Below are 55356 nucleotides of genomic sequence, written 5' to 3'. Positions count from 1 at the left end.
CATCGTCAGCACCTCGCCCTCGTCGGCGGCGCGGCGCACGGTGATGAAACCGATCGGCCGCCGGCTCGACATGGCGCTGCCGCGGCGTGCGACGAAGGTGATCACCCCCGGCGTCTCGTTGAGCGCGGCCTGCTCGTCGGCCGACCACGGGGCGATGAACGAGGCCGCGTGAATCTCCTCCAGCGTGTCGTAGTCCGCCGGGCGAACGGGATCGACGGTCTTGGGAACCTGAAGCCAGCCGATCACTGAGGGTCCGTTTGCAGTCTCATGGGCGCAGTTGGCCACAATGCTCAAGCGCGCGCCAGCGCTTTGTGGCGTTGCGGAGCGGCATCCACCGCCGCGAGGTAGGCGGCGCGCAAGCCCCGCTCCCCCGGCGCGGCGGCCGCTGCGGCGAGGATCGCCGGGTCGAGCCGCTCCACGACGAGGCGGCCGCCGAGCGCCGCCACCGCGCTCGCGGGGCCGGCGAGATCCGCCGCCGCGGCCGCCGCCATCTCGCGCGCCGCCGCCACCGGCATCCGCCCCATCTCGCCCTCGAGCACGCCGTCGCCGAAGAGGCCGGCGAACACCGCGCCGTGGCGCGCGTCGACCGCCGCCACGACACGCCCGCCATCGGCACCCGCCGCCTGGCGGGCGATCACCTCGAGCGTCGTAACGCCGGCCGCGGGGATCTTCAGCGCGAAGGCGAGCCCCTTGGCGTAGGCGATCCCGACGCGCACGCCGGTGAAGGAGCCCGGCCCCACCGTCACCGCCACCCGCGTGATGTCGGCCATGGCGCAGCCCGCCGCCGCGAGGGCCGCGTCGGCGTGGGCGACGATCGCCTCGGCGTCGCCCTTCGCGGGCGCCATCGAGGCGCCGAGAATGGTGCCGTCCGCGCCGACCAGCGCCGCCTGAGCATGGTCGAGCGCCGTGTCGAGCGCGAGGGTGACCATCAGGCGACCGGGCGAACCTCCTGCACCTCGGGAATGAAGTGACGCAGAAGGTTCTGAATGCCCATCTGCAGCGTCATCGTGGAGGACGGGCAGCCGGCGCAGGCGCCGCGCATCGCGAGATGCACCACCCCGTCGCGGTAGGCGCGGAAGATGATGTCGCCGCCATCGCCCGCGACCGCCGGGCGCACCCGCTCGTCGAGGATCTCCTTGATCATCGCGACGGTCGCCGCGTCCTCCTCGGCGAAATCCTCGCCCTCGGGGAGCGCGGCGGCGGCATCGGGATCCTCCACCACGCTCTCGCCGGAGAGGTAGTGCTCCATGATCGCGCCGAGCACCGCCGGCTTCAGATGCTGCCAGGGCGTGTCGTCCTTGGAGACGGAAATGAAGTCGTTGCCGAGGAATACCCCGGTCACCCCGTCGACCGCGAAGAGGCGCCGCGCGAGCGGCGAGGCGGCCGCCTCGTCGGCGTTCGGATAATCGACCACACCTTCGGCCAGCACCGTCTGCCCCGGCAGGAACTTCAGGGTATCGGGGTTGGGGGTGGATTCGGTCTGGATGAACATTCGCTGATCTCCCCAGGCAGTTCAAAGCTGCCGCGAAGTGGACTTCTTCCAAATAAGCCGCAGCGCGTCCGGCAACAACCGCTGTCTCGTCGCAAGATGTGGGTAGCCCCCTCCGTGACGCCGGCTTTGTCGGCGGGGCGGGGCCTGCTATCGCGGCGGAGCCCGCCGGAGCGTCCCATGGACCGACCGCCCCTTTCCCGCGCCGCGCCGCTGCGTGCGATCGCTCTCCTCGCCGTCCTCGCCGCCGCGATGCTGTGGGGCACCATCGGCACGCTGCAGGCGCTGATGCCGCCGGGGCGCGATCCGCTCATCGTCGCGAGCCTACGCCTGACGCTGGGGGCGGCGACGCTCGGTGCCCTCGCCCTCCTCGCCCCGCCCGCGCGCCGCGCCCTCCTCCGCCTGCCGCGCGGTGGCATCCTCCTCGCCGGCGCCGCGATGGGGATCTACAACATGATCTTCTTCGTCGCCGTCGGCCTCGCCGGGGTGGGCATCGCGACGGCGCTCGCGATCGGCAGCGCCCCCGTCTGGGTGAGCCTCTACGAGCACACCCGCTACGGCGTCCGCCCCACCCGCGCGCGCCTCGCCGGACAGGCCGCCTCGATCGCCGGCGCCGTGCTCCTCGCCGCCGCGGGCCGCGCTCTCGACGCCTCGCTTACCGGCATCCTGATGGCGCTCGGGGCGGGCTCGCTCTACGCGACCTACTCGCTGGCGACGAGCCGTCTCGCGACACGCGCGCCTTCGGGCGCGGTCGCCGCCGCCACCTTCGCCGTCGCCGCGGTCGTGGTGGCGCCGGTCTGGCTCGTGGCCGACGCGGCGTGGATCACTGCGCCGGGGGCCTGGCCCAAGCTCCTCGCCCTCGGCATCGTCTCCACCGGCCTCGCCTACGCCCTCTACACCTTCGGCCTCACCGTGGTCGCGGCCTCCACGGCGGTGACCCTGTCGCTCGCCGAGCCGCTGACGGCCTGGCTCCTGGCGACCGTCGTGGTGGGCGAGCCGCTCACCCTCACGAAGGCCGTCGGCGCGATCCTCGTGTTCGCCGGCCTCGCCGTCACGACGCTCACGAGCGCCCGCGGCGGAACGCAGAGCGATCCCCCGAATTGACCCTCAATCTGGCTCGAAGGGTCACGCCCATGCCCAACCCCGCCCCCGGCTTCCGCGCCCGGCCCGACCACAAGGTCCTCGTCGACAGCGGCCCCGACGCCGTGACGGTGCGCTACGGCGACGCCATCGTCGCCGCGAGCACCGCCGGCCTCGTCGTGCGCGAAGACGGCTATCCGGCCCGCGCCTATGTCCCGCGCGACGACGTCGACGTTCAGCTCATCCCGTCCGAGCACACCACCTACTGCCCGTTCAAAGGCCGGACGGTCTATTTCCACGTGACTGTGGCGGGCACGCGCCTCGCCGACGCCGCCTGGAGCTACCCCGAGCCCTACGACGAGATGGAGAGGATCGCCGGCCACGTCGCCTTCGACGACCGCTTCGAGATCGCGATCGGCTGAGTCCCTCGATCCGCAGGCCCCGCCTTCAGGGAAGGCGCACGTCCACGAACACCAGATGGTGGTCGGACGTCGCGTTGAGGCGGGCGAGCGGATCGCCGGTAGCGGGCCAGAACACACCGGAGCCCGTCACCTCCAGCCCCGCGGTCGGCAGCACGTAGTCGACGCGCATGCCACCGTTGAAGTCGGCGGTGATGTCGCCGTTCGCCGACGTCGGCACCACGTCCTGGATCCGAGGATCGTCGATGAGCCGCGCGATGGCGCCGGGGCGGGCGTCGCCGCGCGTCGGATCGGCGTTGAGGTCGCCCAGCACCACGGCATGCGCCGGACGCGCGCCGAGCGCCCCCTCGTCCGGCACGACGTAGGCCGGCAACTCCCCCGGCAGGAGATCGACGAGGAGGCGAATCTCGTCGGCGTTGCGCCGGCCGTTCCAGTCGATGTCGGGGTCGTCGAACACCGGCGGCGTCGGGTGCGCGGCGAGGAGGAGGATCGGCCCCCGCGCCGTCTCCACGGTCACCGCGAGATGCGTCTTCGACGAGAGGGGCAGCACCGCCTGTGCCGCCTCCGAGTAGTGGGAGAGCGGCATCAGGCCGTCCGGCACGTCGCGCCACAGGAGGTTGCGGAAGGTCGCCGCCCCGCCGAGCGGCAGGCGCGACAGCACCGCGAACGCATATTGGCCGGGATGGCGTCCGAAGCCCTTGGCGTCGCTCGGCCCGCCCGCCACGCCGTCCCCGTCGAGATCGACGCCGGAGGGTTCGCCGGTGTTGCTCTCGGGAAAGAGCGCGTGGGGGTAGGCGATGGGCGCCGCCCCACCCTGCGGCCGGGCGAGATATTCGTCGCGGAAGAGGGCGAGGGAGCGGCCCGCCGCGTCGCGGTCGAGCTCCTGCAGGACGAGAATGTCGGGCCGCACGCGCTGGATCACCTCGGCGACGTCGCGCGCCGCGGCGTCGCCGCCGCCCGACAGACGCTCGAGGAGGCCGCCCGGCCGATCCTCGGTGAGCGCGGCGTTGAAGGTGGCGAAGCGGATCGCCCCTTCGGCTGCCGGCAGCGGGTCCGCGGCGGCCGCACCACCCACTGCGACGACGGCCGCGCCGCTCGCCGTCACCAGCGCCACCAGACGTCTCCACCATCGCCGTCGCCGCATCGGACCGTCCCCCCGGCCCGTTTCAATCAGCTTCCGACGACCGAGAAATGACGCTTCTTCTCGAAGACCTTGAGCACGGCGGCAAGGTCGTGCCCCCGCTTCAGGATCTGCCCCTGCGCCGAGACGACGGCGTAGGCCCCCTGGCGCCGCTGGTTCTTCGGCGTCTTCGTGACGCGGTACATCGGCACCTCGCCCATGCGGCGATAGATCGAGAAGACCGCCTCCTCGCGGCCGTGATCGAGGGCGTAGTCGCGCCACTCTCCGGCCGCCACCATGCGGCCGTAAACCTTTAGAATTTCAGACAGTTCGGTACGGTGGAACGCCACCAAGGGTGGTGCCGGCCGGTGCGCCGGCGCGTTCTGGTTCGCGGCGGTTTCGCTTGCCCGGGGGCGCAGCGGAACCACCGGACTTATCTCCTCACCATCGGCCATAGCCGCCCCTTCCATCATTAGCCGTCAAACCCTGAAGCGTTCCGCGCTTCGGCGCAATCCTCTTGATCAGAGGCGCCCGTCTGCGCATTTGTGCCGCAGGTTTCCAACAATGCGACCATGGACGATGACCACCCAAACCGCTGAAACGCGCCCCTTCGAGGCCGACGTCGCCCGCCTTCTCCACCTGATGGTGCACTCGGTCTATTCCACCCCGGACGTCTTTTTGCGCGAGCTCATCTCCAACGCGGCGGACGCCTGCGAAAAGCTGCGCCAGAAGGGGCTGACCGATCCCGCCCTTCTCGGCGACGATCCGTCGCTGAAGATCGCCATCGCCGTCGATCCGGAAGCCAAGCGTCTGACGATCTCCGACAACGGCATCGGCATGACGCGCGAGGAGCTGATCGAGAATCTCGGCACCATGGCCCGCTCCGGCACCGAGAAATTCCGCCAGGCGCTGGAGGAGAAGGACCAGGGCAAGGCGCTCATCGGCCAGTTCGGCGTGGGCTTCTACTCCGCCTTCATGGTGGCGAGCGAGGTGCTGGTGGAAAGCCACGCCGCCGGCGAGGGCGAGGCCTGGGCCTGGCGCTCCGACGGCTCGGGCGAGTTCACCATCGAGCCCGCGCGGGACGCGCCGGCGCGCGGTACCCGCGTGACGCTGTCGCTGCGCGATGACCATGCGTCCTACGCCGACGAGGCCACCATCGAGCGTCTCGTGAAGCACCACTCCGCGCACGTGCCGGTGCCGATCACCATCGAGACGATCGGCGACGACGCCCGCCGTGAGCTCGTCGACGGCACCGCCCTCTGGGCAAAGCCCAAGTCGGAGATCAGCGAGGAGGAGTACACCGAGTTCTACCGCTTCACCGCCGGCGCCTTCGACACCCCGGCGCTGACGATCCACACCCATGCGGAAGGCCGGCAGGAATATACCGCCCTCCTCTTCGTGCCGGAGATGGCGCCCTTCGATCTCTTCGACCCCGACCGCAAGGGCCGGGTGAAGCTCTACGTGCGCCGCATCTTCATCACCGACGATGCGCCGGTGATGCCGGCCTATCTGCGGTTCGTGCGCGGCCTCGTCGATTCGGAGGACCTGCCGCTCAACCTCTCGCGCGAGATGCTGCAGACCAACCCGATGCTGGCGCAGATCCGCACCGCGATGACGAAGCGCGTCCTGTCGGAGCTGAAGAAGCTCGCCGACAACACGCCCGAGACCTACGCCAAGGTGTGGGACGCCTTCGGCCCGGTGTTGAAGGAGGGCCTCTACGAGGATGCGGAGCGGCGCGACGAGATCTACGCCCTCTCCCGCTTCACCTCCACCAAGGCGCCCGAGGGCGGCCGCACCCTCGCCGACTACGTCGCCGACATGAAGGAGAACCAGACGGCGATCTTCTACGCCGTGGGCGAGGACAAGGAGCGCCTCGCCGCCTCGCCGCATCTGGAAGGCTTCGCCGCGCGCGACGTGGAGGTGCTGCTTCTGTCCGACCCCGTGGACGCCTTCTGGGTGCGCACCGCGCTCGGCTACGACGGCAAGCCGTTCACCTCGGTCACGCAGGGCTCGGCCGATCTCGACAAGATCGCCCCGGTCTACAAGCCCAACGAGCCCACCCCGGAGCGCGCCAAGGACAGCGACATCGCCACCCTCTCCGCGCTGGTGAAGCAGGCGCTCGAGGAGAAGGTGTCGGAGGTGCGCACCTCCTCCCGCCTCGCGACGAGCCCCGCCTGTCTGGTTGCCCCCGACATGGGCTACGACCGCCAGATGGAGCGCATCGTGTCGCGTCACGGCAAGGGTGGCTTCGGCGCCAAGCCGGTGCTCGAGCTGAACCCGACCCACCCGCTCATCAGGACGCTCGCGGCGAAGGCGGCGACGGGCAGCGAGAGCGCCCACATCGCCGACGCGGCGTGGCTCCTCCTCGGCTCGGCCGAAATACTCGACGGCGAGCCGGTGTCCGACCCGGCCGCCTTCAACAGGCGCCTGGTGGCGGCGATGGGCGCGATGTTCACCGGCCTCGCCCCGAGCGACCACGCCGACACCATCTCCGTCGGCAACAACGCGACGGACGGCGACTGAGCCCAACCACCCGCCCCGCGGGGCGGATGCTGAGGCGCGGACGCCCGCCCGCGCCTCAGATCAGGCCGATGCGCCGGCGGATGGTCTCCTCGCGCAGCGAGACGTCGACGCCCTTGAGATCGGCCGCCGCGTCGGTGGCGAGCCAGGCGACCGCCCGCCCCGCCCATTGCGGGCTGATGTGGCTTTCCCAATCGAGGCGGCTCACGGCATTGACGCCGGATTCGCGAATGGTGCGCTGCATGTCGGTCGCGACCGTGCCCGGGCTCAGCCCCACCACGCGCACGCCGCGGCCGCCATATTCGTCGTGGACGGCGCGGGTCAGCGACAGCACCGCGGCCTTGCTGGCGCAATAGGCGCTCCACCCTTCGAGCACCGCCGTCGCCGCGCCGGAGGAGATGTTGATCACGACGCCCGTGCCGCGCACCGCCATCTCCGGCAGCACCGCGCGCAGGCCGTGATAGACGCCCTTCACGTTGACGTCCAAGAGGCGGTCCCAGGCGTCGGGATCGCTCTCGCCGAGGCGGGCGATGGGCTCGATCACGCCGGCGTTGTTGACGAGGATGTCGACGCCGCCGAGCCGCTCGCGCGCCGTCGCCACCGCGGCGGCGAGCGCGTCGTAGTCGGCGACGTCGGCGGCGAGCGCGATGGCGCGGCCGCCGCCCGCACCGATCCGGGCGGCAACCTCGTCGGCCTGCGTGCGCGCCACCAGGGCGACGGTGGCGCCCTCCGCGGCGAGCGCCTCCGCCGCCGCCGCACCGATCCCTCGGCTCGCCCCGGTCACGATGGCGACCTTCCCCGACAGCGCCCCCATCGCGCCCTCCCTTTCGTTCTCCCTACGGGCCGCCGTCGCGCCTCAGGCGCGGGCGGCGAGGAGCTTTACCGCAAAGCCCCCGAGGACGCCGGCGAGCACGTAGTCCACCGCCCGCGTCGCCCGCGGCGAGCGTCGCAGCAGGCGGGCGAGCGAGCCGGCGCCGAAGATCATCGCCACGATGATCGGCGCCGACACCACCACGAACAGCACGCCGAGCACGAAGAGCTTCACCGTGGCCTCCGGATCGGTGGTGGACACGAACTGCGGCAGGAAGGTGATGAAGAACACGATCACCTTGGGATTGAGGAGGTTGACGAGGAGACCCTTGCGGTAGAGCCGCCACAGCGTCTCGTCCGACCGGCGGGCGTCGAGCTGGAAGGAGGAGCCGTTGCGTAGGGCGTCGACGGCGAGCCACAGGAGGTAGCCCGCGCCGACGATCTTCAGCACCGTGAACGCCGTCGCCGAGGCGACGAGCAACGCCGAGAGGCCGAGTGCCACCATGGTGGTGTGGCAGAGGCATCCGGTGGTGGTGCCGGCGAACACGGCGAGGCCGCCCGCCCGCGAATGGCTCAGCGTCTTCGACAGGAAGAGCGTCATGTCCGGGCCCGGCGTGATGGTGAGCGCGGCCGACGCCAAGGCGAAGCTGAGGAGCACCGCGAGGGAGGGAAGATAGACGCCCATCTTTGAACCTCATGCCACCGTCGACCGATCCGCCGAGCTGCATAGCAGCGCTGCTGCGTGCGTCAATTGATCCCGGCCCCTGCGGCTGCTAACGGCGATCATGGCCATCGTCGCGCTCTCCGCCGAAACGCTCTCCGCCCTCGTCGGCTTCGCCGTGGCCTCCACCATCGGCCCCGGGCCGAACAACATCATGCTCGCCTCCTCCGGCGCGAGCTTCGGGCTGAAGCGCACGCTGCCGCACATCGCCGGCATCGTGCTCGGCTTCTCCTCCATGGTGTTCGTCATCACCCTCGGTCTCGGCGAGGTGTTCCGCAGCCAGCCGGCGCTGCGGCAGAGCCTCGCCTGGGCGGGCTTCGCGGTGATGCTCTGGCTCGCCTGGCGCATCGGCAGCTCCGGAGGTGGCAAGCGGGCCGCGCGGGCGCGCCCGCTGTCGCTCGCGACCGCCGCCCTCTTCCAGTGGGTCAACCCCAAGGCCTGGGTGCTCACCATCGGCACCGCGGCGACCTACGCACGCGGTGAGGCGCCGGTTCCCGAGGCCCTCTCGATCGCGCTCGTGTTCGCCATGGTGACGGTCAGCACGGCGCTGATATGGGGGTCGGGGGGTGCGGCGCTCGGTCGCATCCTCGGCACGGGCATCCGACTGCGGATCTTCAATATCACCATGGGTGTGCTTCTCGCCCTTTCCGCGCTTCTGCTTGTGGTGAGCGGCTGAACCAGGCGACAATAGCAAGATGTTCGAAGCCCAATCACCGTTCGAGCGCCTCCGCGGCGCGCTTTCCGGCATTGCGCCGGGCCTGCCGCCGATCGACCTGTCGGTCGGCAGCCCACGCCACGCGCCGCCCGACTTCGTCGCCGAGGTGATCGGCCGCCACGCCGCAGCCTTCGGCGGCTACCCGTCGATCAGCGGCACTCCCGCCTTCCAGGAGGCGGTGCACGGCTTCCTCGACCGCCGCTACCGGCTCGAGGGATGGCTGCGCGAGGTGGGCGCCCTCCTCCCTCTCAGCGGCAGCCGCGAGGGCCTCTTCCTGAGCGCCCTCACCGCCCGCGACCTCCTCGCCAAGGCCGACCCGGCGATCCTCTTCGCCAACCCGTTCTACCAGGTCTATCCCGCCGCGGCGCACGCCTTCGGCGCCGAGCCCGTGCCCATCGGCCCCTCCCACGGCTCGATCCTGCCCGACTGGGACACCGTCCCCGCCGCCGTGCTCGACCGCACCATCGCCTACTATTTCGGCTCTCCGTCCAACCCGGCCGGCACCTGGGCGAGCCTTGCCGACTGGCACGCCCTGTTCGACCGGGCGCTCGAGCACGACTTCTTCATCTTCGCCGACGAGTGCTACTCCGAGGTCTACCGCGAGGCGATCGGCGCACCCGTCGGCGCGCTGGAGGCGGCGAAGGAGCGGCCGGAGGCCCTGTCGCGCCTCTTCGTGTTCAACTCGCTCTCCAAGCGCTCCAACCTTGCCGGTCTGCGGGTGGGTTTCGTCGCCGGCGCCGCGGAGCCCATCGCGGCGATGCGCGAGTTCCGCAACCAGGCCGGCCCCCAGGTGCCGACGCCGCTCCAGGAAGCCGCCGCCGCCGCCTACAACGACGAAGCCCACGTCGTCGCCAACCGCCGCCTCTACGACGCGAAGTACGCCGCGGCCGAGCGCATCCTGTCCCCGATCTTCGGCTCCCTCACGACGCCCGCCGGCTTCTTTCTGTGGCTCCCCGTGGGGGGCGACGACGTGGCGGCGGCCGTCATGCTGTGGCGCGAGGTCGGGGTGCGCGTGGTGCCCGGCCGCTTCCTCGCCCTCGGTTCGGCCGGCGGCAACCCGGGCGAGGGCCACGTGCGCCTCGCCCTCGTGGCGGACCAGGCCGAGGCGGAGGAGGCGTTCGAGCGCATCGCGAGCGTCTACCGCGCCGCCCTTCCGCGCGCCGCCGCCGCGCACGCCTGAGCCGGCGCCGGCCCCGGAACCGGCCTCGACGCCACCCGGGGCAGGGCCCGTGGCTTAACGGCCACAGACGGCGCCAAACCGGCCCCTCCGCCAGACCCGCCGACGCGCTGGACGCGCCAAACGCCAGCGCACGCGCGGCTTGCGGGCGGCCGGCCGCCGAAACGATCTGACGCGTTCGCTCGGATCCTCGCCCAATAAGTTACCTCGCCTTAACGCCACCCGGTCACAAAAAACGTCGACGGGGCTCTCAACGTTTCGCGCTCGTCGCGGACGCCGCCGTGACACGCGAGGCGCCGGCCGCGTCCTATTGTCGACTTCGACCGGGGGCTATGCCGTGAGCGTTGTGCGTATGAGAGCGTTGGAGCAGATTCTGGACGACCCGTCGGTGCTCTTTGCCAGAAGAGCCGTGTCGGTGATCCTCGGCGTGGCGCTCCTGGCGCTCGCCGTCGCCCTCGCCCTCTCGCTCGCGACCTGGAACGTCTCCGACCCGAGCCTCACCCACGCGACGTCCGATCCGGTGAAGAACCTGATGGGCTCCTTCGGCGCCGCCTGGTCCGATCCGGTGATGCAGCTCTTCGGTCTCGCCGCGCCGCTCCTCATCGCCCCGTTGCCGCTCTGGGGCGCGCGCCTCCTCGCCGGCCGCCCGCTCGGCCTCACCATCGACCGCATCGCGGCGGGCCTTGCCGCCCTCTTCCTGGCGCCGGGCTTCTTCGCCGTCTTCCCCGTCACCGAAGCCTGGCCGCTTCCCCTCGGCCTCGGCGGCGTCGTCGGCAGCGTCTATACGCTCGTCCTCTCCGACTGGCTCGGCCTCACCGGCGCCCTCGCCGGCTTCGTGGGCGGCCTGATCGGCCTCCTCGCGATCGCCGCGCTGCTGCGCGCCGTCACCCCGGTGCGCCGCCGCCCGGTGTCGGCGGAGGCGGGCTTCCAGCTCCACCGCCGCTCCGCCGCGATGGACGACGAATACGGCCTCGACGACACCGACACCTACGAGGACGAGACCTCGCGCTTCGCCGCCTTCCGCGGGGCGCTCGCTCACGCCGCCCTCTCGGCGCGGGCGCGGCTGCGCTCGTCCGAGCCGCGCCGCCGCACGCGCAAGAGCGAGGCTCCCTCGCTGCGCACCGCGCTCGCCGAGACGGGCCACGAGATCGACACCGGCCGCGACGTCTACCGCGCCCAGCGGCGCCGCCCGGCCCACGAAGAGACCCCGCTCGCCGTTCCCGAGGCCTTCGAGGACTATGCCGACGAGCCCTACGAGGACGAGACGGAGCCCCGCTTCGCCGACGCCTACGAGGACGACGACGGCTACGCGTACGAGGCGGCCGACGAGGCCTATGACGACGAGGACGACCTCGACGCCGACTACGCCGACGATCGCTATCGCGACGAGCGTTACGCCGACGACGCCTACGACGACCCCCTCTACGCCGACGAGGACGACGACCTCCCCGCGCCCGTCCCGCCGCGCCGCGAGGTCGCCCGCCGGCCGGTCGCGCCGCCGGAAGGGGAAGAGCCGCTGTCCTACAACCAGTTCCGCCGCCCGCTGCGCGGTCCCGCCGCACGCCTCGCGGCCAAGGCCAAAGCCGAGGCCAAGGCGCAGGAGGCCGGCTGGGAGGACCTGCGCCAGGAGATCCAGGAAGAGCAGCTCGCCCGTGATCTGGAGGATTGGCCCGACGAGCCCGCTCCCGCCGAGCCTCGGCGCATCGAGCCCGTCGAGGTCGACGCCTATGACGACGACTACGACGAGGACGACGACGATCCCTATGCCGCCGAGGCCGCCCGCCACGCTGGCCACGGCGCCCCGCGCGGCCGCGCTCCGGTGCGCCCGGCACGGCCCGCGGTGCCGCAGCGCCCGGCGACGCCGCCGCGCGTCGCCCAACCCGCCGGCGCCATGAAGCCCGGCCGCCGCCAGGTGCGCGAGGCCCAGCCCTCCTTCCTCAGCAACGAGGACTACGAGTTTCCGCCGCTCGCCCTGCTCGCCGCCCCACCTGCCGGCGGCAACCACACCGCCCTCACCGAGGATGCACTCGAGGCGAACGCGCGCGTCCTCGAAGGCGTGCTCGAGGACTTCGGCGTCAAGGGCAACATCATCCACGTGCGCCCCGGCCCGGTCGTGACCCTCTACGAGCTGGAGCCGGCCCCCGGCATCAAGTCGTCCCGCGTCATCGGCCTCGCCGACGACATCGCCCGGTCGATGAGTGCCATCTCGGCCCGCGTCGCGGTGATCCCGGGCAAGAACGCCATCGGCATCGAGCTGCCGAACGACACCCGCCTCACCGTCTTCCTGCGCGAGCTCCTCGCCAGCCAGGACTTCGAGCGCACCAAGGCGAAGCTCCCCCTGTGCCTCGGCAAGAATATCGGCGGCGAGGCGGTCATCGCCGACCTTGCCCGCATGCCGCACCTTCTCGTCGCCGGCACCACCGGCTCGGGCAAGTCGGTGTCGATCAACACGATGATCCTGTCGCTCCTCTACTGGCACAAGCCCGAGCAGTGCCGCGTCATCCTGATCGACCCGAAGATGCTGGAACTCTCCGTCTATGACGGCATCCCCCACCTCCTCACCCCGGTGGTGACCGAGCCCAAGAAGGCGCTCGCCGCCCTCAAGTGGGCCGTGCGCGAGATGGAGGACCGCTATCGCAAGATGGCGAAGCTCGGCGTGCGCAACATCGACGGCTACAACGCCCGCCTGCGCGAGGCCGGCCGCAACGGCGAGCCCTTGAGCCGCATCGTCCAGACCGGGTTCGACAAGGAAACCGGCGAGGCGATCTTCGAGGAGGAGGTGCTGGACCTCACCCCGATCCCCTACATCGTCGTGATCGTCGACGAGATGGCCGACCTGATGATGGTCGCCGGCAAGGAGATCGAAGGGGCGATCCAGCGTCTCGCCCAGATGGCGCGTGCCGCGGGTATCCACGTGATTCTCGCCACCCAGCGGCCCTCGGTGGACGTCATCACCGGCACCATCAAGGCGAACTTCCCGACCCGCATCTCCTTCCAGGTGACCTCGAAGATCGACAGCCGCACCATCCTCGGCGAAATGGGCGCCGAGCAGCTGCTCGGCATGGGCGACATGCTCTACATGGCCGGCGGCGGGCGCATCCAGCGCGTCCACGGGCCGTTCGTGTCGGACGAGGAGGTAGAGGACGTCGTCTCCCACCTGAAGCGCCAGGGCGTGCCCGAATACCTCAACGAGGTGCTCGAGGACGACGACGAGGATGGCGACGGAGGCGCCGGCGCCTCCGGTCTCGACGCGCTCTCCGAGAGCGACGACCTCTACGACCGCGCCGTCGCCCTCGTCCTGCGCGACCGCAAGGCCTCCACGAGCTACGTCCAGCGGCGCCTGTCGATCGGCTACAACCGCGCCGCCACGCTGATCGAGCGCATGGAGAACGAAGGCGTGGTGAGCTCCGCCAACCACGCCGGCAAGCGCGAGATCCTGGTGCCGGCCGAAGAAGAGATCGCCTGACGGGCTCCCGCACCCGGCGCTTCGGCGCCGGGTTTTCACGCCGCGGCCGCGACAGAGCCGCCCGCTTGCCTCTCCCCTCCCCTCTTCCGCCTTGCCACCCTCGCCTCGCCGTCTGATCTAAAGAAGACGGCCATAGACACCATCGGTTAACCTTTCCACCGTGTGACAGGGGTGGACGGGATCCGATCGAACGGCGCCACCGTTCGTCTCGGTGTCTGTTCGTCCCTCGTCCGTTCGTCCCCTTGTCGAGCTTGAGGGCGAACCCAAGGTGTGGTCATTCACGGTGTGACGTCGGATCCGGCGATGCCGACAGGATCTGAGGAGTGGAGGGGTCTGATGACTTCGATTTTCCAACGCGTGCGCTGGGCGGCTGTCGCGCTGGCGCTGGTGGCGGCGACGCCGGTTTCGGCGGCGACGAGCAGCGCCCTTACCGAAATCAACCGCTACTTCAACTCCATCAAGACGATGAAGGGCGAGTTCGTGCAGTTCGGGCCGGACGGGAGCCGCACCGAGGGTCGCTTCGCGATCCAGCGCCCCGGCAAGGTGCGCTTCTTCTACGACAAGCCGTCGACGCTCGACATCATCGCCGACGGCAAGTCGGTGGCCGTGCGCGACAGAAAGCTCGCGACGCAGGACATCTGGCCGCTGCAGCGCACCCCCCTGCGCTTCCTCCTCGACAACACCATCGACCTCACCAAGGACGCCAAGGTGACGGACGTCGACGTTCAGCCGGACCTCATCTCGGTGCGGATCGAGGAGAACACCGCTTTCGGCGACGGCTCGCTGACGCTCTTCTTCGACGCCGAGACGAAGGAGCTGAAGCAGTGGAACGTAGTCGACAGCCAAGGCCAGGAGACGAGCGTGTCGATCTACAACGTCGCGACGGGCGTGCCGGTGGACGAGGATCTCTTCGACATCGACTACACGCGCATCCTCGAGTAGGCCGATGCCCACCCGTAAGGTCGAGGTCCGCAAGTTCCTCGTCGTCGTCGACGACACGCCCGAGTGCGAGCGCGCCCTTCTCTACGCGGCGAAGCGGGCGCAGCGGGCAGGTGCCTCGGTGATCGCCCTGTGCGTGGCGCAGACCACCGAGTTCCAGCACTGGCTGGGGGTCGAGAATCTGATGCGCGAGGAAGCCGAGCAGGAAGCGCAGGAGATGCTTGACCGCGCCCTCGCGGCCCTCGCCCGCAAGCTGCCGGGCGTCGCCGAACCCGAGCGCAAGGTGGTGATCGGCAACCGCACCGACGGCATCCACCAGGCGATCGAGGAGGATCCCTCGATCGTCGTTCTGGTGCTCGCGGCCGCGTCCGGCTCGGAGGGGCCGGGCCCGCTCGTGAGCGCCATCGCCGGCGGTCAGGCGGGAGCCTATCCGATCCCGATCACCATCGTCCCCGGCGCCCTCACCGACGAGGAGATCGACGCCATCGTCTGACGCGCGCTTCCCTCGGCGCGATCGGCGCCGAGGGAAGCGCGCTCCCGCCGCCGCCCGTCAGTCGCCGAGCGGCGGCGGGGCGATCCGCGCGACGATCTCGGCATCCTCCCCGCAGAACGGCCAAGCGCACCACTGGTTCCGCATGTTCGCAAGGCTCTGCGCGACGAGGAGGCGAGCCAGGACGTCCTCGCGCGGCGTCACCCCCGAAATCGAGCCCTCGTTCTTGAGCGCGGTGAGAGCGCCGTCGAGCTTCGTGACATCCTTGCCGGCGAAGGCGTCGGCCGGGGCGCTATTGTCCAGCATTGTCTCGAGCGCGGCGCACGGGTCGACGTTCTGCCGCTGAGCGGAGGCGACGTCCTTCAGAAAGCCGCGCTCATCGTCTGCCGCGACGGGCTCGCGATCGAGGATGCGAGGGGCCACGTCAATCCAGGCTTTCGACACGCTCGTCAGCTCGCCCGGCTGCGTCGCCGCCGGCGTCGCGCAAAAGCGGCGCGCCGTTTCGACGATCGACACGAAGTCGTCCGCCACGGCTGGCACGCTCGCGATCACGCCCGCCAGAGAGATCAAAACAAATCTATTCATGCTTTTTTCTCATGAGGTTGATGGAAAACCAGCTGAGCCCAAAGGCCAAACCCAACAAAATGAAAACGAGTTGGATGAGCCCGCTCGATGTCAGCACCTGGCGATAGGCGGCGGGATCGGAGGCGGGCAAGAACGAGCCGGCAGCAACCTCATAGTGGGCGCCGGTGATCTGCATGTAGATGAAGAAGCCGACCACATTAGAGGCGGCGAAGGACGCGGCGGCGGCCACGATGAGCCACGTCTGGCGGAATGATGCGACGCCGAACTTGTCGATCACCCCGAGCCGCGAAGCGATCAGCGCCACCGAGCCCGCGAGATATGCGGTGCCGATGGTCAGGAGAATGTTGGTCTGTGCTTGAACGGCGGCGAAAAAATCGCCCATGGCATCCGGCAATGCGCACTTCCCGAATATCTGACTAAATATTCGGGAAGGCTACACCGCGAGCAGGCGCGCGTGAAGAGGGCGGCGGCGCCGCCCCCGAGGTCAGCCCTTGCGCTTGGCGGCGGTGACGGGGTCCGCGAGCGGACGGCGGACGCCGGCGGCGATCACCTGCTGCTGGTAGGGCTCGCGGCTGAAGATCTCCTCCACCAGCGAGCGGAAGTGGTCGAGCGGCAGACTCTCGAAGTCCGGATCGAAGCTCGCCTGATCCCACCGGTCGCAGAACACCACGGCGTCCTCGTAGTAGGGGCTCGATTCGTGGCGCTTGCGCACGTCGCGGTCGCCGCCGAAGTGGTGGGCGTAGTAGTAGCGCTGGAAGAGGCCGTGGTTCGCCACCACCCAGGTGCACTGCTCGCGCAGATAGGGGCGCAGGATCGCGGCGGCATATTCGTCGTGATTGTAGGGCGCGTAGAGATCGCCGACGTCGTGGAGCAGCGCGGCCACCACCCAGTCGATGTCCGCTCCGTCCCACCAGGCCCGCGTGCCGGCCTGGAGCGAGTGCTCGTAGCGCGACACGCGATAGGCCGAGGTCGCCTCGTCGAGCTCCGTCAGCGCGGCGAGCAGCCGGTCGCCCACCGCCGTCGCCGACTGTCGCTCGTGCTTTTCCAGGAAGATGTAGTCGTCCCGGTCCCCCTCGGACATCCGCGTGAATTTAACAGTCTTCATCATCAAGCTCTCGGCAAGGCCGTCTCCACCAGCGTTGCCCAGTAGGAGCAACCATAGGGGATCAATTCGTCATTGAAATCGTAGGCTTCATTGTGGAGGTTGGCCACCTCTTCGCCGACGCCCGCGAAAATGAAGGCGCCCGGCCGCTCCTTCAGCATGAAGGAGAAGTCCTCCGCGCCCATGGTCGGGACCACGGCACGGTCGACGCGGCTCGCCCCCACCACCTTCTCGGCGACGGAGGCGACGAAGTCGGCCTCGGCCGCATCGTTCACCGTCACCGGATAGTCGCGCAGATAGTGGAGGTCGGCGCGCACGCCATAGGCGGCGGCGACACTCGCGACCACGACCGCGAGGCGCTCCTCCATCATGTCGCGCATCGCGTCGTTGAGGGTGCGTACCGTGCCGCGCAGCTCGGCCGTCTGCGGGATGATGTTGTCGGCGCTGCCGGCGTGGAACATGGTGATCGACAGCACCGCCGCCTCGAGGGGATCGGCGTTGCGCGAGACGATCGACTGCGCCGCGGTGACGATGGCCGACGCGGCGACGATGGGGTCGCAGCTGAGGTGCGGCCGGGCGGCGTGCCCGCCCTCGCCCTCGACGACGATCTTGAGCCGGTCCGCCGAGGCCATCAGCGGGCCGGGCCGGACGGCGAAATCGCCCACCTTCATGCCCGGCCAGTTGTGCATGCCGTAGACCTTCTCGACGCCGAAGCGAGTGAGAAGGCCGTCGACGATCATCGCCTTGGCGCCGGCGCCACCCTCTTCGGCGGGCTGGAAGATCACCACCACGGTGCCGTGGAAGTTGCGCGTCTCGGCAAGATATTTCGCCGCGCCGAGAAGCATCGCGGTGTGGCCGTCGTGGCCGCACGCGTGCATCTTGCCGGAGGTTTTGGAGGCCCAGGGCTTGCCGGTTTTCTCCAGGATCGGCAGCGCGTCCATGTCGGCGCGCAGACCGATGGTGGCGCCGGGCCCCCTCCCCCGGATCACGCCGACGACGCCGCTGCGGCCGATCCCCGTCACCACCTCGTCGACGCCGAAGCTCTTCAGCCGCTCCGCCACGACGCCGGCGGTGCGCTCCACGTCGTAGAGAAGCTCCGGGTGTTCGTGAAGATCGCGTCGCCAAGCGGTGATCTCGTCGGCGAGGTCGTGGAAGCGGTTCACGATCGGCATCGGCGCTCTCCTCGGCGAATCGGGATCAACGGCGCCCCAGTGCGCCCAAGCGTTCGTTGAAGCATAGACCTCGCGGGTGCACAATCACGCTGTGCGCCGCGACGCGACGGCGTTGAGGGCGAGAAGCCCGATCACCACGGCCGCGGCGGCGACGTTGAGGAGCCATTCACCGGGGTAGAGCAGCGCCACCCCTCCGGCGAAGAGGCCGATCCGGCCGTACCAGGGAATCGGCGCCTCGAAGTAGCCCTCGATGGCCGCGCCGAGCCCCCACACCGCGATCAGCGCCACCACGAACAAGAGCCCCATCTCGAGCGGCGTGCCGGTGAGGAAGGGGGTGAAGGCGAACATCACCGGCATCAGGTAGAGGCCCTTGGAGAGCTTCCAGGCGACGAGGCCGGTCGACATCGGCGGCGACTTGGCGATGGCCGCCGCGGCGAAGGCGGTGAGGCAGACCGGCGGCGTCACGTTGGAATCCTGGCTCAGCCAGAAGATCACCATGTGCGCCGACAGGAGCGCACCGGTGATCACCGCGGGATCGAGCGTGCCGCGTGCGGTGGCGTAGATCTGGTCGAGCACCTCCGGCGGCAGCTTGGCGTAGAGCTCCACCGCCTGCTCGTGCGACATCGGCGCGCTCAACGCCATCAACGAGGATGGATCGGCGAGCAGGAAGAAGGGCTGCACCGCGGCATCGAGATGGCCGGCGACCATCTGGGCGATGATGTCGGCATCGATCGCGGAGGTCGGCATCGCGTTCGACAGGATGAGCTGCTGCAGCGCCGGCGCTGAGAGCGTGGCGAGCACGATGTAGGCCGCCGTCACCGGCAGCCCCATGCCGAGGACGAGCGAGGCGAGAGCGATGAGCACGATCGCGACGAGCACGTTGCCGCCCGCCCAGTCGGAGATCATCAGCGAGAAGGTGTTGCCGATGCCCGTCATCGCGATGACGTTGACGATGAGGCCGACGGCGATGAGGAGCACCGCCGTGGTGATCATATTGGACGCGCCGAGCACGAGCGCCTCGAGCACCGCGCGGACCCCCATTCGCCCCGGCGTGATCCACGACGCGACGATGACGGCGAGGATCGCGAATCCCGCCGCGTAGGTCGGGGTGAAGCCGTAGATCAAGAGGCCGATGAGCACCACGATCGGGATGAGGAAGGAGGGACCGCCGCGCTTCAGCACGGTCCACACATTCTCCCCCTCCGTGCCGCCGACGATGCCGTTGCGCTTGGCCTCTACGCGCACGAAGAAGGCCACGGAGGCGAAGTAGACGATCGCCGGCAGCAGCGCCACGGCGACGATGTCGAGGTAGGCGATCTGAGTGTAGCTCGCCATCACGAAGGCGCCCGCCCCCATGATCGGCGGCATCAGCTGGCCGCCGGTGGAGGAGGCCGCCTCCACCCCCGCCGCAAAGCGGGCCGGAAAGCCGGAGCGCTTCATGAGCGGAATGGTGATGACGCCGGTCGACACGGTGTTGGCGATCGCCGAGCCGGAGATGGTGCCGGTGAGGCAGGAGGAGAGCACGGCGACGAAGCCGGGCCCGCCGGTGAAGCGGCCGGCCGCCGCGCGGGCGAGGTCGACGATGAAGTCTCCCGCCCCCGAGCGCACCAGAAAGGCGCCGAACAGGATGAACATGAAGACGTAGGTCGCCGAGATCTGGGCGATGGTGCCGAACATCCCCTCGTCGGAGAAGATCGAGCGGAAGGTGACCGTCTCCACCGACAGGCCGGCGAAGCGGAAGACGCCCGGGATCTGCGAGCCCCACATCGTCGGATAGGTCACGGCGATGACGATGAGGACCGGGATGATGAGGCCGGTGGTGCGCCGCGTCAGTTCGATGGCGCCGAGAACCACGATCGCCGCCATCACCCACTCCTGCGGCAGGAGGCGCACGCCGCGGGCATAGATGGCGTTCTCGCTCATCACGAGGCCGGCGCAGGAGAGCGCGATCGCAAGGCCGATGGCGATGTCGATCACGAGCACGATGCGCGCGCCTTGCGCCGTCTCGCAGTGCTTCAACGGATAGCGCAGCGCGCACAATAGGGCGAAGCCCGCGAAGTGAGCGGCGCACAGGGTCAGCGTCGACAGCGTCGCGAGATCGCCGAACCAGTGGCCGGTTGGGATGAGCACCGGCGCGAGCGCGGGAACGTCGTTGCCGAGCGCGACGAGGCCGCGTTCGATCGGCGTGCCGAGGGCATTGGCGATCACGTGGAAGATCGACACGATGATCGCGAGGACGAAGAAGCTGTAGCCGAGCGGCCCGCGGGCCAGCTGACGCACCCCGGGCGGATCCCCCGCCTCGCCCACATCGATCAGAGGGCGTTCTTCGGCGCGCACAACGTCCGTCACATTGCTTCTCCCAGGCTCGTCCGCAGTCGTTTCGCTAACGCCAAATACGCCTGCGCCGGCGAGCCCCTAGGGGTCCGCGCGGCGAAGGAAGCGCCGTTTGTAGCGGCATGTGTTGCGGTGCGGAACGGCTAAACTGCCGCACAACCAAACCGGTTTCGGCGACAGCACCGATGCCACCACGCAGGAGGTGCTGGCGGAGGGCATCGCTCCCTCCGCCCTCACCTCACTTCAGGCGATCGGGGACGGTGACGCCGGCTTCCTCGTAGTAGCGCAGCGCCCCGGGGTGGAGCTTCAGCGGCAGGCCGGAAATCGCGGTCTCGAGGCTCATCGCCTTCGTCGCGGGGTGGATCGACTGCAAGAAAGGCAGGTTCTCGTAGATCGTCTTGGTGATCTTGTAGACGGTCTCTTCCGGCACGCTCTCACTCACCGCGAGGAAGTTCGGCTGAGCGATGGTGGTCACGTCCTTGTCGACGCTCGGATACATGCCCGCGGGGATCTTGTAGGCGGTCCAGAGCTCGTCGAAACTGCCGTTGGCCTCCTTGATCTGCTCGTCGGTGAAGCCGAGGAGGGTGATCTCGTCGCCCATGTTGGCGAAGGCCGAGCTCACCGCCGACACCGGCGCGCCGGCAGGCGTCGACATGGCGTCGATCTGGCCGTTCTGGAGCGCCTCGGCGGACGGGCCGTAGCCCATGTAGGCGAGGTCGTATTCCTCATCCATGTCGATGCCGAGATTGCCGAGGATGGTGCGGTTGGAGCCGATGGTGCCGGAGTTCTGCGAGCCCATCGACACCGTCTTGCCCTTGAGGTTCTCCATGTCGGAGATGGTGCCGGAATCGACGAAGTCGGAGCGCACGACGAAGTGCTCCACGTTCGGCCACAGCATGGTGAGCGAGCGCAGGCCCTTCTGCGGGCCCTGCTCGGCGAACGGACCGCTGCCGTCCGCCGCGTAGGCGCCGTAGAGACCCTGCACGATGCCGAACTGGGCCTCGTTGTCGCGGATCAGCGCGATGTTCTCCGCCGAGCCCGCGGAGTTGATGGCGCTCATGTTGATGCCGTCGCTCGGCTGCAGCTTCACCTTCACCACCGTCGCGATGGCGACGCCGACGGGATAGTAGGTACCGCCGGTGGAGGCGGTGGCGAGCAGATAATCTTCGCTCTGGGCAAGGGCCGGCCCGGAAAGGACAGCCGCCCCGAGCGCGAGTGCACAGACGGATGCGGTGAGCTTCATAGTCGTCTCCTCCAAAGTCTGTAGGCGCCCCCCGCGGCACCTATTGGGTTAATCTTTAACCGCAATCATTTGTGCCGTGGAAGGAGTTTACCCAATTTCGCCGCATTCTTTGGCGCGGTGGACGGCGCGCCGCTCTGGGGATAACGCTAGGCGAGCTAGGGCGAAAACGGCCCGGCGCGGGCGGCCCGGTGGCACGCTGGCATGGAACCTGCCGGCCACTCGCCCCTCCGCGCCCGACCGCCATCGTCGCAGAAACGGCCACGAGCAGACATCGAAGGCGAGGAAACGTCATGACCGAAACGATCCCGGTCCCCTCCGACATCGCGAAAAACGCCCACATCGACGCCGAGACTTATCAGCGCATGTACAAGGCCTCCGTCGAGGACACTGAGGCCTTTTGGCGCAAGGAAGGCGAGCGGATCGACTGGATCACCCCCTATACGCGGGTGAAGAACACCTCCTTCCAATCGCCCAACGTCTATATCCGCTGGTACGAGGACGGCACGCTCAACGCCTCGGCGAACTGCATCGACCGCCACCTCGCGACGCGCGGCGACCAGACCGCCATCATCTGGGAGCCGGACGCCCCGACCGACGAGGCCAAGCACATCACCTACCGCGAGCTGCACGAGAAGGTGTGCCGCTTCGCCAACGTGCTGAAGGAGCTCGGCATCGGCCGCGGCGACCGCGTGGTGATCTACCTGCCGATGATCCCGGAAGCCGCCTACGCGATGCTCGCCTGCGCCCGCATCGGCGCGGTGCACTCGGTGGTGTTCGCCGGCTTCTCGCCCGACAGCCTCGCCAACCGCATCAACGACTGCGACGCCAAGCTCGTCATCACCTCCGACGGCGCGCCGCGCGGCGGACGCACCACCAACCTCAAGGACAACACCAACTCCGCCCTCCTCCACTGCAAGGAGAGCGTGAAGTGCCTGGTGGTGCGGCGCACCGGCCAGCAAGTCGCCTGGAATGCCGGGCAGGACTACTGGCTCGACGCGCTCGAGGCCACCGTCGACGCCGACTGCCCGCCGGAGGAGATGGGCGCGGAGGATCCCCTCTTCATCCTCTACACCTCCGGCTCCACCGGTCGGCCCAAGGGCGTCGTCCACACCACCGGCGGCTACATGGTCTACGCCGCCATGACCCACAAGCTCACCTTCGACTACAAGGACGGCGAGATCTACTGGTGCACCGCCGACGTCGGCTGGGTCACGGGCCACACCTACATCGTCTACGGCCCGCTCGCGAACGGCGCCATCAGCCTGATGTTCGAGGGCGTTCCCACCTATCCGGACGCCGGCCGCTTCTGGGCCGTGTGCGAGAAGCACAAGGTGGCGACCTTCTACACCGCCCCCACCGCGATCCGCGCGCTGATGGGTAAGGGCGACGAGCCGGTGAAGGCGCATGACCTCTCCTCGCTGCGCATCCTCGGCACGGTGGGCGAGCCCATCAACCCCGAGGCCTGGCGCTGGTACGACGAGGTGGTGGGCGCCAAGCGCTGCCCCATCGTCGACACCTGGTGGCAGACGGAGACGGGCGGGCATCTCATCACCCCGCTGCCCGGCGCCACGCCGACCAAGCCGGGCTCGGCGACGACGCCCTTCTTCGGCATCAAGCCCGCGGTGCTCGACGCGAACACCGGCGAGGTGCTCGAGGGGGCGACGGAAGGCGTGCTCGTGATCGCCGATTCCTGGCCCGGCCAGATGCGCACCGTGTGGGGCGACCATCAGCGCTTCGTGGAGACCTACTTCCAGCACTATAAGGGCTACTACTTCACCGGCGACGGCTGCCGGCGCGACGAGGACGGCTACTACTGGATCACCGGCCGCGTCGACGACGTGCTCAACGTGTCCGGCCACCGCATGGGCACGGCGGAGATCGAATCGACCCTCGTCGCCCATCCGGCCGTGTCGGAGGCCGCCGTCGTCGGCTACCCGCACGACATCAAGGGCCAGGGCATCTACTGCTACGTCACGCTGATGTCCGACAAGGAGCCCTCGGAGGCGCTGCGCAAGGAGCTGTCCGACTGGGTGCGCTCCGAGATCGGCCCGATCGCCAAGCCCGACCTCATCCAATGGGCGCCGGGGCTGCCGAAGACGCGCTCGGGCAAGATCATGCGCCGCATCCTGCGCAAGATCGCCGAGGACGATTTCGGCGCGCTGGGCGACACCTCCACCCTCGCCGACCCCGCCGTGGTCGACGATCTCATCGAGAACCGGCAGAACCGCAAGGGCTGATCCGGGCGCCGCCCGTCAGGCGGCCTCGAGCGCGCGGGGGAAGGCGGCGTTGAAGCGCCGCAGTCCCTCGCCCGTGAAGCGCACGACGCGCGAGCCCTCCTCCCGCCGCACCCAGCCGAGTTCGAGGAAGCGGCCGAACAGCGCCCGCCCCAGGCTGCCGCCGAGATGGGAGCGCCGCTCGCTCCAGTCGAGGCACTCGCGCACCAGCGCCGGACGCCCCGCCCGCAGCGTCGCGAGATCGACCCCGAGCCCCGCCATCACCGCCTCCCCCTTCGGCGTCAGCGTGATGCCGTGGTCGAGGTCGAGCGCGCCTTCGGCGACGAGGCTGTCGAACATCTGCACGGCGAGGTCGCCGGCGAGGTGGTTGTAGCAGACGCGGGCGTGCCGCATGGCCGCGTCGCGCGGGCCGCGCCGGGTGCGGGTGTGGCCGCGATGGGCGGCGAGGCCGGCAAGGCCCTCGAGGAGACCCGCGACCTCGTCGCTCGCGAGGGCGAAATATTTGTGCCGCCCCTGCCGCCGCGGCACCACCAGGCCACCCTCTTCCAGCTTGGCGAGATGGCTGCTCGCGGTCTGCGGCGTCACCCCCGCCTCGCCGGCGAGCTCGGCCGCCGTCAGTGCCACACCCCCCATCAGCGCCGACAGGATGTTGGCGCGCGCCGGATCGCCGATGAGGGAGGCGATGCGGGCGATGTCCGGTCCGTCTTTCATGATGGTTCGACCTTCATCGAAGTATGAACGTCGACGGTACCCCTATCCTCGCGACATGGAAACACCGCAGACCCCCATGGAGATTGCCATGTCGACCACCCTCACGTGCCGCCGCCGCACCGGCCTGCCTCGCTTTCGCTTCCGCGGGATCCTCGCGCGCCTCGGCCTCGCCCTCGGCCTCTTCGGCGAGCGCGACGCCCTCTCCCGCCTCGACGACGCCGCCTTGCGCGACATCGGCGTCAGCCGCGCCGACGCGGAGCGGGAGGCCGGCCGCCCGTTCTGGGACGTGCCGCCCTCACGGCTCGGCGATTGAGCCGAAGCCGCGATCGGGCCGGCTCACCCGTCGGCCGTCGGCTTCAGCTGGTGGCGGTTGAGAAGCGGCATCTGGGAGATCGCGAAGGCGATCGTCAGCGGCATGGTGCCGAACACCTTGAAGGTCACCCAGGTGTCGGTGGAGAAGCTGCGCCACACCGCCTCGTTGAGGCCGGCGAGGAAGAGGAAGAAGAGGCCCCAGCGGAAGGACAGCTTCCACCACCCCTCCTCGTCGAGCTGGAACACCGAATCGAACACGAACCCGAGGAGCGGCCGCTTAAATACGAAAAGGCCGCCGAGCAGCGCCGCCGCGAACATCAGGTTCACGATGGTGGGCTTCAGCTTGATGAACAGCTCGTCCTGCAGATAGAGGGTCAGCCCGCCGAACACGACGACGATGACGCCGGAGAGGAGCGGCATCACCGGGATGCGGCGGTAGAGGGCGAGGGACACCGCGAGCGCCGCGACGGTCGCCAGCATGAACGCCGCCGTCGCCGCCATGATGGGCACTTCCTTGGGGGCGACGCCCGAAAAAAGTGCGTAGTCGGCGAAGTGCCAGGCCTCCGCCCGCGCGTTGACCACGAAGAAGGTGACGAGCGGCCCGAGCTCCAGAACGAGCTTCGCGATGCTGTTTTGTTGTCGGGCGGCCATACGCGCTCCTCGTGATCTTATCCCGCATCAAGTGTGTTGGCGCTCCGACGATGCCAACCCGCGGGGCCCCTTTTGCCACAGTAGCGCCGGCGCGCCGAGGTCCCCATGTGGGCAACGTCCGGTGTCGAGCGTGCTGCGGGACGGGTATGCGTGACGCAACATGCTAAATCGGTCTATTGGTGCGAGCGACGATTTACCCGTTCGCCACCACGCCCGCGCTATGGACGAAGGCATGGATCAGACTGCCCCACACGCCCACTCGCGCCCCTCGGCGCGGACACGCTCCAAGGCTCGACCCGACGAGGCCCCCCTCGGCCTCACCGTGTCGAGCCTTGCCAAGATCTATGGGCGGCGAGCCGTCGTGAGCGACGTGTCGCTCCACGTGGAGCGCGGCGAGACAGTGGGTCTGCTCGGCCCCAACGGCGCCGGCAAGACCACCGTGTTCTACATGATCACCGGCCTCATCCGGCCGGACGCGGGGACGATCACGCTCGACGGCTTCGACGTCACCCACCTGCCGATGTACCGCCGCGCCCGGCTCGGCATCGGCTATCTGCCCCAGGAAGCCTCGATCTTCCGCGGCCTCACGGTGGCGCAGAACGTGCTCGCGATCCTGGAGCTCACCGAGAAGAACGCCCGGGCGCGCAAGGCCGCGCTCGAGGAGCTGCTCGAGGAGTTCGGCCTCACCCGCCTCGCGCACGCGCCGGCGACGTCGCTCTCGGGCGGCGAGCGGCGGCGCGTGGAGATCGCCCGCGCCCTCGCCTCCCGGCCCGATTTCATGCTTCTCGACGAGCCGTTCGCGGGCGTCGACCCCATCGCCGTCGCCGACATTCAGACGCTGGTGCGCCACCTCACGCGGCGCGGCATCGGCGTCCTGATCACCGACCACAACGTGCGTGAGACACTTGGTCTCATCGATCGGGCCACCATCATCGCCTCGGGATCGGTGTTGACCGAGGGGACACCTGAGGAGATTGTTAACAACCCGGACGTGCGCCGGCTCTATTTGGGTGAGAAATTCCGCCTTTGACTCACGGGCCCAACCGTTTATTCAATGCGCATGCAAGGAACGCGCCAACGGTTCGAAGCTCTGTGACACCTTCTCTCCGACTCGTCCAAACACAGCGTCAAACGCTGGCCATGACGCCGCAGCTCATGCAGGCGATCAAACTCCTCCAGATGTCGAACCTCGAGCTGGAGGCGGCGGTTCGCGAAGAAGTCGATCAAAATCCGCTGCTTACCCTCGCGTCGCGCAGCGACGGGCGCGTGCCGGTGCGCCGCGAGGGGGTGCGCGAGGTCTCCGGCAACGATCCCCTCGCCGCGGTCGCGGGTCGGACCAGCTTGACCGAGCATTGCGCCCGCGAGGCCGCGACGCTTGGCCTCACGCCGGCCGAGCAGCAGATCGCCAATTTTCTGATCGGCTCGCTCGACGAGGACGGTCGCCTGTCGGATGGGGCCGAGACGTCGGCGCTCGAGATGCTGGGCGTGTCGGGCGCCGCCGTCTCGGCCACCCTCGCAAAGCTGCAGACCATGGAGCCGACCGGCCTCTTCGCCCGCTCTCTGCAGGAGTGCCTGGCGCTTCAGCTCGCCGAGATCGACGCTCTCACGCCGGTGGCACAGGGCATTCTCGACAATCTCCACCTCGTCGCGCGGCGCGACGTGCGCCGCCTCGCGGAGGTGTGCGACACGAGCGAGAGCGCGGTGGTGGAGACGCTGTCGACGATCCGCACCCTCGACCCGCGGCCGGGCCTCGCCTTCGACGCCGCCCCGATCCACGCCATCGAGCCCGACGTGATCGTGCGCCGCCGCGCCAACGGCGGCTTTCTCGTGGTCCTCGACACCGCGCGCATGCCCAAGGTCCTGATCGACGCGGACTACCACGCCGAGATCGCCGCCACCGGCAACACCGCCGCGGTCAGCTTCGCCAATCAGTGCCTGCGCTCGGCCCACTGGCTGACGCGCAGCCTCGATCAACGCGCCCGTACCATTGTGAAGGTGGCGAGCGCCATTGTGACGCGGCAGCGTGCCTTCTTTGAAGGCACGGCGCAGCACGTCTCCCCTCTCACCCTGCGCGAAGTCGCGGAGGATATTGGCATGCACGAATCCACGGTTTCCCGCGTGGTCTCCAACAAAGCGCTATCCTCGCCACGCGGCGTCTTCCCCTTCCGCGCCTTCTTCGCCGTCGCCATCGACGCGGCCGACGGCAGCGTCTCCGCCGACGCCGTGCGGGCACAGATTCGCCAGCTCGTCGACACCGAAACGCCAGCTTCCGTGCGCTCCGACGACGAGATCGTGAAGACGCTCAAGGCCAACGGAATCGTCATCGCGCGGCGCACGGTGGCGAAATATCGCGAGGCGATGAACATTCCGTCGTCCGTCGAACGCCGCCGAATGGCGCGACACGAAGGCTTCGCAAGCTCCCATTTGCGGCGTTGACATGCAGTCCGCGCCGCGCATAGAAGGCCGCGCCCCTGCAGGATACAGGTGCATAGCACGCACCTCGTGCGCTCACGCACGAGTGGTTCAGCAAGTTCCAGCCATTCCAGGCCGTGCACGCCGATCCGCCCTATCCTACAGTGCACGACCCAACAGAAGCGACGAGGCCGCCATGTCCCTCACCATCACCGGCAAGAATATGGATGTAGGGGCGGCCCTGCGTCAGCGAATCGAAGAGCGCCTCGCGACGTCTCTCGGCAAGTATTTCGACGGCAACCATTCCGGCCAGATCACCCTGTCGAAGACCGGCGCCGGCTTCGACGTCGACTGCACCCTCCACCTCGACACCGGCATCGTGCTGCGCACCTCCGCCTCGGCGGGCGATGCCACCTTCGCCTTCGATCAGGCCGCCGAGCGGATCGACAAGCGGCTGCGCCGCTACAAGCGACGTCTCAAGGCCCACCACCACGGGCCCGGCAGCGGGGCCGACGAGGTGGCCGCCGCGACCCTCTCGGTGCTCGCGACGCCCGACGAGGACGAGGAGCTCGAGGCCAACTACGCGCCCCTCGTGGTCGCCGAGGCGCCGACCAAGATCAAGACGATGACCGTGGGCATGGCCGTCCTGGAGCTCGACCTCATCGACGCTCCCGCGCTGATGTTCCGCAACGCCGCCAACGGCACCCACAACGTCGTCTACCGCCGCGCCGACGGCAATGTCGGCTGGATCGATCCCTCCCTCGCGGGCCACGACGAGGTTCCAACCGGCGCCACCGGCGCCGCGGCCGAGTGAAACCCGTGGAGATCTCCAACCTCCTGGCGCCGGAAGCCGTGATCCTGCGGCTTCCCGTGCACTCCAAGAAGCACGCAATCCAGGAGATCAGCGCCGTGGCGGCCCGCCAGACGGGCATGCCCGAGCGCGAGGTGTTCGACACGCTGCTCCAGCGCGAGCGCCTCGGCTCCACCGGCGTCGGCAACGGCATCGCCATCCCGCATGGCAAACTCGTCGGGCTCGACAAGATATACGGTTTCTTCTTCCGCCTCGCCGAGCCCATCGAATTCGAGGCGCTGGACGACCAGCCCGTCGACCTCATCTTCGCCCTGCTCGCGCCGGAGGAGGCGGGTGCCGATCACCTGAAGGCGCTGGCCAAGATCGCCCGCGTGCTGCGCACCCCCGGCATGACGGACGAGTTGCGCAACGCCGATACGGCGACCGACGTCTTCGAGCTGATCACCCGCACTCCGGCGATTGCCGGCTGAACCCCACCGGGCGGTATGCACCGCCCGCAGCGCGCGTCTCACCTGAAGAGCTTGCCATCCGCGCTTCGGATTGGCATCTGAACAGTTCCAACGAGAACTGAGGGGGACGGGCACCATGCCGCCGCGCACGCTGTACGACAAAATCTGGGACGACCATCTCGTCGAAATCTCGGATGACGGTACGGCGCTTCTCTACATCGATCGCCATCTGGTCCACGAGGTCACGAGCCCGCAAGCGTTCGAAGGGCTACGCATTGCCGGCCGTCAGGTCCACGCGCCCACGCGCACCCTCGCCGTCGTCGACCACAACGTCCCCACCACCGACCGCAGCCACGGCATCGACGATCCGGAATCGGCGCTTCAGGTGGAGACGCTGGCGCAGAACGCCGTGGACTTCGGTGTCGAGTATTACAACGAGCGCGACATTCGGCAGGGCATCGTGCACATCGTCGGCCCCGAGCAGGGCTTCACCCTGCCGGGCATGACCATCGTGTGCGGCGACAGCCACACCTCCACCCACGGCGCCTTCGGGGCGCTCGCCCACGGCATCGGCACGTCGGAAGTCGAGCACGTCCTCGCGACGCAGACCCTCGTCTCGCGCAAGGCGAAGAACATGCGCGTGTCGGTCAACGGCATGACGCCCGCCGGCGTCACCGCGAAGGACATCGTGCTGTCGATCATCGGCCACATCGGCACCGCCGGCGGCACCGGCTACGTGATCGAATATGCCGGCGACGCCATCCGCGCCCTGTCGATGGAAGGCCGCATGACGGTCTGCAACATGTCGATCGAGGGCGGCGCGCGCGCCGGCATGGTCGCGCCCGACGACACCACCTTCGCCTATATCGACGGCCGCCCCAAGGCGCCGAAGGGCATCGCGTTCGAACAGGCCCTCGCCTACTGGAAGACCCTGCCGAGCGATGAGGACGCCGCGTTCGACCGCGAGGTCAGCCTCGATGGAGCGAACTTGCCGCCGATCGTCACCTGGGGCACCTCGCCCGAGGCGGTGATGTCGATCGAAGGTGCGGTGCCGAATCCGGCGGACGTCGAGGACCCGGCCAAGCGTCGTGCCATGGAGCGCGCGCTCGAATATATGGCGCTCACCCCCGGCACCCCAATGACCGACATCGCCATCGACAAGGTGTTCATCGGCTCCTGCACCAACGGGCGCATCGAGGACCTGCGGGCCGTCGCCAACATCGTGCGCGGCCACAAGGTGGCGGAGAGCGTCAGCGCGCTGGTGGTGCCGGGGTCCGGCCTCGTCAAGGCGCAGGCCGAGGCGGAGGGGATCGACAAGATCCTGCTCGAGGCGGGTTTCGAGTGGCGCGAGCCGGGCTGCTCGATGTGCCTCGCGATGAACGCCGACCGGCTGGAGCCGGGCGAGCGCTGCGCGTCCACCTCCAACCGCAACTTCGAAGGCCGCCAGGGCTACCGTGGGCGCACCCATCTGGTGTCTCCGGCGATGGCGGCGGCCGCGGCGATCGCCGGTCACTTCGTGGACGTGCGCAAGTTCTGACCCGCACCGGGCGGCATGCCGCCCTCCCGCGACGTCGAGGGCGCTGCGGGAGGGCGGACTTCGGCGGCCGCCCCCTCGGATCAGCCGCCGCGACGGCTCCACATAAGTCCAGCCGCCGCGACGGCTCCACGCAAGTCCAGCCGCCGCGACGGCTCCGCTGAGGTTCAGTAGCCGCGCCAGCCGCGCGGACCACGATAGCGCGACCCACAGGTTTCGATCACCTCCACCACGCGGCCGTAGGGCGTCCGACGGATGACCCGCGTCTGGCAGGGCCGGCGGACGACGCTCACCCGCCGGCCGTGCCGCCGATGGCCGTAGTCCGGCCGCCGATGATGGCGATAGTCCCGCCGTTCACCGTGACGGTGGTGCCAGTCGCTCGCGTGGGCGACCAGCACCAGGCCCGCCGTCGCGTCCGCCGTGGCGGGGGCGGTGGCAACGGTCGGGACGAAGCGCGGCGTTTCTCCATGGGACGGCGCGGCCATCGCCCCCGTCGCGCCGACGAGGACCGCGGCCATCACGATGGGGACGGCGAAGTTCTGGATCAGTCTCGTGTGCATCGATCTCTCCTGTCGTCGTGTTGACGGCAGGAGCTTCGCCGATGCGGGCTGAAGGCGGGCTGAGCCACCCATTCAGCGGGGCTTCACCCACCTTTACGAGCGCCGCTCGGCGACGAACCGGCACGCCTCGCGCAGCACGTCGGCGCGTGCGCCGAAGGGGGCGAGGATCTCCGACGCCCGCGCCACCGTCTCGCCGAGCCGCACCCGCGCCGCCTCCGGGCCGAGGAGCGCGGCGAGCGTCGCCTTGCCGCCTTCGGCGTCCTTGTTGACGCGCTTGCCGGTCTCCTCGGCGGTGCCTTCGATATCGAGAAGGTCGTCGGCGAGCTGGAACGCCTCGCCGATCAGCGCGCCGAACTCGGCGAGACGCCGGCGCGCCTCCTCCGGCGCCCCCGCGACGATCGCGCCGGCCTCCGCGGCGGCTCGAATCAGCGCCCCGGTCTTCATGCCCTGCATCAGGCGGATGCCGTCGGCGTCGAGCCCCGCGGCGTTGAGGTCGCGATGCTGGCCGCCGACCATGCCCTGGAAGCCCGCCGCCGCCGCGAGCAGGCGGGCGAGCGGGCCGGCGGCGTCGATCGGCACCGGCGGCGCGGTGACGATCTCGAAGGCGAGCGCCTGCAGCCCGTCGCCGACGAGGATCGCGGTCGCCTCGTCGTACGCCTTGTGCACCGTCGGGCGGCCGCGGCGCATGTCGTCGTCGTCCATCGCCGGCAGATCGTCGTGCACCAGACTGTAGGCGTGGACGCACTCGAAGGCCGCGCCCACGGCGATGGCGGCGTCGGCCGGCCCGTCGCACAGGATCGTCGCCTCGATCACCAGAAAGGGGCGGAAACGCTTGCCACCGCCGAGGAGAGCGTGCTCGGTTGCCGCGAGGAGAGTGGCGGGCACCCGGCCCTCGGCGGCGAGCCCGGCGAGGGCCTCCGCCAGCGCTGCATCGGTCAGGCGGGCCGTTTCGGCAAGCCGTGCGGCGAAATCCATCGGTGGTCTCCTTGCCCGCGCGGGGCGTGTCGCCAAACGTGCGGTTGGCGGTATCAAATCGAGGGCACTATGTGAAAGTGCCGCTGGGGACGCTGCCGTTCCAACGGCGCGCCGTTCACGCAAGGAGGTGCCGTGCGCCTTGCCATCGCCAGTCTCTGCGGCCTCCTCGCCAGCCTCGTCGGCCTTCTCGCGGCGACGCCGCTCGTCCTCACCGTCATCTACGCGGTGATCGACCCCCCGTCGCTGGCGATCCTGCGGTCGGAGCGCATGCATCAGCCCGCCGTGCAGATCTGGCGACCGCTCGACGACATGTCCCCCTATCTGGTGCGGGCCGTGGTGATGAGCGAGGACGCCCGCTTCTGTCTGCACTGGGGCGTGGACCTCGGGCAGATGCGCATCGTCGTCGCCAAGGCGCTCGACGGGCAGACGCCGCGGGGGGCGAGCACCATCACCATGCAGGTGGTGAAGAACCTCTTTCTCTGGCCGGACCGCTCCTACGTGCGCAAGGCGCTGGAGGTGCCGCTGGCGTTCTGGATGGACCTCGTCCTGTCCAAGGATCGCGTCCTCGAGATCTACCTCAACATCGCCCAATGGGGCTCCAACGTGTTCGGCGCGGAGGCGGCGGCGGAGCGCTATTTCGGCGTTGCGAGCGCCGACCTCACCCGCGAGCAGGCGCTCGCGATGGCGACGATGCTGCCCGCGCCCTCGGTGCGTCACCCGCTTTCGCCGAGCCGGCGCCACCGCGCCGTGATGGCCCACGTGGAAAAGGAGCTTGACCGCGCGCCGTGGGTGTTTACTTGTCTGCCGGAGCGGATCCGCCCCTGACCCGGCACGGGTTGCGGGCGGCACCATTGCATTGCGGCCGTCGTCGCCTTATACGGCCTCGTTCGGTGGCGTGTGGCCGCCGCCCCTGCTTATTTGACTGTCGATGCCGCGACGCGCGGCGAGAGGAGTGTTCGATCATGGCCGTGCCCAAGCGGAAGGTCAGCCCCATGAAGCGCGGCTTCCGTCGCTCTGCCGACGGGCTGAAGACGCCCACCTACGTGGAAGACAAGGACAGCGGCGAGCTGAAGCGCCCGCATCACATCGACCTGAAGACCGGCCGCTACCGTGGCCGCCAGGTCCTCAATGTGAAGTCGGACGACTGATCCGATCCGATTCGCGTCCGGCCTCATTCGATGTCCGGACGCCCGTTTCATGCCGATGGCGTGACCGCCGTGCCGATCCGTCGGCGCGGCGCACATGTTTGCGCGCGCACCGAGGGCCGGCAGGGTCCTTTTGTTGCGCTCCGGTGGAACTGTCCTTCGTCGCCGCGACTTGACCCAGTGGCGCCGCCCGGCCATCGGGTGCGCTCCTCATAAGACGCAAGGCAGGCACCGATGGGACTCTTTCCGTTCACCCTCATCCCCCTCGTTCTCTACACTTTCGCGGCCGTCTTCCTCTACGACCACTCCAACTATGTCGTGGAGCCGGGACAGGTGGCGCTGCATCCGTTCTGGAGCAAAGCGGTAATCTCGTTCACGCTGGTGTCGGGGCAATCCTGGTCGCTGAGCTACGGCGACCTGCTCGTCACCGTCGCCATCGTGCTCCTGCTGCTCGGCATGCTTCGCTCGGCGAGCACCAACCGCGGCACCGTTCTCGGCAACATCGTGATGGTGCTCGTCCTGTGCGTCTACATCATCTTGTTCCTGACGGTGCCGTTCGCCGGAACGTCGGTGTTCTTCCTTCTGACGATCGTCGCCCTCGTCGACACGCTGTCGACGGTGTCGATCTCCATGGTCGCCTCGCACAGCACCATGGACGCGGTGCCCGACTGACGGGTCGGCCGCGCCCTGCCCGTGCGGGCGGGGCGCTTGGGCGTCAGCCCTGCGACTTGGTGCGCTTCTTGGGCGTGGTGACGTCCGCCGCCGGCTCGTCCTCCGGGGCGTTGGCGGCGGGGGCGGGCTGCGGCGGGCTCGCGAGCGCGTCGATCCGCGCCTGCATCCGCGCCAGTTCGCCGCGCAGCGCCGCGACGTCCTGGGCGAGATGCTCGGCGTTGGTGGCGTCGGCCCGCGGCGCCTCCTCCGGCGCCGTCCCGGCCTCGCCGGCGAAGGGCATGAACATCCGCATCGAGCGGTTGAACATGTCCATGTTCCGCCGCACCTGATCCTCCACCGCGCTGAAGGGCATGCCGAAGGCGTCGGTCATGTCCTTGCGCATCTTCTCCTGCTCGCGCGTGAACGAGGCGAGCGAGTGCTCCAGATAAGTCGGCACGAGGGTCTGCATCTGGTCGCCATAATAGGTGATGAGCTGACGCAGGAAGGCGATCGGCAGAAGCCCCTTCCCGCGGCTCTCCGCATCGAAGATGATCTGGCCGAGGACGCCACGGGTGATCTCCTCACCGGTCTTGGCATCCTGCACCACGAATTCCTCGCCACGACGCACCATATCCGCAAGGTCTTCGAGCGTGACGTACGCGCTCGTTCCCGTGTGATAGAGGCGCCGGTTGGCGTATTTCTTGATGACGATCGGCGGCTTCTCGCCCGGCATGCCACACCTCTATTTGAACAGGTCCGGTCTCTCTGGTCGGGCTCTGGCCGCTCGGCCACCCCGCCCACACACGACCCGGCGGCCTCCAGTTTGCACAGCCTAAGACCAATTCACGTTCAACGCCAGCCGATTTGCTGCAAATGCGAACAGCCATTGCCGCCGGAACAGTCTGTTGACAGTGTGGAGGGGTGGGGTCTGTAGTCTCGCCAACATTGGAACGGCCCCGTCCCCGGCCCTTCCCGCCGAAAGAACACCGAGAGGAGTTTAAGATGGCCGATGACAGCGTCGTGATCGCGAGCGCCGCCCGCACACCCGTGGGCTCCTTCAACGGCTCGTTTGCCACCGTTCCCGCCGCCGAGCTCGGAACGGTCGCGATCAAGGGCGCCCTGGAGCGTGCCGGCGTCGCGCCGGAAGAGGTGAACGAGGTGATCCTCGGCCAGGTCCTCACCGCCGCCAACGGCATGAACCCCGCCCGCCAGGCCGCCATTGGCGCCGGCATTCCCAAGGAGGCGACCGCGTGGAGCCTCAATCAGGTGTGCGGCTCGGGCCTGCGCTCGGTCTGCATCGGCATGCAGCAGATCCAGACCGGCGACGCCGACATCATCGTCGCCGGCGGGCAGGAGAACATGACCCTCTCGCCCCATGCCGGGCACCTGCGCGCCGGCCACAAGATGGGCGACTTCAAGATGGTCGACACCATGATCAAGGACGGCCTGTGGGACTTCTTCAACGGCTACCACATGGGCACGACCGCCGAGAACGTGGCACGTGAGTGGCAGATCACCCGCGAGCAGCAGGACGAGTTCGCCGTCGCCTCGCAGAACAAGGCCGAGGCCGCCCAGAAGGCCGGCCGCTTCAAGGACGAGATCGTCCCCGTCACGGTGAAGGGTCGCAAGGGCGACACCATCGTGGAGGACGACGAGTATATCCGCCACGGCGCCTCGATCGATGCGATGACCAAGCTCCGCCCGGCCTTCGAGAAGGACGGCACGGTGACCGCCGGCAACGCCTCCGGCATCAACGACGGCGCCTCGGCGATGGTCCTGATGTCGCTCGCCAACGCCGAGAAGCGCGGCATCACGCCGATGGTGAAGATCGTGTCCTGGGCGACGGCGGGCGTCGACCCGAAGGTGATGGGCACGGGCCCCATCCCCGCTTCCCAGAAGGCGCTGGCGAAGGCCGGCTGGAGCGTCGGCGATCTCAACCTCGTCGAGGCCAACGAGGCGTTCGCGGCTCAGGCCTGCGCCGTCAACAAGGACATGGGCTGGTCGAGCGACATCGTGAACGTCAACGGCGGGGCCATCGCCATCGGTCACCCGATCGGTGCATCGGGCAACCGCGTTCTCACCACGCTGCTCTTCGAGATGGCCCGCCGTGGCGCCAACCGCGGCCTCGCGACGCTCTGCATCGGTGGCGGCATGGGTGTCGCGATGTGCGTGGAGCGCATGCAGTAAGCCTTCGACGGGCCGGCCCCGAGGGGCGACCACCCGCGACGAACCGGCGCGGCGGCGGGATCGACCTGCCATCGCCGCGACAGCGGCAAACCCGGCTCCGTCCCCTCCCTGCCGACGGATTCGCCGCAAGCGCCCTCCCCGCCGCGATGCGCTTTCCGTCTCCCCGATCGCTTCGGGATCTCTCAACATTGTCCGACATCAAGGCGACATCGTTCGCGCCGTAGCATCGTCGCTATCCGTGCCTTGAACGCGTTGCTGCAGCGCACCGGTGCGGTGCAGCGTGACAGACGCGCATCGCACTGAATGAATTGGCAAAATTCGTGCAGTTTGCAGCACGTTTGAACTAGGTCATACGGTACAGGAAACGATAGACCCGCTCAGCGGGCAGTACGGAGGGACCCCATGGCGCGCATCGCATTGGTGACGGGCGGCACACGCGGCATCGGTGCCGCGATCTCGAAGGCACTCAAGGAGACGGGACACACAGTCATCGCCAACTACGCCGGCAACGACGAGAAGGCGAAGGCCTTCAGCGACGAGACCGGCATCCATGTCGAGAAGTTCGACGTCAGCGACCACGCCGTCTGCGCAGCCCGCCTGCCGGAGATCGAGGCGGCCATCGGCCCCATCGACGTGGTGGTGAACAACGCGGGCATCACGCGCGACACCACCTTCCACCGCATGAGCTGGGAGCAGTGGTCGGCGGTGATCGACACCGACCTCTCCTCGCTCTTCTCCGTCACCCGCCCGCTGATCAACGGCATGCGCGATCGCGGCTTCGGCCGCGTCATCAACATCTCCTCCATCAACGGCCAGAAGGGCCAGATGGGGCAGGTGAACTACTCGGCCGCCAAAGCCGGCGTGATCGGCTTCACCAAAGCGCTCGCCCAGGAGAATGCGCGCAAGGGCATCACCGTCAACGCGGTCTGCCCCGGCTACATCGACACCGACATGGTGGCGGCCGTGCCGGAGAAGGTGCTGGAGAGCATCATCGCCGCGATCCCGGTGGGGCGGCTCGGCCAGGCCGGCGAGATCGGCAAGCTCTGCGCCTATCTCGCCTCCGAGGACGCCGCCTTCATCACCGGCGCGACGATGACGATCAACGGCGGCCAGTACATCACCTGACCGATCGGTCGACGGCCGGGCGGGAGGGTGGCGTGCCGCCCTCCCCTCAGGCCGCCTGCGTCTGCAAGCCGATATAGACGCCGTAGAGCGCGAGGAGCATCGCCCCCTCCCAGCGCGACACGCGCCGCCCCGTCGCCACCATCACCACCAGAAGCACCGAGATCGCCACCATCAGCGGGATATCGACGGTGCGCAGCGTGTCGGACACCGGCACCGGCTTCACGAGGGCGGTGATGCCCATGATGCCCACCGCGTTGTAGACGTTGGAGCCGAGCACGTTGCCGAGCGCGATCTCGGGGTGCTTGCGGATCGCCGCCACCACCGACGTCGCGAGCTCCGGCAGCGACGTGCCGACGGCGACCATGGTGAGGCCGATCACCTCCTCCGACACGTGGAACAGGCGGGCCGTCACCACCGCGCCGTTGACGAGATATTCCGCCCCGAGCAGCACCAGGATGAGGCCCACCACGATCGCCACGATCGCCATCAGGAGCGACGTTCCCTCCACTGCCGGCACGTCGTCGTAGCTTGCCGCTGCCTTGCGGTCGCTGCGCACGGTGTAGACGAGGTAGGCGATGAGGAGGACGACGAACACCGCGCCGGTGACGCGGCCCATGGTGCCCGTCCACGCGGCCGCCGCGAACATCAGCGCCGAGGCGATCACGATGCTGCCGTCGCGCAGGACGGCATGGCGCGATGCGGCGAACGGGCGCATCAGGGCCGCCGCGCCGAGAATCAGCAGGATGTTGGCGATGTTGGAGCCGACGATGTTGCCGACGGCAATGCCGGAGGCCCCGCCGAGCGCGGCGCGCACGCACGTCACGAGCTCGGGCACCGAGGTGCCGAAGCCCACGATCACCACCCCGACGACGAGCGGCGACATCCCGAGCCTCACCGCGATTGCCGACGCCCCCCGCACCAGAAGATCCCCGCCTATGAGGAGGCCGAGAAAGCCTCCGACGATCTGCAGGGCGAGGAACATCAAGGGTCACCTGGGGCAAACGCGCCGCCGGAGCCGTGGCGCAAGAGGAGGGAGCCGAGCTCGGCCGCGACAATCCGCGGACAGGACGCTGTCCGGTTCATGCCACAGCCAAATGTCGGCAAACTGACGCTGTTGCGCAGAGCGCGTCGCTCGGCACACCCTTATGGAGTAGGTGCGCGACGGCCTGCTTTCAACGCCCCTAGTCAGATGACCGCAGTGTCGGCCGCCAGCCGGCGGGAGCCATCTCGAACCCCTCGAAGGCGAAGCCCGGCGCCACCGTGCAGCCCACCAGGGTGAAGGCGCCGAGCGGCTCGGCGGTCTGCCAGTGGCCGGCCGGCACTACGATCTGCGGGCGCTCGCCGGCAGCGAGGTCGCCACCGAGATGGTGGGTCGTCGCCGCCCCTCCGTCGGGTGCGATCGTGAGGGCGAGCGGCCCGCCGACATAGTGGTGCCAGACCTCGGCCGCGTCCACGCGATGCCACGCCGACATCTGGCCGGCTTCGAGGAGGTAGTAGATGGCGGTGGAGTGGCCGCGACCGCCCTCGGGAGCGTCGCGGAACGTCTCGACGAAGTGGCCGCCCTCCGGGTGGGGCTGCATCCCGAGGGCGGCGATGATCTCGGCTGGGGTCATGGGTGGGCGCTCAGAAGGAATCGCGGCCCTTGCGCAGATGCGCAAACACGTCCACCGGGTCGGCCCCGGCCATTCCCAACATGGCGGCGACCGCCGGATCGTCCGCCCGCATGAACGGGTTGGTGGCCTTTTCCGCCGCCATCGTCGTCGGAACGGTGGGCTCCAGCTTCTCGCGCGCCGCTTCCACCACCTTCAGCCGCTCGGAGATCGCCGCGTCGTCGGGAAGCGCCTGATGGCCGTAGCGGGCGTTGGTGAGGGTATATTCGTGGCCGCAATAGATCCGCGTGTCGTCAGGCAGCGCGGCCCGCAGCTTCTTGAAGGAGGACCACATGGTCGCCGGGTCGCCCTCGAACAGGCGGCCGCATCCCATGGCGAACAGCGTGTCGGCGGTGAAGGCGATGCCCTGGTCGGGGAAATAGTAGCTCAGCGGACCGGAGGTGTGGCCGGGCGTCGACATGGCGATGACGTGGAAGGGGCCGACCATGAAGTCCGCACCGTCCTTCAGCGTCTCGTCGAGACCTGCGATCCGGTCCGCCTCGTCCGCCGGGCCGATCACCTTGGCGTCGCCCTTCACCGCGGCGATCGCCTGGACGTGGTCGGAGTGGTGATGGGTGATGAGGATCGTCGTCAGCGTCCACCCGGTCTCGGCGAGGGCCGCCTTGATCGGCCCCGCTTCGGGCGCGTCGACGAGCACCGTCTCGTCGCCCTCGTGCACCAGCACGGCGTAGTTGTCCGACAGGCAGGGAATGAGGCGGATCTCGGCCATGACGTTCTCCAGTTGGCGCTCACTCGCATAAAACAACGGCAGCGCGACGAAAACCCGTTCCGCCGCGGGGAGATGCGTGTCGCGAGAACCCGCATCCGTCAAAATGGGGTGCACGGGCCGAAGCACCGCGCCGACCCGCACTTCCGCCTACCACGCGCCGGGCGCCGATGCCATGTCCCTGTGGCCCGTCGGGTCTATGGGTCGGGGGTCGATGGATGGGGCTCGATGGATGGGGGCTCGATGGGCGTCGGCCGCCGCCCGTGCTATGCCTCGGGAATGGTTGATGGACATCTGGTATGCACCTCGACGTCACAGCACTGAGCGACTTCTATCTCACCCCGCTCGGTCGGATCGTGCGCCAGATCATCGGCGCGGAGATGCGGGCCGTGTGGCCGACCGCCACCGCCGAGCGCCTCGTCGGCATCGGCCACGCGACGCCTTATCTGCGGCCCTATCTCGGCGAGGCGGAGCGGGTGATCGCGCTGATGCCGGCGGCGGAAGGCATCCTCCACTGGCCGCGCGAGGGGCCCAACATCACCGCCCTCGCCTACGAGGACGCGCTGCCGCTGCCCGATTCGTCGGTCGACAAGGTGCTTCTCGTCCACGTGCTGGAGACGACGCACGACCCCTCGCAGGTGCTGCGCGAAGCCTGGCGCGTGCTGATGCCGGCGGGTCGCATCCTCGCCATCGTGCCCTATCGCTCCGGCGCATGGGCACGCGCCGAGCACACGCCCATGGGGCGCGGCCGCCCCTTCTCCCGCTCGCAGCTCTGCCAGCTTCTCGAAAGCGCCTGGCTGGAGCCGATCACCATCCGCCGCTTTCTCTACGTGCCGCCCTCGCGCCGCCGCTTCGTGCTCGGCTCGGCCGGCGCCTGGGAGCGCGTCGGCAGCAAGGTGATGCCGAGCTTTGCCGGCATGCTCGCCGTCGAGGCACAGAAGACGCTGATGCGCGGCATTCCGGTCAACAAGCCGGCGCGCGGCCTCAAGATCCTGGTGCCGGGCCTCGCGCCGGTCCCCACCCGCTCCGCCACCGCCGATCCGCTCAGCGGCGGATCAGAAACACGGCCTGCTCACCAAACAGGTTCCAGAACCACCACGGCGCCTGAAACGGCATGCGCGTGCCGGCGGCGTTGAGCGCGATGGCGTTCTCCACCTCCACCCCCATCACGGCGCACAGATCCACGAAGTCGCGGATCGTGCAGAAGTGGATGTTGGCGCTATCCCACCACGGCTGAGGCAGCAGCTTGGTCTTCGGCATGCGACCCGACAGAAGCACCTGCATGCGCAGCTTCCAGAAGCCGAAGTTGGGGAAGGACACGATGCAGTGCTCCCCGATGCGCAGCAGATTCTCCAGCACCTTGCGGGGTGCCCGCGTCGCCTGCAGCGTCTGCGACAGGATCACGTAGTCGAAGGCGCGGTCGGGGTAGTTCACGAGATCGGTGTCGGCATCGCCTTGGACCACGGAGAGGCCGAGCGCCACCGCCTCCTTCACCCCGTCCGGGTCGATCTCGATGCCCGAGGCGCGCACGCCGTGGGTGCCGACGAGGAGGGCCATCAGCGATCCGTCGCCACAGCCCACGTCGAGGATGCGGGTGCCCGGCTCCACGAGCTCGCGGATCACGTCGAAGTCCAGCCGAGTCGGCCCGACGGCGCTCGGATTGACCGTCATGCGAGGGTTCAAATCGCAGCTCCCGGCGGCTCGATGCCACGGGCGATCGCCGCCCCGGTGAGGAAGCCGCGGGCCGCGCGGTGGAACTCCGGCTCCTCGAGCAGGAAGGCGTCGTGCCCCTTGTCGCTCACGAACTCCATGAACGACACCTGCGCCGCCGCGCCGTTGAGCGCGCGCACGATGGCGCGACTCTCCGACGTCGGGAACAGCCAGTCCGAGGTGAAGGACACCACGAGCCAGCGCGCTCGCGTGCGCTGAAAGGCGTTGGCGAGAAAGCCGCCGTGATCGTCGGCAAGGTCGAAATAGTCCATCGCACGGGTGAGGTAGAGGTAGGAATTGGCGTCGAAGCGGTCGACGAAGGTCGACCCCTGGTAGCGCAGATAGCTCTCGATCTGAAAGTCGGCGTCGAAGCCGTAGGTGATGTCCTCGCGGTCCTGCAGGTTGCGACCGAACTTGCGGTGCAGCGCCGCCTCCGACACGTAGGTGATGTGCGCGGCCATGCGCGCCACCGACAGACCGGAGCGCGGCTTGGTGTCCATTTCGAGATAGCGCCCGCTGTGCCACTCGGGGTCGGCCATGATCGCCTGCCGCCCCACCTCGTGGAAGCCGATATTCTGCGGCGAGTGGCGCGGCCCGGTGGCGATCGGCATGGCGGCGAACACGCGGTCGGGATAGGAGGCGCCCCACTCGAGCACCTGCATGCCGCCCATCGAGCCGCCGACGACGGCGAACAGCGTGTCGATGCCGAGCCGATCGATCAGCTGGACCTGCGCGCGCACCATGTCGGCGATGGTGACGACCGGCATGTCGAGCCCGTAGGGCCGGCCGGAGCGCGGGTTCATCGACGCCGGGCCGGTGGTGCCGGCGCAGCCGCCCACGACGTTGGAGCAAATGACGAAGAAGTGGTCGGTGTCGACGGGGCGGCCCGGGCCCACCATCTCGCTCCACCACCCCGGACGGCCCGTCAGGGGATGGGTGTTCGCGGCGTGTTGATCGCCCGTCAGCGCGTGGCAGAGGAGGATCGCGTTGGTCTTGTCGGCATTCAGCGTGCCGTAGGTCTGATAGGCGATCTGCCAGCTGTCGAGCCACTGGCCGGAATCGAGCCGCAGCGGCTCGTCGGTGAAGCGCGCCACCGGGCTCGACGGCTGATCGACCTCGCTCCTGAGGCGGAGGTCTCGCTCGTCGCCTGTGGTCCCGGCGGTGGAGACCCCACCGTCGGCCACGATCTGAGAGGTCATAGTCTTATCCTCGAGGCACGGTTCGCCCGACCGTTCGGCCCAGCCGCAAACCGCCCTGTCATGAGGGTGCGGACGCTATGCCGGTCGCTTGTCATGGGTCAATCTTTTCTTTGCGTCGGCTAGTGCGACGGTCTATCCACGCATCCTGCGCAAAACTGTGGTCACGATAATGTCTCCCCCTTCGAAAGCCGCTTCCGACGACTCGCTCGCCAAGCTCCGCGAACGGCTGGACGCCGTGGACTCGGGGCTGCATCGGTTGTTGCGCGAGCGCTTTCAGATCGTGGCGGAGATCGGCAAGACCAAGGGGCCCGACGAAAGCATCATTCGCCCGGCCCGCGAGGCCGCGGTGATCGAGAACCGCCTCGCCGCCCACGAGGGGCCGATGCCGGCGGACATTCTGGTGCACATCTGGCGCGTCCTCATCGGCGGTGCGTGCGTGGTGCAGCGGCCGTTCACGCTGCACATCGCCGGCGCGCTCGACACCGCGCGCTTTCTCTACGGCCCGATCTCCGCCGCCCTCCACGCCGATGCGGCGGACGCCGTCGCCGCCCTCGCCGCAAAGCCGAGCGACCTCGCCATCATCGACACCGCCACCTCGTCCGACTGGTGGTCCGGCCGCGGCAAGGCCCACGCCATCGGCCGATATCATACCAGCAGCGGGGGGGTCGTCGTGGTGCTCGGCGGCGAAGGCGTCGCGTTCGGCGCCGGCCCCATCGCCCTCGTCGCGCAGGACGGGGACGCCCCACGGGAGGTGGACGCCACCGTGCTCGGTCCCGACGATGATGTGATCGGCCGCTATCACCCCTTCCCCCTTGTCATCCCGGTCGCAGAATGAGTTCGACCGGATCGAAAGACCTGAGATGAGCCAGTCGACCAGCCCCACGCCGCGCCCCTCCGTTCTCGAGATCGCCGCCTATGTTCCGGGGCGCTCCTCCGGCGGGACGGGGGTGAAGCAGCACAAGCTGTCGTCCAACGAGAACCCGTTGGGCCCGAGCCCGGCCGCGCGCGCGGCGTTCCTCGACGTGGCGAATTCGCTGGAGCTCTATCCCGACGGCGGCGCGACGCTGCTGCGCGAGGCGATCGCCGCCGCCTATGGCCTCAAGCCGGAGCGCATCGTTTGCGGCAACGGCTCCGACGAGCTGTTGTCGCTGATCGCCAACGCCTTTCTCTCGCCGGGCGACGAGGCGGTGTTCACCGAGCACGCCTTCCTCGTCTACCGCATCGTGACGCTCGCCGCCGGCGCCACCCCGGTGGTGGTGGCGGAGAGCGACCTCACCGTCGACGTCGACCGCATCCTCGCCGCCGTCACGCCGAAGACGCGCGTCGTCTTCCTCGCCAACCCCAACAACCCGACGGGATCCTACACCCCCGTCCACGAGGTGCGGCGGCTGCGCGAGAGCCTCCCCCCCGGCGTCCTCCTGGTGATCGACGCCGCCTACGCCGAATATGTCCGCAAGAACGACTACGAGGCCGGCATCGAGCTCGTCGCGACGCGCGAGGACACGGTGATGACGCGGACCTTCTCCAAGATCCACGGTCTCGCGGGGCTGCGCATCGGCTGGGCCTACGCGCCGGCGGGCGTAATCGACGCCCTCCACCGCATCCGCGGCCCGTTCAACGTCAACGCGGCGGCGATCGCCGCCGGCGTCGCCGCCATCAAGGACCGCGCCCACCAGGACCGCTCCGTCGCACACAACGAAACCTGGCTTCCCCGCGTCACCGACGCCATTCGGGCGCTCGGCTTCGGCGTGCCCGACAGCGTGGGCAACTTCATACTCATCGATTTTTCCACCGTGCCGGGCGCCGATGCCGCCGAGGCCGACGACTTCCTCTGTGCGCGCGGCGTCGTGATGCGCCGCGTCGCCGCCTATGGCCTGCCGCAGATGCTGCGCATGACCATCGGGGACCAGGAAGCCAACGAAGCCTCCCTCGCCGCCCTCGCCGAATACAAGGACGGGCTCCAAGGTGGTTGACCGTTTTCGCTTCCAAAATGTTGCCATCGTCGGCATCGGCCTCATCGGGTCATCGATCGCGCTGGCCTTGAGGGCCGGCGGGTTCAAAGGGCCCATCGCGATCGGTGATCGCAACGGCGATGCGCTCCGCGTCGCATCCGAGATCGGCCTCGGCACGAGCTATCACGTGAGCGCCGCGAAGGCGGTCGCAGGGGCCGACATGGTGATTCTCGCGGTCCCGGTCGGCTCCATGCAAGCGACGGGCCGAGCCATCGCGCCGAGCCTCCAGGCGGATGCCATCGTCACCGACGTGGGCTCGGTGAAGGGCTCCGTCATCGAGGCGATGGCGGGCTCCCTGCCCCAGAGCGCCCGCTTCGTGGCCGGCCATCCGATCGCGGGCTCGGAGCAGTCCGGCCCCCGCGCGGGCTTCGCCACCCTCTTCGCCAAGCGCTGGTGCATCATCACCCCGACGCCCGAGACCGATCAGGACGCCCTCGACGTCGTCGCCGACATGTGGCGCGGGTTCGGCTCCCACATCGAGATGATGGACGCGGAGCGGCACGACCTGGTGCTCTCGATCACCTCGCACCTGCCGCACCTCATCGCCTACAACCTGGTGCGCACGGCCTCGGACATGGAGTCCGTCGCCGAATCGGAGGTGATCAAGTTCTCCGCCGGCGGCTTCCGCGACTTCACGCGTCTCGCCGCCTCCGACCCCACCATGTGGCGCGACGTGTTCCTCAACAATCGTGTCGCCGTGCTGGAGTCGCTCGGCCGCTTCTCCGAGGATCTCGCGATTCTCCAGCGCGCCATCCGCTGGGGTGACGGCGACACGCTCTACGAGATCTTCGAACGCACCCGGACGGTGCGCACGGACGTCGTCGGCGCCGGCCAGGACACCGCCGCGCCGGACTTCGGCCGCCCGCGCGAGGAAAGCTCCGGCGAGGAGACCGCCAGCGAGGAAGCCGCGGAGGACGACGCCGAGGCCGCCCCCGTCAGCGCGGCACGTTGAGGCTCACCGACGGCAAGGTGGCGAGCGGAACGAAGCCCGCCATCACCCGCCCGTCGCGGATCGTGAGGGAAATCTTCTTGCCCGTGCGCTTGCCGAGCTGCGTCTCAGGGGCGAAGGCGAGGACGTTCTTGAAGAGCGTCCGCAGCGTCGCCTCCGCCTGCGGCGCCATGGTCGCGACATAGGGCAGCTCCCCATCGTGACCGGCGATCGCCAGATCGACCTCGCCGTCGACCTTGCCGTCGGCGCCGAGCGTCAGGACGCCCGAGGCGGACACCGCGAGGTCGCCCGAGGCGAACGTCGCCCGCTCGATGGTGAGGGGTACCCCTTGCGCGGCGATGATCTCGAGCAGCGCGTCGGCCTGACCGGCGATCAGCGCCGCCCCGTCGCCGAGCCGGCCGACGAACGTCACGTCCGCCGGCGCGCCGCCTTCGATGGGTCGCACGCGCTGGAGGTTGAGCGCGACGTCGAGATCGCGTGGATTGTCCGGCGAACGGCGCAGGTTGGCGTCGACCTCACCGACCGAGAAATCGATGCCGCCGACCACGTCGACGGTCGCCTGCTTGATCTCCGCATCGAGGCGCTCCAGGGAGCGGGCGCCGAAGTTGAGGCGCGCGCTCGCGTGGGCGAGGGTCCAGTCGGCGATCACCGGCCGCATGTCGCGCAACACGAGTTCGGCCGGCCCCTCCACCTCGGCAAGGACGCGGTTCGGGCTATAGACCTGCGCAACTACGGTGAGGCCGCCGACGGTGGTGCGCGCATCGCCGTTGCCGACGCGCGAGCCCCCCGTGCAGCGCACCTCGATGCGGAAGGGGAAACCGGTGACGCTGCGATTGTTGCAGCTCGCGATCATGCCGGCGGCCTGGGCACCGAGCTCGGCCTTCTTCATCTGCCGGTCGACGATGCCCGCGGCCATGAACCACAGCACCGACCAACCCACGATGGCCACGAGCGCCACGCCCAACAAGATCTTGAAGCGCAGCGCGCCCGACCGTTTGGCCATTGCCTCCCCTTTTCCTATCGAGTGCACGAACCAGCGCGCGCCCGCTTGCAGCCAACGGTGAATCTTGCGCGAGCACGGTCGCCATACACCGCGCCGCATCGTCGCGGCCGGCGTGGACCACCCGGACATGCATCACGGCAACCTAGAGTCAACGCCATCCTTATCCTCCGTAGTCCGACCCAGCAGCTAGGGGGTGCGAACTGATGTCACTCTACGTCTTCGGTTACGGCTCGCTCATGTGGAGACCAGACTTTCCATACGAAGAGAAACAGTTTGCAACAATTCGTGGACGCCATCGGCGTCTTTGCGTCTATTCCTTTGTCCACCGTGGCACCGAAGACCGACCGGGCCTCGTCATGGGCCTCGATCGCGGCGGCGCCTGCCGCGGCGTCGCCTTCCGAGTCGCCGACCGAGACCACGACGATGTTGTCGCCTATCTGCGTGCCCGCGAGCAGGTCACGAGCGTCTACCTTGAGAAGATCGTGCCGACCACCCTTGCCGACGGCCGAAATGTCGCGGCGCTGACCTATGTGGTCGATCGGACCCACCGTCAGTATGCCGGTCGCCTGTCGCTCGACGAGACGGTGACCCAGGTCCGCGGCGCCATCGGCCGGTCGGGCCGCAACGAGGACTATGTCCTCGCGACCGCCGACCTACTCCACGAAGCCGGCATCGCCGACCCCCGCCTCTCCACGCTCGCCGAACGGCTGCGTCAGGAGGCCGAGATCTCCTTCTGAGCGAGGGTGACGAGGCGATCCGTCTCGCGCTCGATGGCGTCCTGCATCCGCTGGGCGGCCTCCTTGCGCGGCAGGCCCGCGGGGATCGGTGGCAGCACCGAGAGGGTGATGGTGCCCGGATAGCGCACGAAGCGGCGCCGCGGCCAGAACATCCCCGAATTGAGCGCGATCGGCACGATCGGCACCTTGAGCTGATCGTAGAGATAGGCGGTGCCGGGCTTGTAGTCGGGCGGGGCGCCCGGAAGGCGGCGCGTCCCTTCCGGATAGATCACGAGCTGAAACCCGTCGTCCATCGCCGCCCTCGCGCGAACGACGAGGTCCTTCAGCGCCGCCGCCCCCTTCGACCGGTCGACCGGGATCATGCCGAAGAAGCGCGCGTACCAGCCGTAGAGCGGGATCGCGAGCAGCTCCTTCTTGAGGATCGTCGTGCCCTTATCGACGAGGACGACGAGCACCATCGTCTCCCACGCCGCCTGATGCTTGGCGGCGACGATCGCCGGACCCGTCGGCAGGTTCTGCCGCCCGAGGATCTCGACGCGCTGGCCGACGATGAGGCGCAAGAGGAAGAGGTCGCCGCGGATCCAAAACGTCATCACCCAGCGCATCCGGCGCGCCGGAAACAGCATCGACCACAGGCCGCCGACGGACATGGCGATGAAATAGGCCGTCGCGAGGACGGCATAGACGGCGGTCCGCGCCACGGCGACGGCGTGCGCCAGACCGGGCCGGCGCGGTCCCTTGGCGGATGGATCGGCGGTGGATGATGTCATCGGATGAAGCGATCGAGGTGGTGGCGGACGGCGAGGCTTGCGGTGACGGCGACGAGCACGATGATGCCCACCGCTACGGCGAGGAGCCCGATATAGCCCATCGGCCCGATGCTGGGGTTGCCGAAAAGCGCCTCCGCCTGTGGCGAATGCGCCCCGGGACTCACGAGCTGCCAGAGGTCGAGCAGGCCGAAGAGGGCGAGGGCCGCGACGCATCCCGCGAGCGCGCCCTTCGCGCCGATCACCACGAAGCGGCGGCGGAAGGCGCGGAGCACGAAGCGATCCTCAGCGCCGAGGAGGTGCAGCACCTCCACCGTCGCCGCGTTGCTCGCGATGGTGGCGCGGGTGGCGAAGACGACGGAGATCGCGGTGGCGACGGCGATGAGGGCGAGCCCGGCGACCGCCCCGAACGCCACCGCCGAGGCCATGCCGGACAGCCGCTCGCTCCAGGCGCTGTGGTCGTCGAGGGAGGCTCCGGGGACGCTGGCGACGGCGTTGGTGAGGAACTCGGTGTCGATCGCGCCCGTCCGACGGGCGACCACCAGGCGCGGCACGGGCAGCACCGAGAGGTCGACCCCCGAGCCGAGCCAGGGCTCCAGCAGCGCTTCGGACTGCGCCTCGGGCACTACCTCGACGTCCGCGAGACCCCCCGCCCCTTCGAGCAGCGTGGCCACCTCCTGCAGGCGCCGCTCGATCGGCTCTCCGTCGAGCGGCAGGACCGTGACGCTCACCTCCTCGAGCACCGTCGAACTCCACGCCCCGGCCGCCCGCTCGATTAGGAGCGACGCGCCGAGAAGGAGCGAGCAGAGGAAGGTCATGATGGCGATGACCGCCATCATCGAGCGGCCCGACACGGTGTCGGGCGACACGATCGGCCCCCCCTCCACCACGGTACGCTCGTCGGGGGCGTCGATCACCGGCCTTGCGCGTCCACTCCGGTGGTGCTCGCGATCGGGCGTCGCGGTCTCGTCGCGGATCGGCGCCGCCTCGAGCGTCCGGCGAGCGGCCCCGTCGCCGTCCTCCGGAGCCTCGACGGGCGGCGCGCGCCAAGCGTCGGCCGCATCACGGCGCGGCTCGGGCACGCTGCCGCCCGGGGCCGTCGGCCGGCGCGATGGGGTCGCTTCGACGGCGCGCGCCCCCGGCATCGAGGACGGAGTGGCGCGCGGTACCGGCGGGTCGGCGGCGCGACGCTCGGGGGCGCGGGCCTCGGGCGAACGCGGTTCGGGGGGGCGTGTCTCGGGGGGACGTGGCTCCTCAGAGCGTAGGTCGGAGGTGCGCGGCTCGGGCGAACGGGGCTCGGCGTCGTCCTCCTCCGGCGGCAAGGCGGAGCGGCGAGCGCGCACCCGACGCCGCATCTCGCGCCGCCGGCCGACGCCGTCCTCGGCCGGCGGCGCCTCGGTCTCCCGCGTCGCGAGCCGCCGCGGACGGCGACCCGCCGCCTCCTCCGGCGGCGCGGGCGCAGCGACGGGGACGGCGCGCGGCTCCTCCGGCACGCGTCGGCGAACGAGGGTGCGACCGGACGCGCGGCTCTCCCCCGCGTCGACCTCGCGCTTGGGTGCGGGCGCCTCGTTCGACGGCGCGGTCCGCCCCCGGGGCTCGCCTACGGGCGCCGAACGCCTTGGCTCCTCCGGACGGTTGCTGCGCCCGCTTTCGACGCTGCGCGGGTCGCGGGCCCCGGGCGGCCGCGCGCTCGCCGGGCGCGGCGTCATCCCCGGCCGGGACGCGGCGGAGGGCCTCGGCGAGGCGTTGACCGCGCCGCTTGGCTTCGGCGAGGCGTTGGCCGCGCCGGTGGCGTGGGGATCTGCGGTCGGCCGCACCTCGCGCCGCGCCGGCTCGCTGCCGGCCGGCGGACGGGGATTGGGCGAACGCGGATCGGACGAACGCGGAGCGGGCGAGAGCGGCTTGGCGGACTCGCGGCGGGCTCCGGCGGTGGCGACGTGCGGATCGACCGGGGGGCGCCCGTTCGGCGGGCGGGTCGTCCGGGGCCGGTCGGCGTCGCGCTTCCCGTCGCGCGGCACGTCGCGTCTTGCGGTGGGCTGACGCTCGCGCGAACGCTCGCCCTCGTCGTAGGAGCGCCGCCCGCCCTGACCGTCCACGTCGCGCGGCCCGCCCTCCATCAGGCCGATGCCTCGAGGTGGCCGTCGAACAGGATCAGCCGGGGCGCATCCACCTGATCCATCAGGCCGATGTCGTGGGTGGCGATCACCACCGAGGTGCCGAGCCGGTTGAGCTCCAGGAAGAGACGCAGGAGGCGCTTCGCCATCGGCGGATCGACGTTGCCGGTGGGCTCGTCCGCGAGGAGCACGTCGGGCTGGGTGATGAGCGCTCGCGCGATTGCCGCGCGCTGCTTCTCACCGCCCGAGAGGACGGGCGGGAAGGCGTGCTTGCGATGGGCGAGGCCGACCCACTTCAGAAGCTCGTCCACGTCGGTGCGGAAGCTCGCCGGATCACGACCCTGGATGCGCAAGGGAAGCGCCACGTTGTCGTAGGTGGAGAGGTGATCGAGCAAGCGGAAATCCTGGAACACCACGCCGATGCGGCGGCGCATCGCCGGAATGTCGCGCCGGTCGAGCAGGCTGACGTCGGAGCCGAAGAGACTCATGAAGCCGCGCGAGGGGCGCAGGGAGAGGGAGAGCAGGCGCATCAGCGAGGTCTTGCCCGCGCCGGACGGGCCGGTGAGAAACTGGAACGAGCGCGGCGGGATCGAGAAGGAGAGATCGCGCAGGATCTCGGGCCCGTTCCCGTAGCGCAGCCCCACATTCTCCAGCGCGATCATGAGCCCTCCAGCGCGATCATGAGCCGCGGTGACCTCCTTGCGTCCCGTCCGCCCCCGCTGCCGAGGATGCCGTGCGCTATCGTCGCGGGTCCCTCGCGACCCGTCCATCGGGAAATGTCAGACTAGCACGGCTTGCGCCCGCAACCGCGAAAGCGGTGCGAATTCCACGATCCTCGTGCCCTCTCGCACGACGACGGCACGGGAGCAAGCGGCGGCCGGCGAAGGGAGCCCCGCCACGCGGCCGATCCGCCCGGCCGCACAGGCCCCCGAAGCGGCTCAGGGGAGGAGGCGCTCCAGATAGTCGCGTTCGAGGCGGGGCAGGTTCATGTCGCCGAGGCGCTTGCGCAACTCCTGCAGGATCTGGCGGGCCCGCTGGCTCTCGATCTCGTCGGGAATGCCGAGACGGCGGGTGTCGGCGTAGGAGCCTTCCCGGCGGGCGCGTCCGAGCGGATCGCGGCCCGGACCCTGCCGCGGGGCGCCGGTGTCCTCGGGCCCGCCGCCACCGGGCTGACGCGCTTCGGCGAGCTGCTGGGCCATGCTCTGCGCCCCTTCGCGCAGCGCCTGGAGGGCGTCGGACTGGTCGTCCACCGCCTGGCCGGGCTCGGAGTTGCCGAGCGCCTCACCGGCCTCGCCCATGGAGCCTTCGGCGTCGCCGAGCCGTTCGCCCGGCTCGAAGCCCTGCTCCTCGAGGCGCCGCATCAGCTCCTCGAGCTCGGAGCGGAGCTCCGACTGCTGCTGCTGCAGCCGCCGCATCGCCTCGGCCCGCTCCGACGGGCTCATCTGTTGGCCCTCGCCCCTCTCACCGCCTTGGCCGCGACGCTGCTGGCGGTCGCCGAAGCGGCCGTCCTGCCCGTTCTCGCCCTGGTTCATCCCGTAGGTTTCGTCCATGAGCTGCTGCTGGCGCTGGATCATGCGGCCGAGCTGGTCGAGGGTGCGGCCGTCCTCGCCCATCGGGTCGCCGCCCTGCTGACCCTGACCGCGCTGGGCCATCTGCAGGTTCTGCATCATCTGCTGCAGCTCCGAGAGCAGCGCCTCGGCCTCCTCCTGGCGGCCTTGCCGGGCGAGCTCCTCGATGCGCTGAAGCATCTGGTCGAGGTCGTTCTGGGTGAGCTGCTGGGCGTTGGGGTCCATCTGCTGCGGCGGCTGGTTCTGCATCCGCTCGGCGAGGGCCTGCATGTAGCGCATCATCGCCTCGCGCAGCTCCTGCGTCAGGCGGGCGATCTCCTCCTCCGAAGCGCCGTCCTCCAGCGCCTGGCGCAAGCGCTCCTGAGCGGCCTGCAAGGCGCGCTCCACGTCGCTCATGCCGTCGTCCTCGAGCATCAGCGCGAGCTCCCACATCTTCTGGAGCATGTCGCGCAGCTCGTCGTCCGTGTGGGCGGCGACGAGATCGTCGTAGGCGGCGCGCACGGCGAGGAAGGCGCCGGCGCTGCCGACGTCCTGCGGCGTCAGCAACAGGAGATCCATCGCGTCGATCACCCGGGGCTGGGCCTCCGCGTCCATGGCGAGGATCGCGCGCTGCTCCACGATGGCCTTCGCCATCGGGTTGGTGAAGACGCGCGCGGGAAGGCGGAAGATCGCGGGCGCGCTCTCGCCGGTCTGGCCGACGCCGTCCGTCGCCGTCAGCGTGATGGACACCTCGCGACCGGCGTAGGGGTGGCTCGACAGGTCTTGCACCGTCCGCGCCGAACCGCGCATGCCCGATCCGCCCGGCAAGGTCAGCGCGAAGCTCGGATCTTCCACCAGCGGGCGCCCCCCCTTCGGCGCCTCGATCGGATGCACCACGGCCTCCGCCGACGCGATGCCGTAGTCGTCGTCGAGCTGGTAGCGCAGCTCGAAGCCGTTGCGGTCGTTGGTGAGCGGCGCCTCGGCGAACTGCACGGTGGGCGGCAGATCGTCGTCGGCGACGAACTGCCATCCCTCGAGCGCATGCCCGTCGCGCGTCACCTCGACGGCGGTCGTCCCGTCGATGGTCACGTTGCCCTCGCGGGCCACCACCTCGCCCTCGCCCGCCTCGCCGACCGGCTGCATCGCCGCCGCATGGACGCCCTTCCCGTCGGAGACGGTCATGCTGACGGCGCCGGCGCCCTGGCTGCGCACCGTGAGCACGGAGCCGGCGGGAACGCGGATGCCGTTGCCGGTCTCCACCCGCGTCGCCGACGACAGGAAGAGCGGCGAGCGGCCGGTATAGGCCGGCGGCGTGACCCAGGCGTCGAGACGGAAGTCGGGGCCGGCATCGGCGACGAGGGGATCGTTGAAGTCGAACGGCGTGATGAGCCGCTCCGCGAGCGCCCCCGCCCCCACGAGAAGGCCGATGAAGCCGATGATGCCGACCGCCGCGCGCACCGCGTAGGGGTCGTGGCGCACGAGATCGGCATGCGGCAGGGACATGCGAAGCGCCGCGAGGCGGGCCTCGGCGCGGCGCCTGTGCTCGCGCCAGAGGCTTTGGGCGAAGGGGTCCTGCCCGGAGGCGAGGTCGTCCTCGTAGGCGCCGAGGGGGCGATGGTCGAGCGCGGCCTCGGCCTCCAACCGCCGCACCGCTTCCTCGCGCTGCGGCATCCTGAGGCGCAGGAGGCGCCAGCCGGCGAGCACGAACAGGATGGCGAAGGCGGCGAGCCCAGCGATCTTCGCAAGGCTCGGCAACCCGATCCACAATCCCATCCAGGCGCTCGCCAGGAAGACGACCACCACGCCCACCATCGGCGCCACGGCCGGCCAGATGCGCTCCCACGCGATCGCCGCGCGGGCCGACAAGATCAGCCGGGTCAGACGCCGATTGAGCGAAGAGTTCATGGTCCCCGTCCCCCATCCGATGGTGCTCGCGACCAGCGGTTGAGCTTACCGACGTTTGAGGTGACAGCAAGGCACTCCCGGCCTCATCCCCTCACGATCGCTTGTGTGCGCCGCCGCCGATACCCCCGCCGCGGGAGCTGGAAAATCCGCCAGAATCGCTGCGACGAGCCACCCCACCGAAGCGAAAGCGATGCAATCTCAGTGCACTGCAACATGAGCGCAACGAGCGCTCCGGCCCGAGCTCGGCGCGCGCGACGGCGCCCGGGCCGCGGCTTAGCGCCGCTCCTCGGCGCAAGCCTCCGGCAAGCCCGCCGCGGCGGACGCCTCGTCGATCCAGTCCGGAACGCTTTCGCGGGCGATCTGTTCGGCCGGGGCGAAGGCCGGCCGGACGACGTGGAAGCGATGACCCGACACCAGCACTTCCGGCACCAGCGTGCGCGTGTTGTAGGTCGAGGCCTGCACCGCGCCGTAGGCCCCCGCCGTCATGATGGCGAGGAGGTCGCCCCGCTCCACCGGCGGCATCGGCCGGCCGAGCGCCAGATAGTCGCCGGTCTCGCAGACCGGGCCGACGATATCCACGGGCTCCTCCTCCCCCGGCCGACGCTCCACCGACCACACCTCGTGATGGGCGTCGTAGAGGGTCGGGCGGATGAGGTCGTTCATCGCCGCATCGGCGACGAGGAAGGTCTTCGCCTCGCCGGTCTTACGATGGATCACCCGGGTCAACAGGATCCCGGCGTTGGCGGCGATCATCCGGCCCGGCTCCAGGATGACCCGGCAGCCGAAGCGGTTGGCGTGACGGGCGACGAGCGCGGCATATTCCTCCGGCAGCGGCGGATCGGGCCGCGCCACCTCGTAGGGCACGCCGAGGCCGCCGCCGAGATCGATGTGGTCGATCGCGTGCCCATCGCTCCGCAGCGCGTCAAGGAGATCACCGAGCACCTGGAAGGCGTGGCCGAACGGGTCGAGCGAGGTGATCTGCGAGCCGATGTGCATGTCGACGCCCGACACCTTGAGGCCGGGCAGCGCGGCCGCCTCGGCGTAGATCCCGCGCGCCCGCGACACCGGGATGCCGAACTTCGTCTCCGACGCGCCGGTGGCGATCTTGGCGTGGGTCTTGGCGTCGACGTCGGGGTTCACCCGCAGCGACACCGGGGCGCGTATCCCCTTCTCCACGGCGATGGCGGAGAGGCGGAACAATTCGCTCTCCGATTCGGCGTTGAAGCAGAGGATGCCCGCGTCGAGCGCCGCCGCGAGCTCGGCATCGGTCTTGCCGACGCCGGAGAAGACGATGCGCTCGCCCGGCACGCCCGCCGCCTGCGCCCGCATCAGCTCGCCGCCGGACACGACGTCCATCCCCGCCCCCTCGTGGGCGAGCAGCGACAGCACGGCCTGGTTGGAGTTCGCCTTCATGGCGTAGCAGACGAGGTGCGGCACCCCCGCCGCGGCCAGCGCGCCGGCGAACACGCGATAATGGCGGACGAAGGTCGCCGCCGAGTAGATATAGCACGGCGTGCCCACCGCCTTGGCGATCGCCGGAAGCGGCACGTCCTCGGCGTGAAGCACGCCATCCAGCAGGGCGAAATGATGCATTATTGAAGAATCGGATCGAGCACGAAGGGGCGGTCGGGCGCGGTGGTCCCGTCCGGATCGGTCACGTCCACCGGGGCGCGGGGGATCGCGTTGAAGCCCGGCGGAGGTTCGGGCGAGCCGGCCCGTCCGCAGGCGGCGAGCGCGGCGAGCATCGCGAGAAGCAGCGCCGCGCGGATCACGCGGCGGTGTCCGTCTGGGTGGCGGTGGCGTCGAGCAGCGCGCGCCAGCGTTGCGCCTCGGTGCGCACCCGCTCCGGCGCGGTGCCGCCGAGGCTCGTGCGGCTCGCCACCGAGCGGTCCACGGTG

General features: G+C 69.5%; 56 protein-coding genes (2 of these 56 running past the window's edge). 25 read left to right on the top strand and 31 right to left on the bottom strand.

Going from position 1 to position 55356, the window contains the following annotated elements:
- The 3 genes in view from rimI to JCR33_RS16095 are tightly spaced (at most 44 nt apart) and all read right to left on the bottom strand, a layout consistent with a single transcriptional unit that may run on beyond the window.
- Positions 1 to 246, bottom strand: the start of a protein-coding gene (gene rimI / locus JCR33_RS16105; protein ID WP_198883134.1) for a ribosomal protein S18-alanine N-acetyltransferase. It extends 267 nt beyond the left edge of the window; 246 of the gene's 513 nt are visible here — the first part of the coding sequence; the start codon lies at positions 244 to 246; its stop codon lies off the left edge, out of view.
- 44 nt (positions 247 to 290) lie between these two features.
- A complete protein-coding gene (gene tsaB, locus JCR33_RS16100; protein ID WP_198883133.1) occupies positions 291 to 929 on the bottom strand; it encodes a tRNA (adenosine(37)-N6)-threonylcarbamoyltransferase complex dimerization subunit type 1 TsaB in 639 nt (212 codons plus the stop codon).
- Positions 929 to 1492 carry a NifU family protein gene (locus JCR33_RS16095; RefSeq protein ID WP_198883132.1) on the bottom strand — a complete coding sequence of 188 codons (564 nt, stop codon included), beginning with the start codon at positions 1490 to 1492 and terminating at the stop codon, positions 929 to 931. The genes tsaB and JCR33_RS16095 overlap by 1 nt, the downstream gene beginning before the upstream one ends.
- A gap of 177 nt (positions 1493 to 1669) precedes the next feature.
- On the opposite strand from JCR33_RS16095, the gene JCR33_RS16090 reads away from it, so the two are divergent.
- Both JCR33_RS16090 and JCR33_RS16085 read left to right on the top strand, forming a co-directional pair.
- A complete protein-coding gene (locus JCR33_RS16090; protein ID WP_198883131.1) occupies positions 1670 to 2593 on the top strand; it encodes a DMT family transporter in 924 nt (307 codons plus the stop codon).
- Positions 2594 to 2622: 29 nt separating this feature from the next.
- The gene (locus JCR33_RS16085) at positions 2623 to 2991 is read left to right on the top strand and encodes a DUF427 domain-containing protein (RefSeq protein WP_198883130.1); all 369 of its coding nucleotides are present in this window, start codon (positions 2623 to 2625) and stop codon (positions 2989 to 2991) included.
- 25 nt (positions 2992 to 3016) lie between these two features.
- Here the strand turns inward: JCR33_RS16085 and JCR33_RS16080 are convergent, their stop codons facing one another.
- Positions 3017 to 4102, bottom strand: coding sequence for an endonuclease/exonuclease/phosphatase family protein (locus JCR33_RS16080; RefSeq protein ID WP_198883129.1), 1086 nt, complete (start codon positions 4100 to 4102; stop codon positions 3017 to 3019).
- A gap of 56 nt (positions 4103 to 4158) precedes the next feature.
- On the bottom strand, positions 4159 to 4563 hold the full coding sequence (locus tag JCR33_RS16075) for a DUF2794 domain-containing protein (protein ID WP_198883128.1): 405 nt from the start codon (positions 4561 to 4563) through the stop codon (positions 4159 to 4161).
- Positions 4564 to 4687: 124 nt separating this feature from the next.
- Here JCR33_RS16075 and htpG point away from each other — a divergent pair, with 124 nt between their 5' ends.
- Positions 4688 to 6631, top strand: a complete 1944-nt coding sequence (htpG, locus tag JCR33_RS16070; protein ID WP_198883127.1) for a molecular chaperone HtpG — start codon at positions 4688 to 4690, stop codon at positions 6629 to 6631.
- Positions 6632 to 6686: 55 nt separating this feature from the next.
- Here htpG and JCR33_RS16065 read toward each other — a convergent pair whose 3' ends face one another.
- Both JCR33_RS16065 and JCR33_RS16060 read right to left on the bottom strand, forming a co-directional pair.
- Positions 6687 to 7442, bottom strand: coding sequence for an SDR family NAD(P)-dependent oxidoreductase (locus JCR33_RS16065; protein WP_198883126.1), 756 nt, complete (start codon positions 7440 to 7442; stop codon positions 6687 to 6689).
- A gap of 42 nt (positions 7443 to 7484) precedes the next feature.
- Positions 7485 to 8123 (bottom strand): LysE family translocator, encoded by a 639-nt coding sequence (locus JCR33_RS16060; protein WP_198883125.1) that lies wholly within the window; start codon positions 8121 to 8123, stop codon positions 7485 to 7487.
- Between the two features lie 100 nt (positions 8124 to 8223).
- Between JCR33_RS16060 and JCR33_RS16055 the strand changes: the two genes are divergently transcribed.
- The 5 genes from JCR33_RS16055 (at position 8224) to JCR33_RS16035 (ending at position 14949) form a co-directional block, all read left to right on the top strand.
- A complete protein-coding gene (locus JCR33_RS16055) occupies positions 8224 to 8835 on the top strand; it encodes a LysE family translocator (RefSeq protein WP_198883124.1) in 612 nt (203 codons plus the stop codon).
- Between the two features lie 19 nt (positions 8836 to 8854).
- The gene (locus JCR33_RS16050) at positions 8855 to 10054 is read left to right on the top strand and encodes an aminotransferase class I/II-fold pyridoxal phosphate-dependent enzyme (protein WP_198883123.1); all 1200 of its coding nucleotides are present in this window, start codon (positions 8855 to 8857) and stop codon (positions 10052 to 10054) included.
- A gap of 358 nt (positions 10055 to 10412) precedes the next feature.
- Complete coding sequence (locus JCR33_RS16045) at positions 10413 to 13517, top strand: DNA translocase FtsK (RefSeq protein WP_198883122.1); 3105 nt, start codon at positions 10413 to 10415, stop codon at positions 13515 to 13517.
- Positions 13518 to 13853: 336 nt separating this feature from the next.
- Positions 13854 to 14459, top strand: coding sequence for a LolA family protein (locus JCR33_RS16040; protein WP_198883121.1), 606 nt, complete (start codon positions 13854 to 13856; stop codon positions 14457 to 14459).
- Between the two features lie 4 nt (positions 14460 to 14463).
- Entirely contained in the window at positions 14464 to 14949 is a 486-nt protein-coding gene (locus JCR33_RS16035; protein ID WP_198883120.1) for a universal stress protein, read from the top strand.
- Positions 14950 to 15006: 57 nt separating this feature from the next.
- Here the strand turns inward: JCR33_RS16035 and JCR33_RS16030 are convergent, their stop codons facing one another.
- The 6 genes from JCR33_RS16030 to JCR33_RS16005 form a co-directional block, all read right to left on the bottom strand.
- Complete coding sequence (locus JCR33_RS16030; RefSeq protein ID WP_198883119.1) at positions 15007 to 15531, bottom strand: hypothetical protein; 525 nt, start codon at positions 15529 to 15531, stop codon at positions 15007 to 15009.
- Complete coding sequence (locus tag JCR33_RS16025; RefSeq protein WP_211110345.1) at positions 15524 to 15913, bottom strand: hypothetical protein; 390 nt, start codon at positions 15911 to 15913, stop codon at positions 15524 to 15526. The genes JCR33_RS16030 and JCR33_RS16025 overlap by 8 nt, the downstream gene beginning before the upstream one ends.
- 102 nt (positions 15914 to 16015) lie before the next feature.
- Positions 16016 to 16636 carry an HD domain-containing protein gene (locus JCR33_RS16020; RefSeq protein ID WP_198883182.1) on the bottom strand — a complete coding sequence of 207 codons (621 nt, stop codon included), beginning with the start codon at positions 16634 to 16636 and terminating at the stop codon, positions 16016 to 16018.
- A gap of 2 nt (positions 16637 to 16638) precedes the next feature.
- The gene (locus JCR33_RS16015; RefSeq protein WP_198883117.1) at positions 16639 to 17805 is read right to left on the bottom strand and encodes a M20 aminoacylase family protein; all 1167 of its coding nucleotides are present in this window, start codon (positions 17803 to 17805) and stop codon (positions 16639 to 16641) included.
- 84 nt (positions 17806 to 17889) lie between these two features.
- Positions 17890 to 20154 carry a TRAP transporter permease gene (locus tag JCR33_RS16010; protein ID WP_198883116.1) on the bottom strand — a complete coding sequence of 755 codons (2265 nt, stop codon included), beginning with the start codon at positions 20152 to 20154 and terminating at the stop codon, positions 17890 to 17892.
- A gap of 223 nt (positions 20155 to 20377) precedes the next feature.
- A complete protein-coding gene (locus JCR33_RS16005) occupies positions 20378 to 21382 on the bottom strand; it encodes a TAXI family TRAP transporter solute-binding subunit (RefSeq protein ID WP_198883115.1) in 1005 nt (334 codons plus the stop codon).
- Between the two features lie 290 nt (positions 21383 to 21672).
- Here JCR33_RS16005 and acs point away from each other — a divergent pair, with 290 nt between their 5' ends.
- Positions 21673 to 23619, top strand: coding sequence for an acetate--CoA ligase (gene acs / locus JCR33_RS16000; RefSeq protein WP_198883114.1), 1947 nt, complete (start codon positions 21673 to 21675; stop codon positions 23617 to 23619).
- 15 nt (positions 23620 to 23634) lie between these two features.
- Here acs and JCR33_RS15995 read toward each other — a convergent pair whose 3' ends face one another.
- Entirely contained in the window at positions 23635 to 24327 is a 693-nt protein-coding gene (locus JCR33_RS15995) for an ArsR/SmtB family transcription factor (RefSeq protein WP_198883113.1), read from the bottom strand.
- An 88-nt stretch (positions 24328 to 24415) separates the two neighbouring features.
- On the opposite strand from JCR33_RS15995, the gene JCR33_RS15990 reads away from it, so the two are divergent.
- Positions 24416 to 24640 (top strand): DUF1127 domain-containing protein, encoded by a 225-nt coding sequence (locus JCR33_RS15990; RefSeq protein WP_198883112.1) that lies wholly within the window; start codon positions 24416 to 24418, stop codon positions 24638 to 24640.
- A gap of 23 nt (positions 24641 to 24663) precedes the next feature.
- On the opposite strand, the gene JCR33_RS15985 is transcribed toward JCR33_RS15990, so the two are convergent.
- On the bottom strand, positions 24664 to 25290 hold the full coding sequence (locus tag JCR33_RS15985; RefSeq protein ID WP_198883111.1) for a septation protein A: 627 nt from the start codon (positions 25288 to 25290) through the stop codon (positions 24664 to 24666).
- 220 nt (positions 25291 to 25510) lie between these two features.
- On the opposite strand from JCR33_RS15985, the gene lptB reads away from it, so the two are divergent.
- The 5 genes from lptB to leuC all read left to right on the top strand — a co-directional run bounded on the left by lptB (position 25511) and on the right by leuC (position 30499).
- Complete coding sequence (gene lptB, locus JCR33_RS15980; protein ID WP_408628770.1) at positions 25511 to 26320, top strand: LPS export ABC transporter ATP-binding protein; 810 nt, start codon at positions 25511 to 25513, stop codon at positions 26318 to 26320.
- Between the two features lie 62 nt (positions 26321 to 26382).
- Positions 26383 to 27726: an RNA polymerase factor sigma-54 gene (gene rpoN / locus JCR33_RS15975; protein ID WP_332461209.1), complete on the top strand. Its 1344-nt coding sequence runs from the start codon at positions 26383 to 26385 to the stop codon at positions 27724 to 27726.
- 172 nt (positions 27727 to 27898) lie between these two features.
- On the top strand, positions 27899 to 28516 hold the full coding sequence (gene hpf, locus JCR33_RS15970) for a ribosome hibernation-promoting factor, HPF/YfiA family (protein ID WP_198883108.1): 618 nt from the start codon (positions 27899 to 27901) through the stop codon (positions 28514 to 28516).
- Positions 28517 to 28521: 5 nt separating this feature from the next.
- Positions 28522 to 28983, top strand: coding sequence for a PTS IIA-like nitrogen regulatory protein PtsN (ptsN, locus tag JCR33_RS15965; protein ID WP_198883107.1), 462 nt, complete (start codon positions 28522 to 28524; stop codon positions 28981 to 28983).
- 115 nt (positions 28984 to 29098) lie between these two features.
- Complete coding sequence (leuC, locus tag JCR33_RS15960) at positions 29099 to 30499, top strand: 3-isopropylmalate dehydratase large subunit (RefSeq protein ID WP_198883106.1); 1401 nt, start codon at positions 29099 to 29101, stop codon at positions 30497 to 30499.
- 164 nt (positions 30500 to 30663) lie between these two features.
- On the opposite strand, the gene JCR33_RS15955 is transcribed toward leuC, so the two are convergent.
- A complete protein-coding gene (locus JCR33_RS15955; RefSeq protein WP_198883105.1) occupies positions 30664 to 31056 on the bottom strand; it encodes a hypothetical protein in 393 nt (130 codons plus the stop codon).
- A 93-nt stretch (positions 31057 to 31149) separates the two neighbouring features.
- Positions 31150 to 32031 (bottom strand): polyprenyl synthetase family protein, encoded by an 882-nt coding sequence (locus tag JCR33_RS15950; protein WP_198883104.1) that lies wholly within the window; start codon positions 32029 to 32031, stop codon positions 31150 to 31152.
- A gap of 132 nt (positions 32032 to 32163) precedes the next feature.
- On the opposite strand from JCR33_RS15950, the gene JCR33_RS15945 reads away from it, so the two are divergent.
- The 3 genes from JCR33_RS15945 to JCR33_RS15935 all read left to right on the top strand — a co-directional run bounded on the left by JCR33_RS15945 (position 32164) and on the right by JCR33_RS15935 (position 33848).
- Positions 32164 to 32856, top strand: coding sequence for a transglycosylase domain-containing protein (locus JCR33_RS15945; protein ID WP_198883103.1), 693 nt, complete (start codon positions 32164 to 32166; stop codon positions 32854 to 32856).
- A gap of 137 nt (positions 32857 to 32993) precedes the next feature.
- Positions 32994 to 33179 carry a 50S ribosomal protein L32 gene (gene rpmF, locus JCR33_RS15940; protein ID WP_198883102.1) on the top strand — a complete coding sequence of 62 codons (186 nt, stop codon included), beginning with the start codon at positions 32994 to 32996 and terminating at the stop codon, positions 33177 to 33179.
- Between the two features lie 231 nt (positions 33180 to 33410).
- Positions 33411 to 33848, top strand: a complete 438-nt coding sequence (locus JCR33_RS15935) for a hypothetical protein (RefSeq protein ID WP_198883101.1) — start codon at positions 33411 to 33413, stop codon at positions 33846 to 33848.
- 43 nt (positions 33849 to 33891) lie between these two features.
- Here the strand turns inward: JCR33_RS15935 and phaR are convergent, their stop codons facing one another.
- Complete coding sequence (gene phaR / locus JCR33_RS15930; protein WP_198883100.1) at positions 33892 to 34560, bottom strand: polyhydroxyalkanoate synthesis repressor PhaR; 669 nt, start codon at positions 34558 to 34560, stop codon at positions 33892 to 33894.
- A 269-nt stretch (positions 34561 to 34829) separates the two neighbouring features.
- Between phaR and JCR33_RS15925 the strand changes: the two genes are divergently transcribed.
- Positions 34830 to 36014, top strand: coding sequence for an acetyl-CoA C-acetyltransferase (locus tag JCR33_RS15925; protein ID WP_198883099.1), 1185 nt, complete (start codon positions 34830 to 34832; stop codon positions 36012 to 36014).
- 402 nt (positions 36015 to 36416) lie between these two features.
- The gene (gene phbB, locus JCR33_RS15920) at positions 36417 to 37139 is read left to right on the top strand and encodes an acetoacetyl-CoA reductase (protein WP_198883098.1); all 723 of its coding nucleotides are present in this window, start codon (positions 36417 to 36419) and stop codon (positions 37137 to 37139) included.
- Positions 37140 to 37185: 46 nt separating this feature from the next.
- Here the strand turns inward: phbB and JCR33_RS15915 are convergent, their stop codons facing one another.
- From JCR33_RS15915 to gloB, 3 genes are all read right to left on the bottom strand, one after another.
- Complete coding sequence (locus JCR33_RS15915; RefSeq protein ID WP_198883097.1) at positions 37186 to 38121, bottom strand: calcium/sodium antiporter; 936 nt, start codon at positions 38119 to 38121, stop codon at positions 37186 to 37188.
- Positions 38122 to 38320: 199 nt separating this feature from the next.
- On the bottom strand, positions 38321 to 38752 hold the full coding sequence (locus JCR33_RS15910; protein WP_198883096.1) for a cupin domain-containing protein: 432 nt from the start codon (positions 38750 to 38752) through the stop codon (positions 38321 to 38323).
- Positions 38753 to 38762: 10 nt separating this feature from the next.
- Entirely contained in the window at positions 38763 to 39518 is a 756-nt protein-coding gene (gene gloB, locus JCR33_RS15905) for a hydroxyacylglutathione hydrolase (RefSeq protein WP_198883095.1), read from the bottom strand.
- Positions 39519 to 39814: 296 nt separating this feature from the next.
- Here gloB and JCR33_RS15900 point away from each other — a divergent pair, with 296 nt between their 5' ends.
- On the top strand, positions 39815 to 40651 hold the full coding sequence (locus tag JCR33_RS15900) for a class I SAM-dependent methyltransferase (RefSeq protein ID WP_198883094.1): 837 nt from the start codon (positions 39815 to 39817) through the stop codon (positions 40649 to 40651).
- On the opposite strand, the gene metW is transcribed toward JCR33_RS15900, so the two are convergent.
- The gene (gene metW / locus JCR33_RS15895; RefSeq protein WP_198883093.1) at positions 40560 to 41186 is read right to left on the bottom strand and encodes a methionine biosynthesis protein MetW; all 627 of its coding nucleotides are present in this window, start codon (positions 41184 to 41186) and stop codon (positions 40560 to 40562) included. The genes JCR33_RS15900 and metW overlap by 92 nt on opposite strands.
- A gap of 8 nt (positions 41187 to 41194) precedes the next feature.
- On the bottom strand, positions 41195 to 42424 hold the full coding sequence (metX, locus tag JCR33_RS15890; protein ID WP_198883092.1) for a homoserine O-acetyltransferase MetX: 1230 nt from the start codon (positions 42422 to 42424) through the stop codon (positions 41195 to 41197).
- Between the two features lie 169 nt (positions 42425 to 42593).
- Between metX and JCR33_RS15885 the strand changes: the two genes are divergently transcribed.
- Genes JCR33_RS15885 through JCR33_RS15875 form a run of 3 tightly spaced genes read left to right on the top strand, consistent with a single transcriptional unit; the run spans position 42594 to position 45388 of the window.
- Entirely contained in the window at positions 42594 to 43259 is a 666-nt protein-coding gene (locus JCR33_RS15885) for a chorismate mutase (protein ID WP_232372614.1), read from the top strand.
- Between the two features lie 25 nt (positions 43260 to 43284).
- Positions 43285 to 44397: a histidinol-phosphate transaminase gene (gene hisC, locus JCR33_RS15880; protein WP_198883090.1), complete on the top strand. Its 1113-nt coding sequence runs from the start codon at positions 43285 to 43287 to the stop codon at positions 44395 to 44397.
- Positions 44390 to 45388: a prephenate/arogenate dehydrogenase family protein gene (locus tag JCR33_RS15875; protein ID WP_198883089.1), complete on the top strand. Its 999-nt coding sequence runs from the start codon at positions 44390 to 44392 to the stop codon at positions 45386 to 45388. Before hisC ends, JCR33_RS15875 begins: the two co-directional genes overlap by 8 nt.
- Here the strand turns inward: JCR33_RS15875 and JCR33_RS15870 are convergent.
- Positions 45372 to 46388, bottom strand: a complete 1017-nt coding sequence (locus tag JCR33_RS15870; RefSeq protein WP_198883088.1) for a DUF2125 domain-containing protein — start codon at positions 46386 to 46388, stop codon at positions 45372 to 45374. The two genes, JCR33_RS15875 and JCR33_RS15870, sit on opposite strands and share 17 nt — an antisense overlap.
- 203 nt (positions 46389 to 46591) lie before the next feature.
- Between JCR33_RS15870 and JCR33_RS15865 the strand changes: the two genes are divergently transcribed.
- Positions 46592 to 47125, top strand: a complete 534-nt coding sequence (locus JCR33_RS15865) for a gamma-glutamylcyclotransferase (protein WP_198883087.1) — start codon at positions 46592 to 46594, stop codon at positions 47123 to 47125.
- Here JCR33_RS15865 and JCR33_RS15860 read toward each other — a convergent pair.
- From JCR33_RS15860 to argH, 7 genes are all read right to left on the bottom strand, one after another.
- Positions 47101 to 47895, bottom strand: a complete 795-nt coding sequence (locus JCR33_RS15860) for a lysophospholipid acyltransferase family protein (RefSeq protein WP_198883086.1) — start codon at positions 47893 to 47895, stop codon at positions 47101 to 47103. The genes JCR33_RS15865 and JCR33_RS15860 overlap by 25 nt on opposite strands.
- Positions 47892 to 48974, bottom strand: coding sequence for a cell division protein FtsX (locus tag JCR33_RS15855; protein WP_198883085.1), 1083 nt, complete (start codon positions 48972 to 48974; stop codon positions 47892 to 47894). The genes JCR33_RS15860 and JCR33_RS15855 overlap by 4 nt, the downstream gene beginning before the upstream one ends.
- Positions 48975 to 50008: 1034 nt before the next feature.
- Positions 50009 to 50668, bottom strand: a complete 660-nt coding sequence (gene ftsE, locus JCR33_RS15850; protein ID WP_198883084.1) for a cell division ATP-binding protein FtsE — start codon at positions 50666 to 50668, stop codon at positions 50009 to 50011.
- A gap of 276 nt (positions 50669 to 50944) precedes the next feature.
- Positions 50945 to 53458 carry a TIGR02302 family protein gene (locus JCR33_RS15845; RefSeq protein WP_198883083.1) on the bottom strand — a complete coding sequence of 838 codons (2514 nt, stop codon included), beginning with the start codon at positions 53456 to 53458 and terminating at the stop codon, positions 50945 to 50947.
- A 273-nt stretch (positions 53459 to 53731) separates the two neighbouring features.
- Positions 53732 to 55051, bottom strand: a complete 1320-nt coding sequence (lysA, locus tag JCR33_RS15840; RefSeq protein ID WP_198883082.1) for a diaminopimelate decarboxylase — start codon at positions 55049 to 55051, stop codon at positions 53732 to 53734.
- The gene (locus tag JCR33_RS15835; RefSeq protein WP_198883081.1) at positions 55051 to 55230 is read right to left on the bottom strand and encodes a lipoprotein; all 180 of its coding nucleotides are present in this window, start codon (positions 55228 to 55230) and stop codon (positions 55051 to 55053) included. The genes lysA and JCR33_RS15835 overlap by 1 nt, the downstream gene beginning before the upstream one ends.
- Positions 55227 to 55356: the 3' portion of an argininosuccinate lyase gene (gene argH, locus JCR33_RS15830; protein WP_198883080.1), read on the bottom strand. It continues 1322 nt past the right edge of the window; the window shows 130 of its 1452 coding nt (coding positions 1323–1452); its start codon lies off the right edge, out of view — the gene reads right to left on this strand; the stop codon is at positions 55227 to 55229. The genes JCR33_RS15835 and argH overlap by 4 nt, the downstream gene beginning before the upstream one ends.

It is taken from the genome of Acuticoccus mangrovi (assembly GCF_016411865.1).
Classification (GTDB): Bacteria; Pseudomonadota; Alphaproteobacteria; order Rhizobiales; family Amorphaceae; genus Acuticoccus; species Acuticoccus mangrovi.
Note: the sequence above shows the minus strand (reverse complement) of the source record. Positions and strands in the feature narration are given on the sequence as shown.

Bases quoted from the DNA above. Each gene is read 5' to 3' on its own strand.
- tsaB (WP_198883133.1), bottom strand. From the start codon at position 929: ATGGTCACCCTCGCGCTCGACACGGCGCTCGACCATGCTCAGGCGGCG.
- JCR33_RS16095 (WP_198883132.1), bottom strand. From the start codon at position 1,492: ATGTTCATCCAGACCGAATCCACCCCCAACCCCGATACCCTGAAGTTC.
- JCR33_RS16090 (WP_198883131.1), top strand. From the start codon at position 1,670: ATGGACCGACCGCCCCTTTCCCGCGCCGCGCCGCTGCGTGCGATCGCT.
- JCR33_RS16085 (WP_198883130.1), top strand. From the start codon at position 2,623: ATGCCCAACCCCGCCCCCGGCTTCCGCGCCCGGCCCGACCACAAGGTC.
- JCR33_RS16075 (WP_198883128.1), bottom strand. From the start codon at position 4,563: ATGGCCGATGGTGAGGAGATAAGTCCGGTGGTTCCGCTGCGCCCCCGG.
- htpG (WP_198883127.1), top strand. From the start codon at position 4,688: ATGACCACCCAAACCGCTGAAACGCGCCCCTTCGAGGCCGACGTCGCC.
- JCR33_RS16065 (WP_198883126.1), bottom strand. From the start codon at position 7,442: ATGGGGGCGCTGTCGGGGAAGGTCGCCATCGTGACCGGGGCGAGCCGA.
- JCR33_RS16060 (WP_198883125.1), bottom strand. From the start codon at position 8,123: ATGGGCGTCTATCTTCCCTCCCTCGCGGTGCTCCTCAGCTTCGCCTTG.
- JCR33_RS16055 (WP_198883124.1), top strand. From the start codon at position 8,224: ATGGCCATCGTCGCGCTCTCCGCCGAAACGCTCTCCGCCCTCGTCGGC.
- JCR33_RS16050 (WP_198883123.1), top strand. From the start codon at position 8,855: ATGTTCGAAGCCCAATCACCGTTCGAGCGCCTCCGCGGCGCGCTTTCC.
- JCR33_RS16040 (WP_198883121.1), top strand. From the start codon at position 13,854: ATGACTTCGATTTTCCAACGCGTGCGCTGGGCGGCTGTCGCGCTGGCG.
- JCR33_RS16035 (WP_198883120.1), top strand. From the start codon at position 14,464: ATGCCCACCCGTAAGGTCGAGGTCCGCAAGTTCCTCGTCGTCGTCGAC.
- JCR33_RS16030 (WP_198883119.1), bottom strand. From the start codon at position 15,531: ATGAATAGATTTGTTTTGATCTCTCTGGCGGGCGTGATCGCGAGCGTG.
- JCR33_RS16025 (WP_211110345.1), bottom strand. From the start codon at position 15,913: ATGGGCGATTTTTTCGCCGCCGTTCAAGCACAGACCAACATTCTCCTG.
- JCR33_RS16020 (WP_198883182.1), bottom strand. From the start codon at position 16,636: ATGAAGACTGTTAAATTCACGCGGATGTCCGAGGGGGACCGGGACGAC.
- JCR33_RS16015 (WP_198883117.1), bottom strand. From the start codon at position 17,805: ATGCCGATCGTGAACCGCTTCCACGACCTCGCCGACGAGATCACCGCT.
- JCR33_RS16005 (WP_198883115.1), bottom strand. From the start codon at position 21,382: ATGAAGCTCACCGCATCCGTCTGTGCACTCGCGCTCGGGGCGGCTGTC.
- acs (WP_198883114.1), top strand. From the start codon at position 21,673: ATGACCGAAACGATCCCGGTCCCCTCCGACATCGCGAAAAACGCCCAC.
- JCR33_RS15995 (WP_198883113.1), bottom strand. From the start codon at position 24,327: ATGAAAGACGGACCGGACATCGCCCGCATCGCCTCCCTCATCGGCGAT.
- JCR33_RS15990 (WP_198883112.1), top strand. From the start codon at position 24,416: ATGTCGACCACCCTCACGTGCCGCCGCCGCACCGGCCTGCCTCGCTTT.
- JCR33_RS15985 (WP_198883111.1), bottom strand. From the start codon at position 25,290: ATGGCCGCCCGACAACAAAACAGCATCGCGAAGCTCGTTCTGGAGCTC.
- lptB (WP_408628770.1), top strand. From the start codon at position 25,511: ATGGACGAAGGCATGGATCAGACTGCCCCACACGCCCACTCGCGCCCC.
- hpf (WP_198883108.1), top strand. From the start codon at position 27,899: ATGTCCCTCACCATCACCGGCAAGAATATGGATGTAGGGGCGGCCCTG.
- leuC (WP_198883106.1), top strand. From the start codon at position 29,099: ATGCCGCCGCGCACGCTGTACGACAAAATCTGGGACGACCATCTCGTC.
- JCR33_RS15955 (WP_198883105.1), bottom strand. From the start codon at position 31,056: ATGCACACGAGACTGATCCAGAACTTCGCCGTCCCCATCGTGATGGCC.
- JCR33_RS15950 (WP_198883104.1), bottom strand. From the start codon at position 32,031: ATGGATTTCGCCGCACGGCTTGCCGAAACGGCCCGCCTGACCGATGCA.
- rpmF (WP_198883102.1), top strand. From the start codon at position 32,994: ATGGCCGTGCCCAAGCGGAAGGTCAGCCCCATGAAGCGCGGCTTCCGT.
- JCR33_RS15935 (WP_198883101.1), top strand. From the start codon at position 33,411: ATGGGACTCTTTCCGTTCACCCTCATCCCCCTCGTTCTCTACACTTTC.
- phaR (WP_198883100.1), bottom strand. From the start codon at position 34,560: ATGCCGGGCGAGAAGCCGCCGATCGTCATCAAGAAATACGCCAACCGG.
- JCR33_RS15925 (WP_198883099.1), top strand. From the start codon at position 34,830: ATGGCCGATGACAGCGTCGTGATCGCGAGCGCCGCCCGCACACCCGTG.
- phbB (WP_198883098.1), top strand. From the start codon at position 36,417: ATGGCGCGCATCGCATTGGTGACGGGCGGCACACGCGGCATCGGTGCC.
- JCR33_RS15915 (WP_198883097.1), bottom strand. From the start codon at position 38,121: ATGTTCCTCGCCCTGCAGATCGTCGGAGGCTTTCTCGGCCTCCTCATA.
- JCR33_RS15910 (WP_198883096.1), bottom strand. From the start codon at position 38,752: ATGACCCCAGCCGAGATCATCGCCGCCCTCGGGATGCAGCCCCACCCG.
- gloB (WP_198883095.1), bottom strand. From the start codon at position 39,518: ATGGCCGAGATCCGCCTCATTCCCTGCCTGTCGGACAACTACGCCGTG.
- JCR33_RS15900 (WP_198883094.1), top strand. From the start codon at position 39,815: ATGCACCTCGACGTCACAGCACTGAGCGACTTCTATCTCACCCCGCTC.
- metW (WP_198883093.1), bottom strand. From the start codon at position 41,186: ATGACGGTCAATCCGAGCGCCGTCGGGCCGACTCGGCTGGACTTCGAC.
- metX (WP_198883092.1), bottom strand. From the start codon at position 42,424: ATGACCTCTCAGATCGTGGCCGACGGTGGGGTCTCCACCGCCGGGACC.
- JCR33_RS15885 (WP_232372614.1), top strand. From the start codon at position 42,594: ATGTCTCCCCCTTCGAAAGCCGCTTCCGACGACTCGCTCGCCAAGCTC.
- hisC (WP_198883090.1), top strand. From the start codon at position 43,285: ATGAGCCAGTCGACCAGCCCCACGCCGCGCCCCTCCGTTCTCGAGATC.
- JCR33_RS15870 (WP_198883088.1), bottom strand. From the start codon at position 46,388: ATGGCCAAACGGTCGGGCGCGCTGCGCTTCAAGATCTTGTTGGGCGTG.
- JCR33_RS15865 (WP_198883087.1), top strand. From the start codon at position 46,592: ATGTCACTCTACGTCTTCGGTTACGGCTCGCTCATGTGGAGACCAGAC.
- JCR33_RS15860 (WP_198883086.1), bottom strand. From the start codon at position 47,895: ATGACATCATCCACCGCCGATCCATCCGCCAAGGGACCGCGCCGGCCC.
- ftsE (WP_198883084.1), bottom strand. From the start codon at position 50,668: ATGATCGCGCTGGAGAATGTGGGGCTGCGCTACGGGAACGGGCCCGAG.
- JCR33_RS15845 (WP_198883083.1), bottom strand. From the start codon at position 53,458: ATGAACTCTTCGCTCAATCGGCGTCTGACCCGGCTGATCTTGTCGGCC.
- lysA (WP_198883082.1), bottom strand. From the start codon at position 55,051: ATGCATCATTTCGCCCTGCTGGATGGCGTGCTTCACGCCGAGGACGTG.